Raw genomic sequence first — 54430 nt, forward strand, 5'->3', positions numbered from 1 at the left:
CAGCTAAACAGGGACTGACGGCATGAAAATCATCATTCTCGGCGCAGGTCAGGTCGGCGGCACCCTGGCTGAGCATTTGGCCAGCGAAGCTAACGACATCACGGTGGTCGATACCGATGGCGATCGCCTGCGCGACCTCGGTGACCGTCTCGATATTCGTACTGTGCAAGGCCGCGCTTCGCTGCCCAATGTGCTGCGTCAAGCGGGCGCCGACGACGCCGACATGCTGGTGGCTGTGACCAACAGCGATGAGACCAATATGGTCGCGTGCCAAGTGGCGTACTCGCTGTTTCACACCCCGACCAAAATCGCGCGCGTGCGTGAGTCGGCCTACCTGACTCGCGGTGAAGAGCTGTTCGACAATGACGCCATTCCGGTGGACGTGTTGATCAGCCCTGAGCAAGTGGTGACCAACTACATCAAACGCCTGATCGAACACCCGGGCGCCTTGCAGGTGATCGACTTTGCCGACGGCAAGGCCCAATTGGTGGCGGTCAAGGCGTACTACGGCGGGCCGCTGATTGGTCAGCAATTACGCCAGTTACGCGAACACATGCCCAATGTCGACACACGGGTTGCCGCCATTTTCCGCCGTGATCGTCCGATAACCCCCCGTGGCGATACCGTGATCGAAGCGGACGACGAAGTGTTTTTCATCGCCGCCAAAGCCAATATTCGTGCGGTGATGAGTGAAATGCGCCGCCTGGATGAAAGCTACAAGCGCATCGTGATTGCGGGCGGCGGGCAGATTGGCGAGCGGCTGGCCGAAGCCATTGAAAGCCGCTATCAGGTCAAGATCATCGAGATGAGCCCTGCGCGTTGTCGCTACTTGTCAGACACGCTCGACAGCACTGTGGTGTTGCAAGGCAGCGCTTCGGACCGCGACTTGATGCTCGAAGAAAACATCGCCGATGCCGACCTGTTTCTGGCCCTGACCAACGATGATGAAGCCAACATCATGTCGTCGCTGCTGGCCAAGCGTCTGGGTGCGAAAAAGGTGATGACCATTATCAACAACCCCGCCTATGTGGACTTGATTCAGGGCGGCGAGATCGATATCGCCATCAGCCCGCAGCTGGCCACCATCGGCACGCTGCTGGCCCACGTACGCCGGGGCGATATTGTCAGCGTTCACTCCTTGCGTCGGGGAGCCGCCGAGGCCATCGAGGCCATCGCCCACGGTGACTCGAAGTCGAGCAAGGTGATTGGCCGTCGTATTGGTGAAATCCACTTGCCTCCAGGTACGACCATCGGCGCGATCATTCGCGACGAAGAAGTGCTGATTGCTCACGACGCGACCGTGGTCAATGCAGGCGACCATGTGATCTTGTTCCTTGTGGATAAAAAGCATATTCGCGACGTCGAGAAGCTATTCCACGTGGGATTGAGTTTCTTCTAAGGAGATTGGCGTGCTGGAATCACTTGAAAAGATGCTGGCCAAGGGTGTGGATAACGCATTGCTGCGATTTGGTTTGGGCAAGGGCTATCTCGACCTTGGGGATCACCTCAAAGCCGTTGAACATCTACAGGCTTGCGTAGCGTTTGACCCCAAGTATTCCGCAGCGTGGAAGTTATTGGGCAAGGCTCAAGTGGCAGCGGGTGACAGAGTCGCCGCGCGCACGACGTGGGAGCAGGGCATAGCGGCAGCGCAAGCCCACGGCGATAAACAGGCTGAAAAAGAAATGACCGTCTTCTTGAAAAAGCTGGATAAGCCGCAAGCCTGAATGTGCAGGATGAGCGTGGGTGCGAAGGCTTGCCCCCGCTTTCCACCCTCAATCCTTGGGTGTCACGCCTTGGGCTTTTTGCGCGGTTTAAGGTACTTGGTCAGGCCCTGAAACCAGATGACCAATGCCGGGTTGCCTTTGATCTGAATCGACTTGTCTTGAATGCCGGTCATGAAAGCCAGTTGCTTGTTCTTGGCTTGCATCGTGGCAAAGCCATAATCAGCGTCTTTGAAGGCAATGGCAAAAGCAGGCTCCGGGTATAAACCCGAATGGCTGGTGATGCGAAGGTTTTTGACTTTGAAGTGACGGGCCACTTTGCCGTCGAGGGTTTGCAGCTGGAAAACCAGGTCTTTATCCACCAGTTGCTGCTGAAAAGCTGGGTTTTTGCGGCTGGCTCTGCCCATCAGGAAGCCCAGTATCCAGAGCAGAAAACGAAATTTCATGTGCGCGGCCTCGGGAAGTAATAACTAGCCGGCGCAGTGTAGCGATTTGAACCAAGAACTCCACTCATCTGCTGCGTTAGACGCAGAATAAGAAGATTTTGCCACTTATAGCCGCACAATCGGCTCAATCATTGTCAAAAATGGGCGCTGTCTTACCAGCTCGCCCATTTCTTCAGCCACCATTAATCGCGGCAATTGCCCGATTTATGGGTTAACGCTGTCTTTAAGAAACTTGCCCGGTTTGAAAGCCACGGTGTTGCTGGCCTTGATTTTTACCGGCTCGCCGGTTTGCGGATTTTTGCCGGTGCGCGCACCGCGATGACGCTGAATGAACGTACCGAAGCCGACCAGCGTAACGCTGTCTTTGCGGTGCAGGGCATTGGTGATTTCTTCAAGTACTGCATTGAGTACGCGGCTGGCTTGTTCTTTAGTGAGGTCAGCCTTGTCGGCGATAGCGGCGGCGAGATCTGGTTTACGCATGATGAAGCCTCTTTGACGGTTTTTTGTTGTTATGTCCGTGCTGCTCTCTAATGGAGCCGCGCTCAGGGCGCCGCAGGCTCTACTCTGCGGCAGACCGGAGTGAGAATGGCACGCGGCCAAAGCCTGCGCCAGCCTCAGGCGACGCTTTGTTGAGACAAGGCAATGTCATAAGCGACATAGACAGCGGTATTTACGCCAAAAGCGCAGGTAGCTCCTTATTGAGTGCCAGTTTTTCGCGAACCGCCTCACCCGTCAGCGCGTAACCGAGCAACTTGCCCTCAGCGTCGCGGCACAAGGCTTTAATGTCAGCACCCTGACCTTCCACGGTCCACACACCTTCGTGGCCACGGGGCACCGGTGACACCACCAGAGGGCAAACCGGGGTTTTGACCGTAATGGGCATCGCCCCGTAGCTCACCGCTGTGGGGTTACCTGCCAGTGTTTGTGCCAACGCCCGCGCGCAATTCATCAGGGGCATGACATAGAGCAGGCTCAAGCCCTCCACTTCGGCGCAATCGCCCAGCGCGTAAATATTGGCATGAGAGGTTTTGAGGTGACGATCGACCTCAATGCCGCGATTGACCTGTATGCCCGCCGCCGCAGCCATATCAATCCGCGGACGCAAACCAATCGCCGAGACCACCACATCACAGGCGATCACGCTGGCATCGGAGAGATGCGCTTGCAGCCCATCAGCGGTGCGTTCCAGGCGGTTCAACACCGGGCCCAGATGCAAACGCGCCCCGAGGCTTTCCAGACCTGCTTGCACGGCCGCAGCCGCAGCAGGATGCAACAGGGTGGGCATGACTTGCTCACACGGGGCCACCAGATCGACTTCGAAGCCACCGGCAATCAAGTCATTGGCAAATTCGCAGCCAATCAGACCAGCGCCCAGGATCAACACCCGACGTTTGCCAGCAGCAGCGGTGCGAAAACGCGCATAGTCTTGCAGGTCGTTGATCGGGAAAATGGCGTCCTGCGCATCCCCTTCTACCGGCACCTGCACGGTCTGCGCGCCCCACGCCAGAATCAAATCGCGGTAAGGCACTGCTTCTTCGCCAATCCACAGTTGTTTGTGGCCCGCATCAATACCGCTGATACGAGTGTGGATGCGCACCTGGGCGTTGAGTTGCGCGGCCATGGCCTCAGGCGTTGCCATGCTCAGACCGTCCGCCTCTTTATTCTTGCCAAAGCCGGTGGACAGCATGGGCTTGGAATAGGAGCGCCCATCATCTGCCGTGATCAACAGCAACGGGGTCTCGCTGTCCAGCTTGCGAAACTCCCGGGCCAGGTTATAGCCAGCCAGCCCAGTACCCACGATCACGACAGTTGCGTTCATTCCATTCTCCAGGGTTGAATCAGGTTGATAAGGGATCAATCAGTTGATTTCGATCATCTCGAAATCCATTTTGCCGACACCACAGTCCGGGCACAGCCAGTCTTCAGGAACGTCCTGCCACAACGTACCGGGCGCAATACCGTCATCCGGCCAGCCGTCGGCTTCGTTGTAAATCAGTCCACATACAATGCATTGCCACTTTTTCATGAGTTTATTTCCTAGGGTTCAGGCCGCACGAGGCCACAGACTTGTCTAGACCTGCTGCGTTGCTCGTCATTTTCAGGGCGTTTTGTACTGATGACCACCGTGATATGCAAGCACGATTGCCGCCAGTAACCGCTCAAGCGCTCATTCTATAAGCAGCGTGCTAAGCTCGCGGGCCTCAATGGCTGCCAATTATGACCTACCGTGTCGCACATGACGTCTCCACTGATCTCCCCTGCCTGGCTTGAACAAAGCCACCTGCACACCACGCCTGATGAACAAACACTCGATTGGTTGTTCGACCAGGGTTCATTGACTCGCCGGCTCACCGCGCTTTCAGACGGTGCTTTTAGCGTGCTGCCGCTGCTTGAGGGCTGGCAGACGCTGCGCAAGGACGAGTGCACAGCGCTCGACCTGCCTGAGGACAGCCGGGGCTGGGTACGCGAAGTCTATTTGCGTGGGCACCAGCAACCGTGGGTGTTTGCCCGCAGCGTCGCTGCCCACAGCGCTCTGGAGCAAGGCGGCCTGAACCTAGAAGCACTGGGAAACCGGTCGCTGGGCGAGCTGCTTTTTTGCGACCACGCCTTTGAGCGGGGCCCGTTGCAGGTATGCCACTACCCACGCGACTGGCTGCCGGTGGCGGATCGAGCCGACCACCTGTGGGCACGCCGCTCACGCTTTATACGCGGCACATTAAGCGTACTGGTGGCCGAAGTCTTTTTACCCCCTTTGTGGGCCACCCTGAGTGCCCGGCCGGAGAACAGCTGATGTACGTACGCCTGCTCAAATCGCTCAACCGCCTGAACCCACGGGCCTGGGACTTCATTCAACTGACCCGTATGGATAAACCCATCGGTATCTACCTGCTGCTGTGGCCAACGTTATGGGCGCTGTGGGTAGCCGCCAAGGGCGTACCGTCGCTGAGCAACCTGCTGATCTTTGTGCTGGGTGTGATCCTGACCCGAGCCGGTGGCTGTGTGATCAACGACTTTGCTGATCGCAAGGTGGACGGTCACGTCAAACGCACCGATCAACGACCTTTGGTCAGTGGAAAAATCAGCAGCAAAGAAGCGCTGGTTTTTTTTGCCCTGCTCATGGGTGCCAGCTTCCTGCTGGTGCTGTGCACCAATACCCCGACCATCTTGCTCTCCTTTGGCGGGCTGGCTTTGGCCGCCACTTACCCGTTCATGAAGCGCTACACCTACTACCCGCAAGTGGTATTGGGCGCAGCATTCTCGTGGGGCATGCCGATGGCGTTTACCGCCGAAACCGGAAGCGTGCCGGCGGCAGCGTGGCTGCTCTACATCGCCAACTTGCTGTGGACGGTGGGGTATGACACGTACTACGCCATGACCGACCGCGAAGACGACCTGAAAGTCGGGGTTAAATCCACCGCCATCCTGTTTGGCGATGCAGACCGCGTCATCATCCTCACACTGCAATGTTTAGCCTTGGTGTGCTTGTTGTTGGCGGGCTCGCACTTTGAGTTGGGCGGCTGGTTTCATCTGGGCTTATTGGCCGCAGCGGCCTGCTTTGTGTGGGAATTCTGGTACACGCGAGACCGCGATCCCCAACGGTGCTTTAAAGCCTTCTTGCACAACCATTGGGCGGGATTGGCGATCTTTATCGGCATCGTACTCAATTACGCGCTGGGGTAACCCCTGTGCGCCGTGGGGCAGCGGCTCTGTGGTATTGACCACACGATGCTGCTGCACTCACGTTGTTCACTCCTTCATGACGGAACTTAAAGTAAATGCACTGCGTTAATGCCCGTGAAACTCAATACAAGTAGTTATTTGTAGGCTAATTCACACAACATTAAAGCCAACTTCCTACTCAATAAAACATTGTAGATGTCAGTTAGTGTGAACTATAACTGTAATACGTTATTACAAGTTACCGCTGCCTTGAAGTTAATTGGCGTCATCACGCGTTGCCTATCATCTTTAGTGACTGTGCTAACAAGGAGTAAGGATGTTGCGTTCCCTGAGCCCTCCCGCCACAAGTCGACCCTATAGCGAAGTTTGCCAACCACATGAAGTGCCACAGTCGGCGGCTTCAACGGCTGACTTGGTGTGCGCTCGCATGGAGGCTGGCCAGTTGCGTTTTTCAAGCCAGGAAGATCGGCATCAGGCTTTCTCCACCGGTGTATTTCTGCTGCACATTCCCGATGATCTGGATGTGGGTGCCGCCGATCAGTTTGCCAATGAGTTTTATCGGGGTGACGCCAGCCTGTATGGAGGGTTCAAGGCGTTAACCTCTGGCTCATTTGACGATGGCTTGCTGGGGTTTCACCGGTGGGTCGATCAGATTGAGCAATTCTTGCTTGAGCGCAGATTCTGGGGCAGTCATTACCCCGTCGAAATTGCGCTTATCGGCGAGCAAATGACCGCTTTGTCACAGCAAATAGTCTGTGCCGCGCTGGAGTTTGCGGGTATCCCGCCTTCAGTCTGGCTACGGGGTAGCGGCAGCTGTTCTCACGCCGAAGGCGCCTATCACCTGACGTTCAATCATTACCGCACTCAGCTGGACGCGGTGGGTTTGAGTGCTCACAAGGATGATGGCTTTCTGACAATTTTACGCACCACCCGTCAGGGCCTTGAAGTGAATCGATGTGACCGCTGGGAACGCGTAGACGCTGCACCAGATCTGTTCGTGATTAACTTTGGCTTATCAATGGAAATCCTGACGGCCCGCTGCCCGTCACCGGTATCGGCTATTTTGCATCGGGTCTCGCAACAAACCGAGGATCGAACCAGCTTTGGTCATTTCAGCTCGAGCAACTTTATAGAGCGTGATCAAGGCTGCTTTACGTATTGTCCTGAACAAGGCCTGCAACGGGCACTCGGTAAACCGGCACTGTTACAGGCTCACAGCCGCGAATATTGCTCGCACATTCTTTATTCGGGCTGTTCTCGAGATGAAACAGCCTGATTGGCACTTGCCCAAGGGCAATAACAGCCTACCGCCAGAGTATGCGTGGCGTTTGCCGGGCGGCCTTGGCTTAGGGCTTGCAAAACAGGTTCGACAAAGCTGTTGCTCGCGTTGCAGGTAGCCCCTTCACTGTAAGGCCCGATGTAAGCCAATTTACCGCTGCGGTCCCAGATCGCGATGGCCGGACTGGCGCTCAAGTGTTCTGCGCCGTGGACATTGGTCAAAGGTTTGAGGGCACCCAGGCTGATGGGCAATTGGCCGTGTGTGCCGGGTCTTTGAACGGCGTAGAACTCGATGCCTTGTGGCGCATAGTGGGCGATCAGCTCGCTCAAGTGCTGGTAGTTGCCCACATTGCACGGGCAACCCGGGTCCCAGAAGTGCACGACGCGAATGGCGCCCGACCCTGACAATTCGGCAGGTAAACGCAGCGTGCCCCCGTCGAACAGCACTGCTTGATCACTGAACGTGCGAATGTAACGGCCTTGAAACCAGTCGTAAGCCCACCATAACCCCACAGCGCATAACAGCGTCAGCAGACAGGCCAGAAGGTTTTTTAACGTGAGCACAGGCATGCAATCGGGTCCTCGAAGGACGCGTAGCTTGCCATGCTTGAGCCGACAGATGAATATCGTCGGTCTATAAAGCCTGTTTGGAAATCGCTATGTCCCCCCCGTTTTCTCCCGATGGCTTGCGCGCCAGCTTGCAACCCTTGAGCGCAGGCCAGCCACTGTCGAGCGATGGTTTGGCGTACCAGCATTTTTACGGACTGGATTTTGCCCAACGACCCGCACCTGTGCGTCGGCAATTGGGACGCTTCAGTGCAGCAGGATACGACGTGGTCAGCCAGGTCTGGTGGCCTGAACGTGCGGTAGCGACGCTCTTTGTGATCCACGGTTTTTACGACCACATGGGCTTGTACCGGCATGTCATTGAGTGGGGGTTGAACCACGGCTTCGCGGTGATTGCCTGTGACTTGCCGGGGCATGGTTTGTCGAGTGGCGAGCGCGCCAGTATTGATGATTTCGCGCAGTATCAAGCGGTGCTGCAGGGTTTGTTTATCGAGGCACAAACACTGGCGCTACCCAAGCCCTGGCATCTGTGTGGCCAGAGTACGGGGGGCGCCATTGTGCTGGACCATGTACTGCGCAATGGCGATTCAAGCCCGGCTCAGGGGCAGGTGGTCTTGTTGTCGCCATTGGTCAGGCCCAAGGACTGGAACTGGTCGAAATTCAGTTATTACCTGCTTAGACCTTTCGTCAAAGGGATCGCCCGGCGCTTCAGCGAGAATTCCAATGACCCCGACTTTCTGCCCTTTCTGAAAGCCGACCCCTTGCAGCCGTTGCGCCTGCCAACCGCGTGGGTAGGGGCATTGGCGCGCTGGATACCGCGTATCGAAAACGCACCGCCCTGCACCCGTCAACCTATCGTCATTCAGGGCTCGGCCGACAAAACCGTCGATTGGCAACATAACCTTGAAGTGTTGAACGCCAAGTTCAATCAGCCGCAGGTGATGGTGCTGCCAAATGCGCGGCATCATTTAGCGAATGAGACGGCTGAAATACGCGAGCACTATTTTGCGTTTCTGGACCGTTTTTTTTGAGCTGAGCCGAAGGCGCAGAACCCTGCTGAGTACTAGGTTTCATGAGTACTCAGCAGAGCCTGATTGACGCTTGTCGGGCGGGGCTTCAATCCTTCTTGAGGACTTTGGCCAAGACAATTTTCGGGCCTTTCATCTTTTTGATGATGATGCGCAGGCCTTCCACTTCAAGGGTTTCTTCTTCTTCGGGCACCCGCTTCAAGGTGTCGTAGATGAGGCCGGCGATGGTTTCGGCCTCTACGTGGTCAAGGTCAACGCCCAGCAAGCGCTCGATCTTGAACAATGGCGTGTCACCGCGCACCAGCAGCTTGCCCGGCTGGTACGAAAGAATGCCGCGCTCGGCTTTGCGGTGTTCGTCTTGAATATCGCCGACCAATACTTCCAGCACGTCTTCCATCGTCAGGTAGCCGACCACTTTGCCATCCGCCTCTTCGACCAGTGCAAAGTGCGCGCCACCCTTACGAAAGCGTTCGAGCAACTGCGACAGCGGCATATGACGCGACACGCGCTCCAGAGGGCGGGTCAGCTCTTCAAGATTGAAGGTCTCGGGCAAGTGATCGAGGTCGGCCAGTTCCAGCAACAGGTCTTTGATGTGCAGCAACCCGAGGAACGTGTTGGTTTCAGCATCGTAGACCGGGTAACGACTGAATTTGTGACGACGAAACATCGCCAGAATTTCTTTCAGCGGTGCTTTGGAGTCCAGGGTCACCAGGTCTTCACGGGAGTTAGCCCAGTCGACCACTTCCAGCTCACCCATCTCGACCGCCGAGGCCAGTACGCGCATGCCTTGGTCGCTGGGGTCCTGACCACGGCTGGAGTGCAGAATCAGCTTAAGTTCTTCACGGCTGTAAGCGTGGTCATGATGCGCACCCGGCTCACCCTGCCCTGCAATCCGCAAAATGGCATTGGCACTGGCGTTGAGCAAATAAATGGCCGGGTACATCGCCCAGTAGAAGAGGTACAGCGGCACGGCGGTCCACAGCGACAACGTCTCGGGTTTGCGGATGGCCCAGGATTTTGGCGCCAGCTCGCCCACCACGATATGCAGGTACGAAATGACGAAGAAGGCGGCAAAGAACGACACGCCTTTAATCACTTCGGGCGATTCGACACCGATGGCGCCCAACAGCGGCTCCAAAATATGGGCGAACGCCGGCTCACCGACCCAGCCCAAGCCCAGCGATGCCAACGTAATGCCCAGCTGGCAGGCCGACAGATAGGCGTCGAGCTGGTTGTGAACAATGCGCAGGATCCGGCCGCTCCAGCCGTTAACGTCGGCAATGGACTCGACCCGTGTGGCGCGCAATTTGACCATGGAGAATTCAGCGGCAACGAAAAATCCGTTGAGCAGAACCAGGATCAGAGCAAAAAGAATCATGCCGAAGTCGGCAAAGAGTGAGGCGAGGGTCAAACCAGGGGAAGGGTCCATGATGGAGTTTTACGGGTTCCGTATTTCGAGAAAAGAAGGGGTTCAGGTCTGTTAATCAGACAGATGTAACGCAATGTAGCGGCAGATGCGGCCCTTGCCTAGTGGGCAAAAGCCGCAGGGGCTTAGTCATTGGCACTCGCAAGAGTAGGCCTGGCCACCTGCGAGGCAGCGAAATGGCAGGTAAATGTGCTGCCATGCCCCAGCACGCTGCTGATTTCGAGACGCGCGCGATGGCGCAGCAAAACATGTTTGACGATGGCCAGGCCCAAGCCGGTGCCGCCCGTGCTGGCATTGCGGCTGGAGTCCACGCGGTAGAAACGCTCAGTAAGACGCGGCAGGTGTTTGTTGTCGATGCCGACACCGGAGTCCTGAACACTGAGGTGCGCGCCCGATGCATCGGCCCACCAGCGGATCTGAATGCTGCCACCGTCCGGGGTGTATTTGACCGCGTTGAAGATCAGGTTGGAGAACGCACTGCGCAGCTCGGATTCACTGCCCTTGAGGGCGGCATCACTTTCAACGTCCAGCGTGATGGTCTGGTTACGCTCCCCGGACAAGGCTTTCGCATCGCCCTTGATCGACTGCAACAAAGCGTCGATGGCCACCGGTTGGTTATCGGACGGGTAGTCCGTGGCCTCAAGCTTGGCCAGTAACAGCAAGTCGTTGAGCAAGGTCTGCATGCGCTCGCCCTGTTGCTGCATTTGCGACAGCGGGCGTTTCCAGCGCGGGTTCACATCATCAACGTTATCGAGCAAGGTTTCGAGGTAGCCGCAGATCACCGTCAGGGGTGTGCGCAACTCATGGGAGACATTGGCGATAAAGTCTTTACGCATTTGTTCAAGCTGGTGCAGACGGGTGACATCGCGCACCAGCATCAAATGTTCATTGTTGCCGTAGCGCGTGATGTAGAGCTGGATATGCAGGTGGTCGTTGACTGGCGAGGGAATGTCCAGTGGCTCGAGGTAGTTACCTGCTTCAAAATATTCCTTGAAGCGTGGGTGACGCACCAGATTGCAGACGGGCTGGCCGCTGTCCTGAGGGGTCTTGAGCCCCAGCAGGGTCTCTGCGGCGCGGTTCCACCATTCAAGGTTGCCGTCACTGTCGAGCATCACCACGGCGTCCTTGAGTGCAGCCGTCGATTCTTGTACTCGATCGATGACCGCTTGCAGACGCCCGCGTGCGCGTTGGTCGCGACGTTGCAGGTGGTAGATGCTGTCAAACACTTCCCCCCACAGGCCGTAGCCGTCCGGAGGCGGTTCATCAGGTTTGTGCTGGCGCAGCCAGTGGTGCAAGCGCAGTAACTGCTTGAGGGTCCAGCCCAGATAAAGTGCCAGCCCCACAGCCAGGCTTAGTCCGTAATAGCCACTGACAAGCCCGATCAACAGGCACCCGCCGATCAGAAGCACTAAATGACGAATCAGCGTGCTATGCCATTTTTGATTCAAGATCATACGTCCCGTTATGAGCTTCTCATTGCAAGCCTACAGCGCAGCCGCATCAGGCTTGGCGCTGGCAAAAATGGCTGGCAGCTTATGTCAGGCTTTGGTGGAAAACCGGTAACCGGTGCCGCGCACGGTTTGTACCAGATTTTCATAGGCCTCGCCGAGTGCCTTGCGCAGGCGGCGGATGTGAACGTCTACCGTACGCTCCTCAACGTACACGTTACCGCCCCATACCTGATCAAGTAATTGACCACGGGTGTAGGCGCGTTCCTGATGGGTCATGAAGAACTGCAACAGGCGGTATTCGGTGGGGCCCATTTCGGCCGGAGTGCCGTCTATGGTCACGCGATGGCTGATGGGATCGAGCAGCAAGCCGCCGATTTCGATAGGTGATTCGGTGTCGGCCGGCCCGGCACGGCGCAGCACAGCCTTAAGGCGGGCGACCAGTTCACGGGGTGAGAAGGGTTTGGTGATGTAGTCATCAGCGCCCACTTCAAGGCCCTGGATTTTATTATCTTCTTCGCCTTTGGCCGTCAGCATGATGATCGGAATATCGTTGGTCAGCTCTTCACGTTTGAGGCGGCGGGCCAGCTCGATGCCCGATGTACCGCCGGGGAGCATCCAGTCGAGGAGGATCAGATCGGGCTTGCGATCAACGATGATGGCGTGGGCGTCTTGAGCATTGTCGGCTTCAAGGCAGTCATAGCCTGCCATTTCCAGTGCCACCGCGATCATCTCGCGGATGGGTGCCTCGTCATCAACGATCAAAATGCTCCTGCCAGCCATGCCTTATTCCTCTTGTCATTTAACTGTCTTGTGGCGCATTAGATAACGCAATTATTGCAGTTGTGTGACAGGTTTGCCGGTCAAGGGACCGGCGACACCAAACTCCCACACCAGGCATTGCCTAAAACGCTATTCTGTCTTGGATTTTTCCCACGCAGAATGTGAACCGCCCCATGCCGAACTGGAACCATTACGTACAGCGCGTCCTTGAACTGATGAAGCGCTATCCAGGGCTGATCGCGGTGTTCGGCTTTATCTCGGGCGTGGGCAGTTTTATTCTGGTAGACCGTCAGCAAGGCATGGCCCGCTGGATCGCAGTCATCCTTCTGGTGAGCTGGGTATGGCTCATGCTGGAGAACACCTTCACGCAATTGTTCGCTCGGGTGTTCAAGCGCGAAATCCCGCCGCCCCTGCTGCGCTATGCCACACAGATGATCCATCAGGAAAGTCTGTTTTTCGTCTTGCCGTTTTTCTTCATCACCACAACCTGGAACAGCGGCCAACTGGTCTTTACCGGACTGCTCGGTGCCAGCGCACTGGTCACCATTACCGACCCTCTGTATTACCGATGGCTGGCTCCCCGGCGTTGGCTGTTTTTGGCGCTGCATACGCTGGCCCTGTTTGCGGCGCTGCTGACAGCCCTGCCGATCATCCTCAACCTGACCACCTCCGAGAGCTACAAATTGGCTTTGGGGGCCGCAGTGCTGCTTTCAATCCCCAGTTTGGCGGTGAGTTTGCCCCTTAAAACCTGGCGCGGCTGGCTGGTACTGCCTTTGATCGTATTGGCGCTGGGCAGCACCGGCTGGCTGCTACGCTCCTGGGTGCCGCCCGCCACGCTGTGGATGACCGAAGTGGCCGTGACCACGCAACTGCAAGACCGCACACCGGGTGAAAGCCTTAAGCAGATCAGCGTGAGTGAGCTACGCAGTCGCGGGTTGTACGCCTACACCTCGATCAATGCGCCGCGGGGCCTGAATGAGCGGATTTACCATGTGTGGAAGCTCAATGGCCAGGAAGTCGACCGCATTGCGCTGGATATTCATGGCGGACGCAAAGAAGGCTATCGCGCCTGGACCCATAAACAGAACTTCCCGCCTAACCCGGTGGGTCGTTGGCAAGTGCGCGTGCTGACAGAAGACGGGCAAATGATTGGCGTTTTGCGTTTCCGGGTTAACCCAGATCAACCGGCAGGGGCAGATGTTCAGGCACACTGAGGCACTTTTCCGAGACTGTGCTATTACATAGAGTCTGCGTTTACGCGTATTGAGCATGGAGCTGACGACCATTACAGCCACGGCGGGCACTGCCCAACTAGACACCTCAAGCAAACCGGCGCGGCTGCGACTCAGCGGCGACTGGACGCTTGCTCACTACACCCACCTCAAACAGCAAACCGAGCAACTCGCTGGCCAATACGATGCCCAGACGTCGATTGATCTGGATGAAGTCTCGAACATCGACACCGCCGGGGCCTCATTACTGGTTGAGTTGCTGGGTGCTGAGCGCGTCAGTCAATTGACCGAGACCGCACAGACACTTCCCGCTGCCGATCGGGCCCTGCTGCAAACGGTCTACTCATCCATGCGCGACTTTTGCGTGCCGGTCAAAACGGTTCAGCAGAATGTCATTACCCAGTTGTTGTGCCGCATTGGCAGCGCCGTCTACAAGCTTTGGCAAGACACGCTGCAACTGCTGGGCTTTATCGGTCTGATCCTGCAAACCCTGGCGCGCAATCTGCTTCGACCCACGCAGTGGCGCATCACACCCGTGGTCGCGCACATTGAACAAATAGGGCTCAACGCTGCGCCAATTGTCATGCTGCTGACCTTCATGGTGGGCGCCGTGGTGGCCTTTCTGGGGGCTACGGTGCTGGCCAACTTTGGTGCCGGCATCTTTACCGTCGACCTGGTGGCGTTTTCCTTCTTGCGCGAATTTGGCGTATTGCTCACCGCCATCCTGCTGGCAGGCCGCACAGCCAGCGCCTTTACGGCACAAATCGGCTCGATGAAAGCCAATGAAGAAATTGATGCGATCCGCACCCTGGGCCTGGACCCCATGGATCTGCTGGTATTGCCCAGAGTGCTGGCGCTGTTGATTGCCCTGCCCTTGCTGACCTTTCTGGCCATGATGGCGGGCATCATCGGCGGCGCCGTGGTCTGTGTGGTCTCGCTGGGCATCTCGCCCGACATGTTTATTTCAATGTTGCACTCCGACATCAGCGTCAAAAACTTTCTGGTCGGCATGGTCAAGGCACCGTTTTTCGCCTTTCTGATCGCGGCAGTGGGGTGCCTTGAAGGCTTTAAAGTCAGCGGCAGCGCTGAGTCGGTGGGCGAACACACGACGTCCAGCGTGGTGCAATCGATCTTTATCGTGATCGTGCTCGACGCGGTAGCGGCGCTGTTCTTTATGGAGATGGGCTGGTGAAAAGTCCAACGCGAACGCCCGGCGAGGCGGTGATCGAGGTTCGAGACCTGTGCAATCGCTTTGGCACCCAAAGCGTGCACGAGCATCTGGACCTTGATGTGTACAAAGGGGAAATTTTGGGGGTGGTGGGCGGTTCGGGTACCGGCAAATCGGTATTGCTGCGCAGTATTGTCGGTCTGCGGCGGCCCAATGAAGGGCAAGTGCGCGTGTTCGGGCAAGACCTGATGAGCCTGCCCGAAGAACAGCGCTCCAAGCTTGAGCGACGTTTCGGCGTGTTATTCCAGATGGGCGCGTTGTTTTCATCGCTGACCGTGACCGAGAACATCGCCCTGCCCTTGATCGAGCATGCCGGTTTGAGCCGCCCTGACGCCGAACACTTGGCGCTGGTCAAATTGGCCTTGGCCGGGTTGCCGCTGGTGGCGGCCAATAAATACCCGTCCGAACTGTCCGGCGGGATGATCAAGCGTGCAGCCTTGGCCCGAGCGCTGGCGCTGGACCCGGACATCCTGTTTCTCGATGAACCTACGGCCGGTCTGGACCCGATTGGCGCGGCGGCCTTTGACCAACTGATTTTAACCCTGCGTGATGCGCTGGGTTTGAGCGTGTTTCTGGTCACTCACGACCTCGACACGCTGTACACCATCACTGACCGGGTGGCGGTGTTGTCACAGAAAAAAGTGTTGGTGGCAGCACCGATCAGCGAGGTCGAGAACTTCGACGACCCGTGGATTCATGAGTATTTCCATGGCCCTCGTGGCCGCGCCGCCTATGAAGCGGCAACCCAGCGCAAGGAGCATTAACATGGAGACCCGCGCCCATCATGTACTGATTGGCTTGTTCACCGTTCTGGTCGTGGTGGGCGGCATGCTGTTTGGCCTGTGGTTGGCCAAGTCGAGCATGGACAACACCTTCAAGGACTACGAAGTGGTGTTCAACGAGGCTGTCAGTGGCTTGTCCAAAGGCAGTTCGGTGCAATACAACGGCATCAAGGTGGGCGACGTCATTGAGTTACGCCTCGACGACAAAGACCCGCGCCGAGTGCTGGCATTGATTCGCCTGGCCGCCAATACGCCCGTCAAGGTCGACACCAAAGCTAAATTGGCACTGACCGGTGTGACGGGGACCTCGATCATCCAGCTCAGCGGTGGCGACCCCAACAGTCCTGCCCTCAAGGGGAAGGACGGGAAATTGCCGGTGATTGTTGCCTCGCCCTCGCCCATTGCCCGCTTGCTCACCGATGGCACCGACGTGATTTCCAACGTCAATATGTTGCTGCATAACGCCAACAAACTGTTCTCGCCTGAAAACGTCGACAGCTTTGGTAAAACGCTGAGTAATCTTGAACAGACGACGACGGCCATTTCGAGCCAGCGCGGCGATATTGTCCAAACACTCAAGCAACTGTCTCAAGTCGGCAAGCAGGCCACGGCAGCGCTGGAGCAGACCACCACGCTGATGCGCAACGCCAATGGCATTTTGAATACTCAGGGCCAACAGATGTTCAGCGACGCGGGTCAGGCGATGAAATCGCTGGAGCAAAGCACCCAGACCATCAATGCGCTGATCAACCACAACGAGGATTCGCTCAACAATGGCATGCAAGGGCTTAACCAGCTTGGCCCCGCGGTCAATGAATTGCGCGAAACGCTGAGTACGTTGCGCTCGATATCGCGGCGACTGGAAGCCAATCCCAGCGGTTTCTTGCTGAACCGCGAACAGACCAAGGAATTCACGCCATGATTCGTCCCTATCGCCTTGCTGGTTCAATCTGTGTGGCTTTAGGCCTGGGCTTGCTCAGCGCTTGTTCGATTTTGCCCAAGCCCGAGCTGGTCGACCAATACATGCTGCCCAGCGCTCAAGCGCCCGCTGCCAGCCGAAGCGGCGCAGTCAATTGGTCGCTGCGGCTCGACAAACCGATGGCCAGCCTTGCGCTGAACAACCAGAACATCGCCGTGGTACCGCAGAGCAATCTAGTCAGTTACTACAAGGGCGCACGCTGGAGCGACCCCGCACCGGCGCTGGTGCGCAATCGGTTGCTAGATGCCTTTTTGCAGGATGGTCGGATCAAAGGCCTGAGCACCGATGACAGCAATTTGCAGGCTGACTATGAGTTAGGCGGTGAATTACTGGCGTTCCAGACCCATTACAACGGCAACAACCCTGAAGTACTGATCCAATACAACGCACGGCTGGTGCGTACCAGTGACCAACGCGTGATCGGCTCCAGACGCTTTGATGTCCGTCAGCCATTGAATGACCCGAAAGTACCCAGCGTGGTGGCCGGGTTCGGCCAAGCCGCTGATGTGATGTCAGCGCAAGTGGTGCAGTGGGTGATACAGCAGGGACAGGGGCAAAAACCGCAATAACACATCGCAGGCAAGCCCGTGTGCGGGCCTGCCGCGTGCGCTTTACGGCTGGATCGCATCCCGGTCCAGCCATTTCTGAGACAAGGCAGCCAGCCGACCGTCTGCCTTGATCCGTTGCAATGCGTTGTTCAAGCTGGTCTGAAAAGCAGGATTGCCCTTTTGTAAGGGAATGGCCAGGGTGACAGTCGGCTGTGACTGGGTGTGGCTGTAAGGTTCGGTGAAATCGAACCGATCCTCAACTTCAGGGCCCCTGACGACAGGGGTGATCGCCACGTCGTACTTGCCACTTTCAACACCAGACAGCAGGTCAGCGGTATCAGTGGGCAACAGTGAAGGTTTAACCTCCAGTTCCTTGGCCAGTAACTCGCCCAGCTCCACGTCGAATCCACTCAGCCGGCCGTCTTGTTTGAAGCTGAAAGGGGGTAAGTCAGCGCTCAGGGCAATACGCAATTCGCCCCTATCGTTCACCTCGTCAATCAATTCTGCGTGAGCAAATGGGCTCGCCAGCGGCAATAAAAGCATCAGTCCCGGCCAAAAACGCATGGTCACTCCTTTGAATGTGATGCAAGCGATTCGCAATGGGCGTGCGCTTTGCTTTATGTTGTTCGAATGCGGCGTTGGACAGCGCTATGCCAAAAAGTTGTCTTGCCCCCCAAGCATTTCGCAAAAAACCGGAGAAATAAATGAAAGCTCTACTGTCTCGTGTTGCGCTGGCTTCTATGTTGATGGGCGCCTCGGTCATGGCCACTGCGGCTGGCCTTGAATCCGAGCCGGCTCCCAAAGGCGCCAAAGTGTTTATCATCGAGCCTAAAGACGGTGCGACCGTTGATCAAACCTTCACGGTCAAGTTCGGCATCGAAGGCATGCCTTTGGCACCGATCACCGAAGCCACTCCGCACGCAGGCCATCACCATCTGCTGATTGACGTTAACCAATTGCCTGCCGAAAACGCACCTATCCCGGCAGACGCCAACCACATCCATTTCGGCAAGGCCCAAACCGAAACGCAAGTGACCCTGCCACCTGGCAAACACACCTTGCAGCTGGTGCTGGGTAACCAGGTTCATGTGTCTTTCAAGCCAAGCATCGTGTCGGAAAAAATCACGGTTAATGTGAAATAAAAAAAGGGAGCCCCGTTCGGGGCTCCCTTTTTTTATTCGAGCTGCAAGCGGCAAGCTATAAGCCGCAAGCAAAAGACGAACAATCCAGCTTTTGCTTTTAACTTGCCGCTACTTTAAAAAAGAACACGGCAACGAATAGTGCCGTTGATCTTTTGCAGCTTCTCTTGCGCCAGGTCCGAGGACTCAGCGTCGACGTCGATCACTACGTAGCCAACTTTCTCATTGGTTTGCAGGAACTGGCCGGAGATGTTGATACCGTTTTCGGCGAAGACCTTGTTGATCTCGCTCATCACACCCGGAATGTTTTCGTGGATGTGCAGCAAACGGTGCTTGCCAGGGTGAGCCGGCAGGGCCACTTCCGGGAAGTTCACGGACGATACGGACGTACCGTTGTCGCTGTACTTGACCAGTTTTTCTGCCACTTCCAGACCGATGTTGGCTTGCGCTTCGGCAGTGGAACCACCGATGTGCGGGGTCAGGATCACGTTGTCCAGACCACGCAGCGGGCTTTCGAACACGTCGTCGTTGGAACGCGGCTCAACCGGGAACACATCGATTGCCGCGCCGATCAGGTGCTTGTCCTTGATCGCATCAGCCAAGGCGTCCAGTTCAACCACGGTGCCACGGGCTGCGTTGATCAGAATGCCGCCCTTTTTAATGGCACGGATTTCTTTCTCGCCGATCATCCACTGAGTCGCTGCGGTTTCTGGCACGTGCAAGGTCACGATGTCGGACATGCCCAACAGTTCGTGCAGATTGCCGACCTGTGTCGCGTTGCCCAACGGCAGCTTGGTCACGGTGTCGTAGAAGAACACCTGCATACCCAAACCTTCAGCCAGAACAGACAACTGAGTGCCGATCGAACCGTAGCCGACGATACCCAGTTTTTTGCCCCGGATTTCGAAGGAGTTGGCGGCGCTTTTGATCCAGCCACCACGATGGCAGGATGCGTTCTTCTCAGGGATGCCACGCAGCAACAGGATCGCTTCAGCCAGCACCAACTCAGCCACCGAACGGGTGTTGGAGTAAGGGGCGTTGAAAACAGCGATACCGCGTTCGCGAGCAGCGTTGAGGTCGACCTGGTTGGTGCCAATGCAGAAACAACCAACAGCAACCAACTTCTTGGCGCAGTCGAACACTTCTTCGGTCAGCTGGGTACGAGAACGGATGCCGATAAAGTGGGCATCAGCGATCTTTTCCTTCAGCTGGGCTTCAGGCAAGGAGCTGGTGATGTACTCGATACTGGTATAACCAGCCGCTTTAAGTACTTCAACAGCCGATTGGTGGACGCCTTCCAAAAGAAGGAACTTGATCTTGCTCTTATCGAGAGAAGTCTTGCTCATCTGCGTAAACCTGTGTCCCAGAGAAAAATGGCAGGGAAGTGGACAGCCTGAGCTGACCTGACCGGCGAGAATCCTGCACCGAGAATCGTCTTACGGCTCGATTCTGCGCGGGGGCCGTATGCTAGCATAAGCGCCCCGCTAAACACCCATTCCTGCGACGTGAAGCGTTCTCAGGATGACCATGAATTGTTCGAGAGTTCTGTTGATGACCCATCCTGCCGTAATTGAAGAGCTTAAGACCCTGGTTGAACCTGGAAAGGTTTTGACCGACGCCGATTCCCTCAATGCGTATGGCAAGGATTGGACCAAGCATTTCGCCCCTGCGCCCGTGGCTATCGTGTTCCCCAAAACCACTGAGCAAGTGCAAGCCATCGTGCTGTGGGCCAACGCCCATAGCGTGGCACTGGTGCCTTCGGGCGGGCGCACGGGTTTGTCCGCTGCGGCGGTGGCGGCCAATGGCGAAGTGGTGGTGTCGTTCGATTACATGAACCAAGTGCTGGACATCAACCTGACCGACCGCACCGTGGTGTGCCAGCCGGGTGTTGTGACCCAGCACCTGCAAAATCTGGCCGAAGAAAACGGCTTGTACTACCCGGTCGATTTCGCCTCGGCAGGTTCCAGCCAGATTGGCGGCAACATCGGCACCAATGCCGGTGGCATCAAGGTGATTCGCTACGGCATGACCCGCAACTGGGTGGCGGGCATGAAAGTCGTGACCGGCAAAGGCGACGTGCTGGAGCTCAATAAAGACCTGATCAAAAACGCCACGGGCTATGACATGCGCCAGCTGTTTATCGGCGCCGAAGGCACCTTGGGTTTTGTGGTTGAAGCCACCATGCGCCTGGATCGCGCGCCTAAAAATCTGACCGCGATGGTCTTGGGCACGGCTGACTTCGATTCCATCATGCCGGTATTGCACGCCTTCCAGAACAAGCTGGACCTGACGGCCTTCGAGTTCTTCTCAGACAAAGCGCTGGCCAAGGTCATGGCACGCGGTGATGTCCCTTCGCCCTTTGACACCGACTGCCCGTTCTACGCTCTGCTGGAATTTGAAGCGACCACTGAAGAAGTGGCCAATGCGGCGCTGGAAACGTTCGAGCACTGCATGGAAGAAGGTTGGGTACTCGATGGCGTGATGAGCCAGAGCGAGACCCAGCTGCAAAACCTGTGGAAACTGCGCGAGTACATCTCCGAAACCATTTCCCACTGGACGCCCTACAAGAACGACATTTCGGTGACCGTCTCGAAAGTCCCGGCGTTCTTGAAAGAAATTGACGCCATCGTCGGCGAACATTACCCGGATTTTGAAATCGTCTGGTTTGGTCATATTGGCGACGGCAACCTGCACCTGAACATCCTCAAGCCTGAAAATTTGAGCAAGGACGAGTTTTTCGCCAAATGCGCCACCGTGAACAAATGGGTATTTGAAACCGTCGAGAAGTACAACGGTTCAATCTCGGCTGAACATGGGGTGGGCATGACCAAACGTGATTACCTGACTTACAGCCGTTCGCCGGTAGAAATCGAATACATGAAAGCGCTCAAGGCGGTGTTCGACCCCAAGGGCATCATGAACCCCGGCAAGATTTTTGCCTTGTGAACAAGGCAGCTGCAAGTGACAAGCTTCAAGCAGCAAGCTAGAAGCGAGTCTGCTGCGGCCTCTCGATGTTCTCTTGAAGCTTACAACTTGAAGCTTGCAGCTACTCCAACGGAGATTCCCATGAGCTATCAGCACCAGTATGTCGACGGTACCCGGATTCACTTTCCTATCGGCAAGGTGGTTTGCATCGGGCGTAACTACGCCGAGCACGCCAAAGAGCTGGATAACCCGATTCCGACCGAACCCCTGCTGTTTATCAAGCCGGGCAGTTGTGTTGTCGCATTGGAGGGCGGTTTTGCCATTCCTCAAGATCGCGGCTCTGTGCATTACGAGGCCGAGATTGCGGTGCTGATCGGCAAGCCGCTGTCCAATAACCCAAGCGCTGAAGAAGTCCTGGACGCCATCTCCGGTTTCGCCCCCGGCCTGGACCTGACCCTGCGCGACAAGCAAACCGAGCTCAAAAGCAAAGGCTTGCCGTGGGAGGTCGCCAAATCCTTTGACGGGGCCTGTGTGCTCGCGCCTTTCGTACAGAGCAGCACCTTTGCTGACCTCACGGACATTGGTATTCGCCTGACCATCAACGGTGAAGTCCGTCAGGACGGTAACAGCGCCCTGATGCTGAACCCGATTGTGCCGATGATTCAGCACATGGCGTCGTGCTTCTCGCTGCAGGCCGGTGACGTGATCATGACCGGCACGCCGGTGGGGGTTGGCCCGTTGAATGTGGGCGATCAATTGATCCTTGAGTTGCCGGGCGCAAGCCGTTTTGAAGGCAGCGTGCGCTAATACGGGATTAAAGGCCTCCCCTTTCCATGATGGGAAAGGGTGAGTGCCGACCTGCCATAAACCTTCCATTTCGTATGGTCTGCTGCGCAAACGCTGGGTTAGACTCCTTGGTCCCTGCCAACCCGCCCAGTGAAGCTTTCCGATGCTCGAACAGTACGTTAAGAAAATCCTCACCTCGCGCGTTTATGACGTAGCCGTAGAAACGCCCCTGCAAGCTGCCAACCAGCTGACTGAGCGTCTGGGCAACCAGATTCTGCTCAAGCGCGAAGACTTGCAGCCGGTTTACTCGTTCAAGATTCGTGGCGCCTATAACAAGCTGATGCACCTGACCGACGCCGAGCGCGCCTGTGGTGTGGTCACAGCCTCGGCGGGTAACCATGCGCAAGGTCTGGCGCTGGCCGCCAAGGTACTGGGGGTCAAAGCCACCATCGTCATGCCTAAAACCACGCCCGAGATCAAGATTGAAGGCGTGCGCTCACGTGGCGGCATCGTGGTGTTGCACGGCGACTCATTCCCCGAGGCGCTGGCCTATTCGCTCCTGTTGGTCGAGCAAGAGGGCTACGTTTACGTACACCCCTACGATGACCCGCACACCATTGCCGGGCAGGGCACCGTGGCGATGGAAATCCTGCGCCAGCACCCAGCCCCTCTGGACGCCATCTTCGTGCCAGTGGGCGGCGGCGGACTGATTGCGGGTATTGCGGCGTATGTGAAATACCTGCGGCCTGACATCAAGATCATCGGCGTCGAACCCGATGACTCCAACTGCCTGCAAGCGGCAATGGCGGCGGGTGAGCGTGTGGTGTTGCCGACTGTAGGGATCTTTGCCGATGGCGTAGCCGTGGCGCAGATTGGCCAGCACACGTTCGATATTTGCAAAAACTATGTGGATGAAGTGATCACGGTCAGCACCGATGAGATCTGCGCCGCCATCAAGGACATCTTCGACGATACCCGCTCGATCACCGAACCTGCCGGCGCTTTGGGCGTTGCCGGGATCAAAAAGTACGTTGAGCAACGTGGCGTGCGCGGCCAGACCCTGGTCGCAATCGACTCAGGAGCCAACGTCAACTTCGATCGCTTGCGCCATGTGGCAGAGCGCGCCGAACTGGGGGAAGGCCGCGAAGCCATCATTGCCGTGACCATTCCTGAAGAACCGGGCAGCTTCAAGGCCTTCTGTCAGGCCATTGGCAAGCGTCAAATCACCGAGTTCAACTACCGTTACCACACGGGCAGTGAGGCGCACATTTTTGTCGGCGTGCAGACGCACCCGGTCACTGACCCGCGCAGTGCATTGCTGGGCAGTTTGACGGAGCAGGGTTTTCCGGTGGTTGATTTGACGGACAACGAACTGGCCAAGCTGCACATCCGGCATATGGTGGGTGGGCACGCGGCCAAGGTCAGCGACGAATTGTTGTTCCGCTTTGAGTTCCCTGAGCGGCCGGGCGCGCTGTTCAACTTCCTCAACAAGCTGGGTGGGCGCTGGAATATCTCCATGTTCCATTACCGCAATCATGGCGCAGCAGATGGTCGTGTAATGGCGGGCCTGCAAGTCCCGGCAGACGAGCGCCATCTGGTGCCGGCGGCGCTGGCTGATATCGGCTACCCGTATTGGGATGAAAGCGACAATCCGGCGTACCAGCTGTTTCTTGGCCGATAGCCGCTACGCTGATTGAAAGGCTCAAGGAATAATTCGCATGGAAACTTTCACCGCATTGAAGCTGCTGCACGGCGTCTCGACATTCCTGTTGTTTGTCAGCGCGCTTGCGTTATTGATTGTGATCATTCGGCGCTGGCGGGCGGGCGAAAAAAACCTCGCGGGCGGTGCTTTGCGGCGTCCGTGGGGGTTCGTGTGGGCTTTGATGGGGTTGTGCCTGCTGGCGTTGCCGGTCAGCGGCTGGTTTCTGGTGCACATGGCGGGTTGGCCGCTGAGTCAGCTGTGGTTGCTGGCCGGGAGTGTTTTGTACCTGCTGGGCGGCCTGAGCTGGCTGTGGCTGGTGGTACGGCTTAATCGCCTGCGACTGGGGCGCGTCGCGCGCCATCCGGCGTTTACGCTGGTATTGGCGGTGTTTTGTGCCCTGTGCTTTATCGCCATTGCCGGGTTGATGGGCGCGAAGCCGGTTTAAGCCTCTCCCTCACCCCAACCCTCTCCCAAAGGGAGAGGGGGGCTAACTCGGTGGCGTTGCGCCAATCTGCTTTCGCTTTTAGTCCCCCCTCCCTGCGGGAGAGGTGGCTTAAGTCGGTGGTGTTACGCCAATCTGCTGTCGCTTTTAGTCCCCTCTCCCTCCGGGAGAGGGTTAGGGTGAGGGGCTTTTGCGATTAATCGCGCAAGGAAATCACTGGCCAGCCGCGCTTAAGGGCTTCAGCCCGCAAGTTAGGATCCGGATCGACCGCCACCGGATGCGTCACTTGCTCCAGCAACGGCAGGTCGTTCAGCGAATCACTGTAAAAATAACTGTCTTCCAGACTGTGGCCGTTTTCAGCCATCCAGCGCGTGAGGCGAGTCACCTTGCCCTCGCGAAAACACGGCACATCCGTGACCTTGCCGGTGTAACGCCCCTCAATCATTTCGCATTCAGTGGCGATCAAATGTTCCACGCCCAGCTTCTGCGCAATCGGCGCCGTGACCACTCGATTGGTCGCAGTGATGATGACCAGCGTGTCACCCGCCTGTCGATGTTTCTCCAGCAAGGCAATGGCTTTGGGCAGCATCAGGCCTTCAACCCGGTCACGCATGAATTCACGGTGCCACTGATCCAGTTGAGCCCGATCAGTACGGCCAAAAATAGCCATGCTGAAATTGAGGTAAGCCTCGTTATCGAGCTGGCCGGCCAGGTAATCCTGATAAAACTCGTCGTTACGTGCCTTGTAGGCCGCACCGTCGAGAATGCCGCGCTCGCACAGGTAATCGCCCCATGCGTGGTCGCTGTCGCCGCCTAAAAGGGTGTTGTCCAAGTCGAATAAAGCCAGACGCATTGCAATTACCCGCGCACTTGTCAGTAGAAAGCCCACAAGAATACGGTCTTTTCATAAGAGTGCACATAAGGCAGGAAGGCGCGTTGCTGCTTTAACAAGCTTTGTGGAACAATGCGGCGACATGCGTTTGCGAGGTTGTTGCCGTGATCGACCCCGATGGTTTCCGCCCTAATGTCGGGATTATTCTGACAAATGATGCTGGTCAGGTACTTTGGGCTCGCCGAATCAATCAAGACGCGTGGCAGTTTCCACAGGGCGGTATCAACCCTGACGAAACGCCGGAAGACGCCTTGTACCGTGAGCTGAACGAAGAAGTTGGCCTTGAACGCGAAGATGTTGAAATACTCGCCTGTACGCGAGGCTGGTTGCGTTATCGTTTGCCGCAACGTCTGGTCCGTACCCACAGCCAACCGCTGTGCATCGGCCAGAAACAGAAGTGGTTTTTGCTGCGCCTGGTCTCTAACGAGCAACGGGTGCGGATGGATTTGACCGGTAAACCGGAATTCGATGGCTGGCGCTGGGTCAGTTATTGGTATCCGTTGGGCCAGGTGGTGACATTCAAGCGCGAGGTTTACCGTCGCGCTCTCAAAGAGCTTGCCCCGCGCCTTTTAACGCGCGCCTGACACGGAGTTCGACCCCGAGCCATGCTCAATACGCTGCGCAAGATCGTCCAGGAAGTTAACTCCGCCAAGGATCTCAAGGCGGCGTTGGGCATTATTGTGCTGCGCGTCAAAGAGGCGATGGGCAGCCAGGTCTGCTCGGTCTACTTGCTTGACCCGGAGACCAATCGCTTCGTACTGATGGCCACCGAGGGCTTGAACAAGCGCTCGATCGGCAAAGTCAGCATGGCGCCCAACGAAGGCCTGGTCGGCCTGGTGGGCACCCGCGAAGAACCTCTGAACCTCGAAAACGCCGCCGATCACCCGCGCTATCGCTACTTTGCTGAAACCGGCGAAGAGCGCTACGCCTCCTTTCTGGGCGCACCGATCATCCACCACCGCCGTGTAGTCGGGGTGTTGGTCATCCAGCAAAAAGAACGCCGCCAGTTCGATGAGGGTGAAGAAGCCTTCCTCGTGACCATGAGCGCACAGCTGGCCGGGGTTATCGCCCATGCTGAAGCGACGGGGTCGATTCGCGGGCTTGGGCGCCAGGGCAAGGGCATACAAGAGGCCAAGTTCGTCGGTGTACCGGGTTCACCCGGCGCGGCAGTCGGTACGGCGGTGGTCATGCTGCCACCCGCCGATCTGGACGTCGTGCCGGATAAAGCCATTACCGACATTCCGGCTGAAATCGCCCTGTTCAAAACGGCCCTCGAAGGCGTGCGCAGCGACATGCGCGCGGTGTCGAAAAAACTCGCCACTCAGTTGCGACCCGAAGAACAGGCGCTGTTCGACGTGTACCTGATGATGCTCGACGACGCCTCGCTGGGCAGCGAAGTCAAAAATGTGATCAAGACCGGCCAGTGGGCACAAGGTGCGCTGCGCCAAGTGGTCACGGACCACGTTAACCGCTTTGAATTGATGGACGACGACTACCTGCGTGAGCGGGCGTCGGACGTACGTGATCTCGGGCGCCGTCTGCTGGCCTATTTGCAACATGATCGCCAGCAATCCATGGTGTACCCCGACAACACCATTCTGGTCAGCGAAGAACTGACCGCAACCATGCTCGGCGAAGTGCCTGAAGGCAAGCTGGTCGGTCTGGTATCCGTATTGGGCTCGGGCAACTCCCACGTGGCGATTCTGGCCCGGGCCATGGGCATTCCCACGGTTATGGGTCTGGTCGACCTGCCGTATTCCAGGGTCGACGGCATTCAGATGATCGTCGACGGCTATCACGGCGAGGTCTACACCAACCCCAGCGACGTGCTGCGCAAACAGTACGCCGAGGTGGTCGAGGAAGAGCGTCAGTTGTCCCAGGGTCTCGATGCCTTGCGCGAGTTGCCCTGCATCACCCCGGACGGCCATCGCATGCCGCTGTGGGTCAACACCGGCCTGCTGGCCGATGTGGCCCGGGCGCAGCAGCGAGGCGCCGAAGGCGTAGGTCTGTACCGCACCGAAGTGCCGTTCATGATCAATCAGCGCTTTCCGAGCGAAAAGGAGCAGTTGGCGATTTATCGCGAACAACTCGCCGCCTTCCATCCGCAACCGGTGACCATGCGCAGCCTGGACATTGGCGGCGACAAGTCACTGTCGTATTTTCCGATCAAGGAAGACAACCCGTTCCTGGGCTGGCGCGGCATTCGCGTGACCCTCGACCACCCCGAAATTTTCCTGGTCCAGGCCCGGGCCATGCTCAAGGCCAGTGAAGGCCTGAACAACCTGCGCATCTTGCTACCGATGATTTCTGGCACCCACGAACTCGAAGAAGCCCTGCACTTGCTGCACCGTGCCTGGGGCGAAGTGCGTGACGAAGGCACCGATGTACCGATGCCGCCGATAGGCGTGATGATTGAAATCCCGGCTGCGGTTTACCAGACCAAAGAACTGGCGCGCCAAGTGGATTTTCTGTCGGTGGGCTCCAACGACCTGACCCAATACCTGCTGGCTGTCGACCGCAATAACCCGCGAGTCGCCGATTTGTACGATTACCTGCACCCAGCCGTGCTGCAGGCCTTGCAATCGGTCGTGCGCGACGCCCATGCCGAAGGCAAGCCGGTGAGCATATGCGGCGAGATGGCCGGTGATCCGGCGGCCGCCATTTTGCTCATGGCAATGGGCTTTGACAGCCTGTCGATGAACGCCACCAACTTGCCAAAAGTGAAATGGATGCTGCGCCAGGTGAATTTGAGCCGGGCGAAAGAGTTGCTGGCCGAAGTCATGACCATCGACAACCCGCAGGTCATTCGCAGCACCGTGCAACTGGCTCTGAAAAACATGGGCCTGACCCGCATGATGAACCCGGCAGCCATCAAGCCTTATTGAAACGCGCCCTCTGTATGACAGAGGGCTGCTCTTTCAAGCTTCAAACAGAATGGGGCAGTTCGCAGCGCCTTCCAGCTTTTTCAGTTCCTCCACCACCTGCGGCCGTGCGCCTCGCACAGTCAGGCTGCGACCCGTCTCACGCAGCCGCCTGGCCTCCTGATGGAGCATTTCAACCCCCGAATAATCGATAAAGTTGATGTGCTGAGCTTCAATCACCACCCGCGCGCCCTGCGTACGTTGCAGACGCACTTGCAAGTAATGGCTGGCACCAAAAAAGATCGAACCGCCGACTCGCAATACCTCTTCATCCCCCTCACGCCAGCGCTGAATGCGTGGCCGTGACGTGCGCTTGAGATAGAAAAACAGCGAGGCCAACACCCCGGCATAAATTGCCGTTTGCAGCTCCAGCAACAAGGTGGCCACACACGTCAGCGCCATGACCGCGAACTCGGCCCGGCTAACCCGCCACAGCGCGCGAATGCCACGGGTGTCCACCAGCCCCCAGCTGATCAACACAATACCGCCCGCCATGGCCGGAATCGGGATGTGGGCAATCAGTTTTGCCCCGGTGACGGCAAACAGCGCCACCCACAGCGCTGAAAACACCCCGGCCAGCGGCGACCGGGCACCGGCCTCAAAGCTCAGCCCTGACCGGGTAAAGGAGCCTGAAGACAGGTATCCAGAGAACAGCGCGCCGACGATATTGGATAACCCTTGTGCGCGAATTTCCTGATTGGCATCGAGCATTTGTTGCGAACGTGCGGCTAACGAGCGGGCGATCGACAAGCTGGTCACCAGCCCCAGCATGCCCACCGCTACTGCACTAGGCAGCAGTCGAAGAATGGCCTCCAGATCCAGTGGCAACGGGCTGAAGGGCGGCAGGCTTGCGACAAACGACTGCACCAACCGTACATGACCAAACACCTGCGGCCAGCACCACACCACCAGGCTGGCACTGACCAGCGCAATCAATAAGCCCGGCCAGCGCGGCAGCCAGCGCTTGAACACGACCCCCACCAGCAGCGTTGCCAGCGCTAAAACCAGCGAAGCACGATCAAACTCGCGCACATGGGCAAGCAGTGTCAGCAGGCTGTCGAGAGCGGTTGCTCTACTTGGAATATCCAGTCCCAGCGCATTAGGTAACTGGCCCAAGGCGATGACCACGGCGGCACCCAACGTGAACCCGAGTACCACGGAATGCGAGACAAAATTGGCCAACGCGCCAAACTTGAGCATGCCCATCAGCCACTGAAAAATACCGGCCAAAAACGTCAGCAACAGAATCAAGCCGATGTAATCCTGCGAGCCGGGCACCGCCATCGGGCTGACGCTGGCGAACAGCACGATAGAGATTGCCGCCGTGGGGCCGCAAATCAAATGCCACGACGAGCCCCACAAGCAGGCGATGATCACCGGCACAATTGCCGCATACAGCCCGTATTCCGGGGGTAACCCGGCAATCAAGGCGTAGGCGATAGACTGCGGCAACGCCAAAATCGCCCCGCTCAGACCGACTGCCGCATCACGGCCAACGCTGGCGCGGGTTTGCTTGGGCAACCACGATAAAAATGGCAGGATGTCAGCGCGGTTGGGCCAGGCCATAAGGGTCTCGTTAACAAAGTCAGGCAGAACCCTATCATGCGCCAGCGCTTGAATGGGGTCGTGATAAAGAGGGGCATATGCAACGAATCAAGGGCTACCACGCGCACGTTTATTTCGACGCCAGCACCCTCGAACAGGCCCGCGCTTTATGCGAAGAGGCCGCGCAGCTGTTTGGCGTCACCCAGGGCCGGGTTCACCAGCGCCCGGTTGGCCCGCACCCGGACTGGAGCTGCCAACTGGCCTTCGGCCCCGAACTGATCGGCGTCGTCTTACCGTGGTTGGCGCTGAATCGGCATGGACTGGTGGTGTTTTTGCATCCCGACACGGGTAACGATTTGCTCGACCACACCGACCACGCCATCTGGATGGGCGCGATTCGGCCGTTGAATCTGTCTATTTTTTAACCAGCCGCACACCCTTTCAAAATTTTTTTCGCCCGGTAAAACGTCCCTCTTTCCCTACCAACCGCAAATCTCTGATAGCCCCAGCCTATAACGGCTGAACGTTGATCATGGCCATGTGTCATACCCTGCCATGAGCTAACGTATTAGACGCGTAGCCGTGGGCAGCGAATAGTTCTAAAAGGCCATTTATGGTTAACTTGAATGCTTGTTCAAGTTAAACCGGTGGTCCGCTGCCCGCTCATAACAGGAGGCTTACCTTTGCCGAATTTGCTCTTTTTGCCCGCGTTTTCCCTTTACAAGGTGCACATCCGATGAGTGCGCCAAGCACGTCTGAGACGTCTGTCATACGCATGAACCCGCCGGTGTTTTACTTTGCCGCCGCGTTCATTCTGATCTTCGGTGTGGTGGTGATCTCCATGCCTGCAGCGGCCGGTGAATGGCTGCTGGCTGCACAAAACTGGGCGGCCAATACGGTCGGCTGGTACTACATGCTAGCGATGACCCTGTATCTGATCTTCGTGGTCGTCACCGCCTTGTCCGGCTACGGCAAGATCAAGCTCGGTGCCGACCACGACGAACCTGAGTTCAGTTACCTGTCCTGGGCGGGGATGTTGTTCGCCGCCGGGATCAGCATCACGCTGTTTTTCTTCTGTGTTTCTGAACCCCTGACCCACATGCTCGCCCCGCCCCAAGGCCCGGCCGGTACGTCAGAGGCTGCACGCCAGGGCATGCAGTTACTGTTCTTGCACTGGGGGCTGCATGGCTGGGGCGTGTTTGCCTTTGTCGGCATGGCGCTGGCGTACTTTGCCTACCGTCATAACCTGCCACTGGCCCTGCGTTCGGCGCTGTACCCGCTGATTGGCAAACGCATCAACGGCCCCATCGGTTACGCCGTGGACGGCTTTGGCATCATCGCCACGGTATTCGGTCTGGGCGCGGACATGGGCTTTGGGGTGTTGCACCTCAATTCTGGCCTCGATTACCTGTTTGGCATTCCGCATACCCAATGGATTCAGGTGGGCTTGATCACCCTGATGATGGGCGCTGCCATTCTGGTGGCCATTGCCGGCGTCGATAAAGGCGTGCGGGTGATGTCCGACATCAACATGCTGCTGGCCTGTGCGCTGCTGCTGTTTGTGTTGTTTGCAGGGCCGACCCAACACCTGCTCAATACCCTGATCCAGAACATCGGCGATTACTTGGGCGCATTGCCCGTGAAGAGTTTCGATGTGTATGCCTATAACGAGCCAAGCGACTGGCTGGGCGGCTGGACAGTGTTCTATTGGGCCTGGTGGATTGCATGGTCGCCGTTTGTGGGCCTGTTTATTGCGCGTATTTCCCGTGGCCGCACCATCCGCGAGTTCGTCTTTGGCGTGCTGCTGATTCCGCTGGGCTTTACGTTGGCGTGGATGTCGATCTTCGGCAACAGCGCCATTGATCAAGTGCTCAATCACGGCATGGTTGCCTTGGGCCAGTCGGCCATTGATGACCCATCGCGCACCCTGTACTTGCTGCTGGAAACCTATCCGTGGAGCAAAACCGTGATCGCCGTGACGGTGTTCATCAGTTTTGTGTTCTTCGTGACCTCCGCCGACTCCGGCACCGTGGTGCTGTCTACCCTGTCGGCGCGTGGCAACAACGCTGACGAAGACGGTCCGAAATGGCTGCGGGTATTCTGGGGCGCAATGACGGCGCTGGTGACCAGTGCACTGTTGTTCTCGGGCAGCATCGACGCGCTTAAGTCGGCGGTTGTGCTGACGTCGCTGCCGTTCTCGTTGATTCTTTTACTGATGATGTGGGGGCTGCACAAAGCGTTCTACCTTGAGTCGCAGAAGAAAATCGCCCAGACGCACTCATTGGCGCCCGTGTCTCACTCGCGCCGTGGCGGCTGGCGTCAGCGCCTGAGCCAGGCCGTGCACTTCCCGTCACGTGACGAGGTGTACCGCTTTATGGACTCCACCGTGCGCCCGGCCATTGAAGAGGTGAGCGCGGTGTTCCGCGAAAAAGGCTTGAGCGTTGTCACCCAGCCGGATCCGGCCAACGACAACGTCAGTCTGGAAATTGGCCATGGCGAGGAGCACCCGTTCATCTACCAGGTACAGATGCGCGGTTACTTCACACCGTCGTTCGCACGCGGTGGCTTTGGTAAAAAAGAACAACTGCGCAACCGCCGTTATTACCGGGCGGAAGTGCATTTGGCCGAAGGCAGTCAGGACTATGACCTGACGGGCTATACCAAAGAGCAAATCATCAACGACATCCTTGATCAGTACGAACGGCATATGCAGTTCTTGCACTTGGTGCGTTGAGGTAACGGCTGACCCTCACCCCAACCCTCTCCCAGAGGGAGAGGGGGCTGATCGATGTGTTTTTGGATTCAGCACATGGGCTTCAGATTGCGGACGGTTTTGGCCATTCCCCCATCGAGTCCCCTCTCCCTCTGGGAGAGGGCTAGGGTGAGGGCTGCGACAGACCCTTCCCTGACTTCTGTGGGACACGGCTCGGCCTGTGTAGGGCCTATTGTGGCGTCAGAGGCAGCCTGCCTATAGTCCGCCGTCGCTGACAATCAGCGATCAGGCGTGCAAGCCTGCACCTACCAATTTCAACTTTCCGTCACGCTTGATAGGCTCTGCGCCTGCAACTTGCGTTATGGCAGTTGTGCGCGGGAGATCCTCGGGTCTGCCGGGTGGGTAGGTAACCGGTCTTGCACACCCGCGCACAACGGCCACCCACTTTCTGCGTGCAAGCTGATTGAAGTGGCTCCTTTTTATTATTAGGAGTTAGACCATGTCGCATTACCTTCCACAAACCGACAATCCCGCCGATTCAAACGTTTTATTGATCGATACCCGTGCCCCGCTTCACGCCCTGCTGGCGTGCGCAGAACAGCGCATACAGGCGGCCAAGAATCTGCTGCGCTGCCTCTCACACATAAACGCTTACAGCAGCGACCCCCACGATTTGAGCGCCGTGTGCGAGGCCTCCTCACTGTTGCTGCAAGAAGGCTGCGATGTGCTGGGGGTTCTGGTCATGCGAGAAATGTAACGTCAGGCTCAAGCGGTTGCGACAAAAGCCCGGTGCAGGTCTGCCAACGTCTCGAAATGATACGTGGGCGCAAACGAACTCAACTCTTCAAAGCTGCCAAAACCATAGCCCACAGCGGCCGCGTCCATGCCGTTGTCCCGCGCACCGATCAGATCGTGCTTGCGGTCGCCGATCATCAAGGTGTGCGCCGGGTCGAGGCCTTCGAGAGTCATCAGGTGCTTGATCAGCTCCACCTTGTTGGTGCGGGTGCCGTCCAGCTCACTGCCGTAAATAACCTTGAAATGCTTGCCAAAGTCGAAATGACGGGCAATTTCACGCGCGTAAATCTGCGGCTTGGAGGTGGCTATAAACAGGTTTCGGCCCTGCTGATTCAGCGCCTCAAGCAACGGCGCAATGCCTTCAAACACTTCATTTTCATACAGCCCGGTCACCGCGAAACGCTCGCGGTAATACCCCACGGCCTCCCAGGCCTGCGCTTCAGTGAAGGCATAGAATTCCATGAAGGCTTGCAAAAGCGGCGGGCCAATAAAGTGTTCCAGCCGGGTCAGATCAGGCTCTTCGATGCCCATTTTGCTCAAGGCAAACTGGATCGAACGGGTGATCCCCTCACGCGGGTCGGTGAGGGTGCCATCGAGGTCAAACAAAACGTTTTGATAGTGCATGCAGGGCTCCAAAAAATGCGTTTAAACCGGCTGGTCGTAGCCTTCGGCAAGGTGCTGGTCTTTGAGTTTCACGTAATTGCCCGCACTGTAAGTGAAGAAGGCTTTTTCTTTGTCGCTCAGTTCGCGCACCTGTTTGACCGGGCTGCCCACATACAGAAACCCGCTGACCAGGCGCTTGCCCGGTGGCACCAGGCTGCCCGCGCCTACGATCACGTCGTCTTCAATCACCGCACCGTCCATCACAATACTGCCCATGCCGATCAAAATACGGCTGCCGACGCTGCAGCCGTGCAGCATCACTTTGTGGGCGATGGTCACGTCATCGCCGATCAATAACGGGAAACCCTCAGGGTTGAAGGGCCCGGCATGGGTGATATGCAGCACACAGCCGTCTTGCACACTGGTGCGCGCCCCGATACGGATGCGGTGCATGTCGCCACGGATCACGGTCAGCGGCCAGACCGAACTGTCGCTGCCAATCTCGACGTCGCCTATCACCACGGCCGAACGGTCAACGAAAACGCGCTCACCCAAGGCCGGTGTGTGCTGCTGAAATGGACGAATGGACACAAATAGCTTCCTTCTTTAGCCGTAATAGGGCGTTGCAATGCTGCGTGCAACGACGATTGTAATTAAGATGGCCCAATGTTTCTTCCAGCCAAGGTGCCAACGTGAGCGAGAACAACCCTCTTTTGCAGCCCTACGACCTGCCGCCGTTCTCGGCGATCCGTCCTGAGCACGTACAGCCGGCCATCGAGCAGATCCTCGCCGACAACCGCGCCGGCATTCAAAACATCCTTGCCGACCAAGGCCAAAACCCTACGTGGGCGGGTCTGGTGCTGGCCATGGACGAGCTGAACGACCGTCTGGGCGCAGCCTGGAGCCCGGTTAGCCACCTCAATGCGGTGTGCAACAGCGCAGAACTTCGTGAAGCCTATGAGGCTTGCCTGCCTGCGTTGAGCGCTTACTCCACCGAGATGGGTCAGAACCGCGCGTTGTTCCAAGCCTTTGAAGCGCTGGCCCACAGCCCGCAGGTGGCTGATTTCGATCAGGCCCAACTGACCATCCTTGAGCACTCGCTGCGTGACTTCCGCCTGTCGGGCATTGACCTGCCTGAGGCCGAGCAAAAGCGTTACGCCCAGGTGCAGAGCAAACTGTCCGAACTGGGCAGCAAGTTTTCCAACCAACTGCTGGACGCTACCCAAGCCTGGACCAAGCACATCACAGACGAAGCCGCGCTGGCGGGCCTGACCGATTCGGCCAAGGCACAAATGGCTGCGGCTGCTCAAGCCAAAGGTCTGAATGGCTGGCTGATCACCCTCGAATTCCCAAGCTACTACCCGGTCATGACGTACGCTGAAGACCGCGCCCTGCGCGAAGAAGTCTACGCTGCGTACTGCACCCGTGCGTCGGACCAAGGCCCGAATGCGGGCACGTTCGACAATGGCCCGGTCATGGAAGAAATTCTCGACCTGCGTCAGGAGCTGGCAAAACTGCTGGGCTTCGGCAGTTTTGCTGAATTGAGTCTGGCCACCAAAATGGCCGAGACGCCGGATCAGGTGCTGACCTTCCTGCGCGACCTGGCCAAGAAGAGCAAACCCTTCGCCGCCCGCGACCTTGAGCAGTTGCAAGCCTACGCCACCGAACAGGGTTGCCCGGAACTGAAAAGCTGGGACGTTGGTTTCTATGGCGAGAAGTTGCGCGAGCAGCGTTACAGCGTGTCGCAAGAAACCCTGCGCGCTTACTTCCCGATCGACAAGGTACTGAGCGGCCTGTTCGACATCGTGCATACGCTGTACGGCATCGACATCGTCGAACTCAAGGGTTTTGACACCTGGCACCCGGACGTTCGCCTCTTCGAAATAAAGGAAAACGGCCAGCACATTGGGCGTTTCTTCTTTGACCTGTATGCCCGCGCCAACAAACGTGGCGGCGCGTGGATGGACGGCGCTCGCGACCGCCGTCGCACCGGGGCGGGTGAGCTGCAAAGCCCGGTGGCCAACCTGGTGTGTAACTTCACCCCGGCTGTTGCAGGCAAGCCTGCGCTGCTGACCCACGATGAAGTGACCACCTTGTTCCACGAGTTTGGTCATGGCCTGCACCATATGCTGACTGAAATCGAACACGCGGGCGTGTCGGGTATCAACGGCGTGGCGTGGGATGCGGTCGAGTTGCCAAGCCAGTTCATGGAAAACTGGTGCTGGGAGCCTGAAGGCCTGGCGTTGATCTCCAGCCATTTCGAAACCGGCGAAGCTCTGCCTAAAGACTTGCTGGACAAGATGCTGGCCGCCAAAAACTTCCAGTCCGGGCTGATGATGGTTCGCCAGCTGGAATTTTCGTTGTTCGACTTCGAACTGCACGCCACCCACGGTGACGGCCGCAGCGTGGCTCAGGTACTCGATGGCATCCGCGACGAAGTGTCGGTGATGCGTCCACCGGCCTATAACCGCTTCCCGAACAGCTTTGCGCACATTTTCGCGGGCGGTTATGCGGCGGGTTACTACAGCTACAAGTGGGCTGAAGTATTGTCGGCGGATGCGTTTTCGCGCTTTGAGGAAGAAGGTGTGTTCAACCCACACACCGGCAAGGCTTTCCGCCAGGCCATTCTGGCCCGGGGTGGCTCGAAAGCACCGATGGAATTGTTCAAGGATTTCCGTGGGCGTGAGCCGTCGATTGACGCGCTGTTGCGCCACAGCGGCCTGACCGAGGACGCCGCGGTATGAGTGAGGCCCCTGTGAACGTGACTAAAAAGCGCTTTATCGCCGGGGCGGTTTGCCCGGCGTGCAGCGAGCCTGACAAGTTGATGATGTGGAACGAAAACGACGTGCCGCACCGTGAATGCGTGGCCTGCGGTTATTCGGATACGTTGAATGAGCAGGGTTTGTCGGTGCCCAAGGAATTGGGTACGCGGGTGAACGTTTCGGCCTTGAAAAAAACGCCGGACCCGAAGGTGCAAGCAGTGCAGTTTTTTCCTAATCCGAAGCTGAAAAAGCCTTAAGCGTCAAAAGCCCCTCACCCTAGCCCTCTCCCGGAGGGAGAGGGGACTAAAGGCAAAAGCAGATTTGCGCAGCCCTCCATATCAACTCCCTCTCCCTTCGGGAGAGGGTTGGGGTGAGGGTGCTTTTGCTTTTAAGCCTTCTGCCACACCTTCGGCTTGAAGAACAATGTCTCGCCTCGCGCCAGATCGGTCAGGCTGTCATGGTCTTTGACCACTTCCACTTCGATCAGCTCGCTCTGCCCTTCTACCTTCAATGTCACCCGGGTGGTCGCACCCAGTGGGCGAATGTCACGCACCTGTGCAGCATGGTGGTCTTCGAGCTCGTGGCGCGACAACGACACTTCGTGCGGACGGAACAGCACATGCTGATCCTCACCAATGTGCAGGCGGTTGGAATCGCCCAAAAAGTGATACACAAAGTCGCTGGCCGGGTGTTCGTATACTTCGCCCGGTGAGCCGATCTGTTCGATCACGCCTTTGTTCATGACCACGATACGGTCCGCGACTTCCATCGCCTCTTCCTGGTCGTGGGTCACGAAGACGGAGGTCAGGTTGATGTCTTCGTGCAAACGCGCTAACCAGCGACGCAGTTCTTTACGCACCTTGGCGTCCAGCGCGCCAAACGGTTCGTCCAGCAGCAAGACCTTGGGCTCGACAGCCAACGCACGGGCCAGGGCAATACGCTGGCGTTGACCGCCGGAAAGCTGCTCGGGATAGCGATCCGACAACCAGTCCAGTTGCACCATGTTGAGCAGCTCGTGGACTTTTTCGGCAATACGGGTTTCGCTCGGACGTTCTTTTTTGGGCTTCATGCGCAGGCCGAACGCCACGTTGTCGAACACCGTCATATGACGGAACAAGGCGTAATGCTGGAATACAAAGCCGACGTTACGATCACGCACGTCGTGACCCGAGACGTCTTCACCGTGGAACACGATATTGCCTTCGTCCGGGGTTTCGAGGCCGGCGATGATGCGCAACAAGGTGGTCTTGCCGCAGCCCGAAGGGCCAAGCAGCGCCACCAGTTCACCACTGCGGATATCCAGATTGATGCTGTTCAGGGCCTTGAAGGCGTTGAAGTTCTTGCTGACGTTACGGACTTCGATCGACATGGTTTATTCCTCCGCGGCGCTGGCGCGCAGGCGGTTAATACGGGATTCGCTCCACTGCTTGAGCAGCAGGATGAAGAGCGCCAGGATCAGCAACAGAGTGGCCACAGCGAAGGCGGCAACGTGGTTGTATTCGTTGTAGAGGATTTCGACGTGCAGCGGCAGGGTGTTGGTCACCCCGCGAATGTGCCCGGAAACCACCGATACCGCACCGAATTCACCCATCGCCCTCGCTGTACAAAGCACCACGCCGTAAATCAGACCCCATTTGATATTGGGCACCGTGACGTGCCAGAACATCTGCCAGCCATTTGCGCCCAGCAGGCGTGCGGCTTCTTCTTCCTGGGTGCCCTGCTCCTGCATGAGCGGGATCAGTTCTCGCGCCACAAAGGGCACGGTGACGAAGATGGTGGCCAGCACAATGCCCGGCAAGGCGAATACGATCTGGATGTCATGGTCTTGCAGCCAAGGCCCGAGGAAGCCCTGCGCGCCGAACATCAGCACGTAGACCAGACCGGCAATCACTGGCGAGACCGAAAACGGCAGGTCGATCAGGGTCACCAGGATGCTTTTGCCGCGAAAGCTGTACTTGCTCACGCACCAGGCCGCACTGACGCCAAACACCACATTGAGCGGCACCGATATCACCACGGCGATGATGGTCAGTTTCAGGGCCGATAAGGCATCCGGTTCCAGAATCGCGTCGAAGAAAGCGCCAAAGCCGAGCTTCAGCCCCTGGGACACGACGATCAGCAAGGGTAACAGCAGGAAGACAATGAAGAACAACCAGCCAAAGCCGATCAGCATACGCCGCGACAGCGGGCTGCCACGGCGGGCGGCGTTGGCCACGGATGAGGCGCTCAGTGTTGAGTTAGACATGTCAGGCCTCCTTCACGGCTTTTCGATGCGCCGCTGAATCAAGTTGATGATCAGCAGCAAAATGAAGGAAACCACCAGCATCATCACGCCGATGGCGGTGGCGCCGGTGTAGTCGTATTGGTCCAGCTTGACCATGATCAACAGCGGCAAGATCTCGGTTTTGAACGGCATGTTGCCGGCGATGAATATCACCGAGCCGTATTCACCGACACCCCGTGCAAACGCCAATGCAAAGCCGGTCAACCATGCCGGCAACAAAGCAGGCACCAGAATGTAGCGGAAGACCTGCAAAGGTTTGGCGCCCAGGCAAGCAGCGGCTTCTTCGATTTCACGCGGAATATCAGCCAACACCGGCTGCACCGTACGCACCACAAACGGCAAGGTAACGAAGGTCAGCGCCAGCGTGATGCCCATAGGGGTGTAGGCAATCTTAAAGCCCAGATCCGCCGCGAGCTGGCCGATCCAGCCGTTAGGTGCATACAAGGCGGTGAGGGCGATACCGGCCACGGCGGTCGGCAATGCAAACGGCAGGTCGATCATGGCGTCGATAACCTTGCGGCCGGGAAAGGTGTACCGCACCAGCACCCAAGCCAGCACCGTACCGATGACGCCATTGATCAGGGCGGCGACGAAGGCGGTGCCAAAGCTCAACTGCAACGCCGATAACACTCGGGGAGCGGTAACGATGGCCCAGAACTGTTCCCAGGTCAGTTGCGCGGCATGCACAAACATCGCGGCCAACGGGATAAGCACAATCAGGCTGAGGTACACCAAGGTGTAGCCCAGCGTCAGCCCGAAGCCGGGTATGACGGGGGAAATACGACGTGACATAGAAATCCTTGGTTAACGCACGAAGCCCGCAACGGAGTCGCGGGCTTTATGTTCTAGCTTTCAGCGAGGTTCAACACCCCCGCTCCACAGGTTATTGCGGCTTGTAAATCTGGTCGAACACGCCACCGTCATTGAAAAATTTGGGTTGCGCAGTTTTCCAGCCACCGAAGTCTTTGTCGATAGTCACGAGGTCCAGCTTCGGAAATTGCTGTGCGTATTTTGCAGCCACTTGTTCGTCACGCGGACGGTAGAAGTTCTTGGCGGCGATCTCCTGACCGGCCGGGCTATACAGATGATCGAGGTAGGCCTTGGCGATCTCGGCATTGCCTTTTTTATCAGCGTTTTTGTCAACGACGGCCACTGGAGGTTCAGCCAAAATCGACAATGAAGGGACGACGATATCGAATTTATCGGCGCCGCCGTCTTCTTTCAACGCCAGAAACGCTTCGTTTTCCCACGCCAGCAACACGTCACCCTGACCGTTGTTGACGAAGGTGATGGTTGAACCGCGAGCACCGGTGTCCAGCACAGGGACGTGCTTGAACAGCTGACTGACGTATTCTTTGGCTTTGGCTTCGTCACCGCCGTTGGCTTTCAGACCGTAGGCGTAAGCCGCAAGGAAGTTCCAGCGAGCGCCGCCGCTGGTTTTCGGGTTCGGGGTAATGACCGACACGCCATCCTTGATCAGATCACCCCAATCCTTGATGCCTTTAGGGTTGCCCTTGCGCACCAGAAACACGATGGTCGAGGTGTACGGAGTGCTGGCATCCGGCAGGCGGGTTTGCCAGTTTTCTGGCAGCGAACCTTTGTTCAGCTTGCTGATTTCGTCAATGTCGCCGGCCAGCGCCAAGGTCACAACGTCGGCACGCAAACCGTCAATCACACCACGGGCCTGCTTCCCCGATCCGCCGTGCGATTGCTGAATTTTTACAGTATCGCCGGGATGGTTTTGCTTCCAGAAGGTGCTGAACTCTGCGTTGTAATCCTGATACAACTCGCGAGTCGGGTCGTAGGAAACGTTCAACAACTCGTAGTCTTTGGCCACAGCGGAGCCGGCAAAAATGGCACTGGCCAGCGCGGCCAAAGCGTAACGGCGTAGGGACATAGGTGAGGCTCCAAAGCACTTTTTAGTTTTTATTAAGCGCACTCAGGTGAATACGCTTTGGACAGGTCAGGTGTTTTTTTGCCCAGGGTTTTGCAAACGGAATTTTTCTTTGCGTTCGATCTGAACCACTTGAGCGTTATGCACGGTGATTTCCACAGCGCCAAAACGCAGATCTCGCAGCGCGCTCTGGATTTCCCGCAGAATGGTGGCTTCGTCCTGACCGTCAACGCTACGCAGAGATGCGTTCATGGTGCTGCTCCTGAAATTAAATGCCGAGGGGATGCTGGCGTGGGAGCAATAGTAGTGAGACGGGATTATTCTTAAAAATACTATTTAAGAATGTTTATATAACTGAAATGACATTTAGCATTGAGCATGCACGTCGTCGCTAGCGCAGGCAGCGATTAGATGGGTTCGGATGCGTTATTCAAGACAGGGACTACACTCCAAATGCCTCGCGAACGCGGGGCAGGCACGACAGGATGCTTTATCTCGCTGGACAGTCAGCGCAAGTGGGATCACCTTAGAGCCACTGTCGTCTTTTCCTGCAAAGCCTGGAGTCTTTATGTCGTTCACCCCTGAGATGGTTGCCGAAATGAAAGTCCTTGCCCTGTTTGACCTGAACAGCACACAAGAGGGCCTAAAAGTCCATCACACCGCCGATCCTGCATTGATTGAAGCCGCAAAGCGTTTGTATGCAAAAGATCTGATTACGCAGACAGATGGCGGCTACCTGACCAGCTTGGGTCGTGATTCGGTTGAAAACGTGAAAACACTGCTCACAATTCTCACCACAGAGCCTTTCGTTGAAGTGCCCCTGAAAGAACTTGCCTAAGGGCACGCCATGCCCACGGGATCCAGACACTCAACGATTCCGCGGGCACACTTTTGGTGCAAGCAAATTTCTGACGCCAAAAAACACATCCACCTAAGTCTTTTGCATCACGAACTGTAAACTTCTCCTACGTTTCCTTTCTTCCTGACGTGGAAAGTCTGTTTGTGTTTGAGATGACACACCCACCTGAAAGACGCCCAACGTTAGAGTGCGCCAACAACCGGCAGTCTCTTGCGCGCATACGCGAGCGTTTTCTGAGCGTCAATCAAGGTCGAATAGCCCGTGCAATGGAAAGTCTGGCACCCCATCAGCAAAACTTCCTGCGACTGCTGGCACTGTTCTTCCATGTCAATCACCCGTCACTGCCGGGTTATGTGTCGGACTGCACCCCTGCCGGGGTATCCGGTTATGAACCCGATGCATCCGTCATCGTTACCGCCAGAAGCTTGGCCCCTGAGTTTACTTACGCGTCGAGCCCCGAGCGGCAACAGCCCATCCACAGTGTCTTTTTGATGGGCAGCCTCGGCACGCTGGCTCAGACCGATCAAAGCGATATGGACGTGTGGGTGTGTCATGGCCCGCAGCTAACGGGGGGCGAGCGACAAGCCCTGCGTGATAAATGCCGGCGGCTGGAGGTGTGGGCGGCCCGTCAAGGGTTCGAAGCGCATTGTTTTTTAATCGATACGCATCGCTTCGCTCAGGGCGAGCATGAGGTTCAGCTGTGCACCGAAAATGGCGGTACAACACAACACCATTTATTGCTCGATGAGTTTTATCGCACCGCCCTATGGCTCGCGGGCCGCACGCCCTTGTGGTGGTATGTGCCTGTGAGCGAAGCCTCTCGGTACGGTGAATTCACCCGCGCCACAGGTGACCGGCCTTTAACCGGCAGCGATGACGTCATGGATCTTGGGCATCTGGCGCGCATACCCTCGAACGAATTTTTGGGGGCCGGGTTATGGCAATTATTCAAAGGGATTGAATCGCCCCACAAATCAGTGCTCAAACTGTTGCTGATTGAGGTGTACGCCAGCGAGCATCCGCACGTGAATTACTTGAGCATGGATTTCAAGCAGGCGGTATACGCCAATCATCTGAACCTCGATGAGCTGGACCCTTACGTGATGGTGTACCGACGTATTGAGCGGTATCTCACGGCCATAGGCAAGATGCAGCGCCTGGAGCAGGTACGCCGCAGCTTGTACCTGAAGGTCAATTGCACGCTGACAGGGCCAACAGCCGGCCGCGGCAGACCCTGGCAGCGCCAATTGCTGGAACGACTGACCGCCGAATGGGGCTGGGATGAACGCCTGCTGACTTCGCTCGACAACCGCTCACACTGGAAGGCCGAAGAGGTCACTCAGGAGCGCCTGACGGTGGCCCGCGAACTCAGCAACAGCTATCGCTTTTTGAGGCAGCTTGCGCTCAATACTCCCCGAAAACCCCCGGTTTTCGGCTAGCGCCGCGAAGCTGAGCGCAGCCGTGGGTGACGGCAGGGTTAAAGGTCGAAGTCGCCAGCGGCTTCAGGCTGATATTCGACTTCGAGCAATTTCAGCTTAAGGGTTTTGCCACCCGGCGCAGGCCAGTTGATGTGCTGACCCTTCTGCAAGCCCAACAAGGCGCTACCGACAGGCGCCAAAATCGAGATCTTGCCTTCGTCGGCGTTGGCATCTTTCGGATAAACCAGGGTCAGGTGATAGTCCTTGCCGCTGATTTCTTCGCGACAGTGCACGCGAGAGTTCATGGTCACAACACCTGCTGGCACTTCTTCATGGCCAACCACGGTTTCAGCCCGGTCCAGTTCGGCTTGAAGCGCAACCACACCCGGCAAGGTGTCGTCCAGGGTGTCGATCAGTTTCTCCAGACGCTGAACGTCCAGGCGAGTGAGGATGATGTGAGGTTCTGTACTCATGACCTGGCAGACTCCTTTTTTCTGCACGAAAAAGCAAAACCCCGCCGGGAAATGGCGGGGTTTTGACCAACCTCGGTAGTGCGAGGCGAACCCGGACACTACCACAGCACAATAAATACACAACCCGTGTAAGGACTCTGTCATCGCTGCCGAAGGTGGCGATTAGAGGTTTAGCCCTTTCGTTGCCGGGCCTGCTCACAAATCACCCGGCGACGCTGGTCGTCTGCCGAGCGCCACTCGCGGATGTCTTCAACATGCCGAAAGCAGCCCAGGCAGACTTTATATTCATCCAGCCGGCACGTGCTGATGCAGGGTGAAGCCACGGCCGGACTGACGTTGCTGTAGAGCGGTTTTGCGGGTTTAGCAGGAGCAGTCACTATTAAATCTCTTCAAATTCCAGCTCGGCGCCTGCGTGTTCCTTTGTCAGGCGCTCAACCATTTCGCTAAGCAGTTCGTCACTTTTGTCGCACTTCCATGCGCTGCGCTTTTCATCGTAGTCGAAGTGAAAACCACCATTGGGAGCAGCGAGCCATAGCTGAAGCAGAGGGGCCTGGCGGCTGAATATCAGTGATTTTCCATTCTCAAACTTGACCGACAAAACGCCGGCTGAGTTCTCTACATCAACATCCAGATCGCAGGTGTCGAAGATGTCTTCCAGGTTTTCCTGGGTTGCATCGACCAGATCGTGAAAACGGGCTTCAGTCAAACTCATGGTGGAACCTCGTAATATCTAGTCATGCTCGGAACTCGCAAGATACGGGCGCTCCAGGGCGATTGCAAACCCTAAGACGACGCGACCCGACGCACCACTGATTATCCACACAGGTCGATTTACTGGAGCCGTCTACTGCATAGGCAAGCTGGTGGGTGCTCGGTATACTCGGGCGCAATTAATGCTTTTCAAAGGATTTCGCCATGAAGCGCCTGATCTCTTCTATTGCTGCGCTCGTCGCGGTTGCCTGCCTTGTTTCTGCCTGTGGTCAAAAAGGTCCGCTGTATCTGCCCGATGACAGTAAATCTCCCGATGAGCAAGCGAAGTCGTCGCAATCGCAAGTGCACAAGCACCAATAATAAGGGAGCACCATGGACGCTTTTAACTACCGCGATGGTGAGCTGTTTGCAGAAGGTGTAGCGCTGACGGCGATCGCCGAGCGTTTTGGCACGCCGACTTACGTTTACTCCCGCGCGCACATAGAGGCGCAATACAACGCTTACGCCCACGCGTTGAACGGCATGCCGCACCTGGTGTGTTTCGCCGTGAAGGCCAACTCCAACCTGGCTGTTCTCAATGTCCTGGCGCGCTTGGGCGCCGGTTTTGACATTGTGTCCCGTGGCGAGCTGGAGCGGGTGCTGGCCGCGGGTGGCTCGGCAGACAAAATCGTGTTTTCCGGTGTCGGCAAGACCCGCGACGATATGCGTCGGGCGTTGGAAGTAGGCGTGCATTGCTTCAACGTCGAATCCACCGACGAGCTGGAACGTCTGCAAGGGGTGGCCGCCGAGCTGGGTGTTCGCGCGCCGATTTCGCTGCGAGTCAACCCGGACGTTGATGCGGGCACTCACCCGTACATTTCCACCGGCCTTAAAGAAAACAAGTTCGGTATCGCCATCGCGGACGCCGAGGATGTGTACATCCGTGCGGCCCAGTTGCCGAACCTCGAAGTGGTCGGCGTGGATTGCCATATCGGTTCGCAACTGACCACGCTTGAGCCGTTCATCGACGCATTGGACCGCCTTCTGGCGCTGGTCGACCGATTGGGCGATTGCGGCATCTACCTGCGCCACATCGACCTCGGTGGTGGCCTGGGTGTGCGTTATCGTGATGAAGAGCCGCCACTGGCGGGCGACTACATCAAAGCGGTACGTGAGCGTATCGAGGGCCGCGAGCTGGCGCTGGTGTTTGAGCCGGGTCGGTTTATCGTGGCCAATGCCGGCGTGCTGCTGACGCAGGTTGAATACCTCAAGCACACCGAGCACAAAGACTTCGCCATTGTCGATGCCGCCATGAACGACTTGATTCGCCCGGCGCTGTATCAGGCCTGGATGGACGTGACCGCAGTCCGCCCACGCGACACTGAAGCCCGCGCTTATGACATCGTTGGGCCGATCTGTGAAACCGGCGACTTCCTGGCCAAAGACCGTCAGTTGGCGCTGGCTGAAGGCGATTTGTTGGCCGTGCATTCGGCCGGTGCCTACGGTTTTGTGATGAGTTCAAACTACAACACCCGTGGCCGCGCCGCAGAAGTGCTGGTGGATGGCGATCACGCATTCGAGGTTCGCCGTCGCGAGACTGTCGCTGAGTTGTTTGCTGGCGAAAGCCTGCTGCCGGAGTAATCCCATGTTGCTGCGTTTTACTAAAATGCATGGCCTGGGCAATGACTTCATGGTGCTAGACCTGGTCAGCCAGCACGCGCACATTCTGCCCAAACACGCCAAACAATGGGGTGATCGGCACACGGGGGTCGGTTTTGATCAGCTGTTGCTGGTTGAAGCGCCCAGCAACCCGGAAGTGGATTTCCGTTATCGGATCTTTAACTCCGACGGTTCGGAAGTGGAGCAATGCGGCAATGGGGCGCGCTGCTTTGCGCGCTTCGTGCTCGACAAGCGCTTGACCACCAAGCGCCAGATCAAGGTTGAAACCAAAAGCGGCATTATTGAACTGAACGTTCGCAGCGATGGGCAAATCAGTGTCGATATGGGCCCGCCGCGTTTGCTCCCGGAAGAAATTCCGTTTGTGGCTGACGCTCAAGCGTTGAGCTATGAGCTGGAGGTGGACGGGCAGATCGTTGAGTTGGCCGCCGTTTCAATGGGCAACCCGCACGCAGTCCTGCGTGTCGATGACATCAATAACGCGCCGGTGCATGAACTGGGGCCCAAGATCGAGCATCACCCGCGCTTTCCTGCCCGGGTCAATGTTGGCTTTCTGCACGTGGTTGACCGCCAGCGCGGGCAGTTGCGGGTGTGGGAGCGCGGTGCCGGGGAAACTCAGGCATGCGGTACAGGCGCCTGTGCGGCGGCAGTGGCAGCCATCAGCCAAGGCTGGATGGACTCGCCCTTGATCCTCGACTTGCCCGGAGGCCGATTGTCGATTGAATGGGCCGGCCCCGGCCATTCGGTGATCATGACAGGCCCTGCCATGCGCGTTTACGAAGGACAAGTCCGTTTATGAGCGAGCGCACACGATGACCGATCAGCCACCGTCTTCAGACCTCGAACGTCCAGAGCAAAGCCCCGAAGCCGCCACCGTGGTCGCCTATCTGGAGGCCCATCCCGACTTCTTCAACCAGCGCGACGAGCTGCTGCTGTCGCTGCGTATTCCTCATCAGCGTGGCGATACCATTTCGCTGGTAGAGCGCCAGCTGGAATTGTTGCGGGGCCGTAATATCGAAATGCGTCATCGTTTGTCGCAACTGATGGACGTGGCACGTGACAACGACCGCCTGTTCGAAAAAACCCGTCGCCTGAACCTTGCCTTGATGGATGCCACCAGCCTTGAAGAACTGGTGATTGCCGTCGAAGACAGCTTGCGACAGGACTTCAAAGTGCCCTTCGTCAGCCTGGTGCTGTTTGGCGACAATCCAATGCCTGTCGGCCGCTGGGTCAGCAGTGCAGAAGCTCAACGCGCCCTGGGCGGTTTGCTGGCGGAAGGCAAAGCCGTCAGTGGCAGCTTGCGCGAGCATGAGCTGGACTTTTTGTTCGGCGAAAATCAGCGCAAGGAAATCGGCTCCACCGCTGTGGTAGCGCTTAATCATCTGGGCTTGCATGGTGTTCTGGCGGTGGCCAGTCGCGACCCGCAGCATTACAAAAGTTCGGTGGGTATGTTGTTTCTCAACCATATCGCCGAAGTATTGGGCCGTGTGTTGCCGCGCTTTACCCACGCACTGCGTTCGGTGCGTTAGTTGTGGAACGGCAACTGGACGCTTACTGCACTCACTTGCGCAGTGAGCGCCAAGTGTCGCCCCACACGCTGCAAGCCTATCGCCGCGACCTGAATAAAGTGTTGGCGTTTTGTGACAAAGCGTCCATCACCAGCTGGGCCGCTCTGGATATTCAGCGCCTGCGCCAGCTTGTCTCGCGCTTGCACCAGCAAGGTCAGTCATCACGCAGCATTGCGCGGCTGTTATCCGCGGTGCGCGGGCTTTACCACTACCTGAACCGTGAAGGCCTGTGCGATCACGACCCGGCTAACGGGCTCGCCCCGCCCAAGGGCGAACGGCGCCTGCCCAAAACCCTTGATACCGATAGAGCGCTCCAGTTACTGGAAGGGGCTGTTGAAGAAGACTTTCTGGCGCAGCGCGATCAAGCCATTCTGGAACTGTTTTATTCCTCAGGCTTGCGCCTGTCAGAACTGACTGGGCTCAATCTGGAGCAACTGGACTTGGCCGATGGCCTGATTCAGGTGCTCGGCAAAGGCAGCAAGACCCGCGTGTTGCCCGTGGGCAGAAAAGCACGTGAGGCCTTACAGGCGTGGTTGCCGCTGCGCGCCCTGGCTAACCCGCAAGATGATGCCGTTTTTATCAGCCAGCGCGGGCAACGCCTTGGCCCCAGAGCTATTCAGTTACGGGTCAAAGCAGCGGGCGAGCGCGAGTTGGGCCAGAACCTGCATCCACACATGCTTCGCCACTCGTTTGCCAGCCACTTGCTGGAGTCTTCGCAGGACTTGCGTGCGGTGCAAGAGCTGCTGGGTCATGCGGACATCAAAACCACTCAAATTTATACCCACCTGGATTTCCAGCATCTGGCATCGGTTTACGACAGCGCCCACCCACGGGCCAAACGCAGCAAGGACAGTGAATGACGATTGAGCTGATTACCTTCGACCTCGACGACACCCTGTGGGACACCGCACCCGTAATCGTGCGTGCAGAAGCCGTATTGCGTGACTGGCTGCTGACTCACGCACCAAAAGCGGGCGCTCTTGAGGTCGCCGACTTTCAAGCCCTTCGCCTGCGCGTTTTAACGGAGCAACCACAGCTTAAGCACCGAATCAGTGCACTGCGTCGCCGCGTGTTGTTTCATGCGCTTCAAGACACCGGTTACGCCAATGCTCTGCAGCTGGCTGATGAGGCGTTCGACGTATTTATCGAAGCTCGGCATGCACTTGAGGTCTTCGAGCAGGCAGAGCCGACGCTGGAGGCTCTGGCCCGGGAGTACGCGTTAGGCGTGGTGACCAATGGCAACGCTGATGTGCGGCGCATCGGGCTGGGGCATCATTTCAAATTTGTGCTGTGCGCTGAAGACATCGGAATAGCCAAGCCAGATGCACGGCTGTTTCACGAGGCATTGTTGCGGGGTGCCGTTACGGCAGGCGCGGCGGTGCATGTGGGCGATCATCCGGGTGATGATATTGCCGGTGCTCAGCAGGCAGGTTTACGGGCGGTGTGGTTCAACCCGGGCGGCAAGCACTGGGACGGTGACAAAGCACCTGATGCCGAGATTGGGTGTTTGAGTGAGTTGCCGACGGTGCTAACGCAGTTCAAATAACCACTCTCCTGTGTTTGCTTCTCTCACCGGGCCCACAAAAAAAACCCGCAGCGACGGCGGGTTTTCTTTTCAAGCCACGTAGCAATCCTTAGATAGGACGGCTGCCGTACTTGTTGTCAGGCTTTTTGGGTGGGTCTGCCACCACGTTCGCCTCGACTTCCTGCACCTTGCCACCACGGGAAAGGAACTCTTCCATCGCGCGAGCCAGAGCATCACGCTCTTTGTTTTTGGCTTCTACGCTGGGCAGGTCATCAACCGACACTGCAGCTTTGGATTTGCCTTTGGCCACAGGGACCGGCGTATCTTCGCCATCGTCGTCGGCCACGTCATCGGCAGCGGCTTCAAGACCCTCTTCGGCCTCGTCCTCGTCACCTACTTCGAGCTCATCATTTTCCAGATCGTCGTCGCTCATGTTCTACCTCATGACTTTCGTAAAGCAGATTATTTATATAGACCAGATGCGACAAATGTCGACCTCGGGTGGCGAAAAAGTAGCCCTGGTCAATCCCCGGCTTACGCCTCTTCACCGCGAAGGATGATGAGGACTTTACAAGCACCGTCATATTCACGCTGCTCGTCCAAAAACACTGTGCCAGCGAGCCTTCTGCCACCGACCTTGCCCTACAGACACGCTCAGTGACAGCCCGACTTGCAAAGCATGGAAACGTCTGGAGATTGTCCACGTCTTCATCTTGCACAGGGAGCAGCTTTGCTGCCCTCGGCGCGCATTCTAGCGTGCTGTAGAAAAAAACAAAGCAGCGAATAGTCGAGTTGTGCCGTAAGTGTTCATCCTACAAATTTTAGCGGCCGGGATCCGTCTTAAAACTGTAGGAAAATTCATTCTCTTTAAGGGGATAACGCACATTAGAGACAAAAAAATACCCGGCAAGCCGGGTATTTTTAAAAGGGCTACTTACAGGTTGTAGCCTCTTTCGTTGTGTTGTGCCAAATCCAGACCGACCGCTTCTTCCTCTTCCGTCACGCGAAGGCCCATGACGGCATCCAGCACTTTGAGAATGATGAAGGTCACCACCGCTGTGTAGACGATGGTAAAAGCGACGCCTTTGAACTGAATCCAGACTTGAGCACCAATGTCGGTCACCGCGCCGAAACCACCCACCGCAGGGGCCGCAAACACACCGGTCAGAAGCGCGCCTACAATACCGCCAATGCCGTGAACACCGAACGCATCCAGCGAATCGTCATAGCCCAGCTTGCGCTTGAGTGCCGTGGCGCACAGAAAGCAGATCACGCCAGCTGCCAAGCCGATCACAATGGAGCCCATAGGGCCTACGGTGCCTGCGGCGGGCGTGATGGCGACCAGGCCGGCGACCACGCCTGAGGCGATGCCCAAGGCACTTGGCTTGCCGTGAGTGATCCACTCCGCAAACATCCAGCCCAGTGCAGCGGCGGCCGTTGCAATCTGCGTCACCAGCATGGCCATGCCCGCCGTGCCATTGGCAGCGGCGGCAGAGCCTGCGTTAAAGCCAAACCAGCCGATCCACAGCATGGCGGCACCGACCAGGGTGTAACCGAGGTTGTGGGGGGCCATCGGGGTGGTTGGGTAGCCTTTACGCTTGCCCAGTACGATGCACGCCACCAGCCCTGCGATACCGGCGTTGATGTGCACCACCGTGCCGCCCGCGAAGTCGAGTACACCCCAGTCCCACATCAGGCCGCCGGGACCGCTCCAGACCATGTGCGCGATAGGCGCATAAACCAGCGTGAACCACACGCCCATAAAGATCAGCATGGCCGAGAACTTCATGCGTTCAGCAAAGGCACCTACGATCAGTGCCGGGGTAATGATGGCAAAGGTCATCTGGAAGGTGATGAACACCGCTTCCGGGAACAGTGCTGTGGCCGAGGTCAGGCTGGCCGGCGTCACGCCCACCATAAATGCCTTGCCGAAACCGCCAATGAACGAGTTGAAGTTGGTGACGCCTTCTTCCATGCCCGTCGTATCAAACGTAATGCTGTAGCCGTAAATGACCCACAGAATGCTGATCAGCCCGGTAATGGCAAAGCACTGCATCATCACGGATAGAATATTTTTGGAGCGCACCATGCCGCCGTAAAACAGCGCAAGGCCGGGAATGGTCATTAACAGCACCAAAGCGGTTGCAGTCAGCATCCAGGCGGTATCGCCGGAGTTCAGGACTGGAGCGGCCACTTCGTCTGCGGCCATGGCCAGGCCAGGCATTACGACAGACAACAGGGCTCCGAGCCCTGCGAATTTACGCAGAGTCATAGTGTTTTCTCCTGGGGCGTTGGGGTTTGGCGGCTTAGATTGCGTCGGTATCGGTTTCGCCGGTACGGATGCGAATAGCCTGTTCCAGATTGACCACAAAAATCTTGCCGTCACCGATTTTGCCGGTGTTGGCAGCCTTGGTTATCGCCTCAATAACCCGGTCAAGATCTTTGTCGTCAATGGCGACATCAATCTTCACCTTTGGCAGAAAATCGACCACATATTCCGCGCCGCGATACAGCTCGGTGTGACCTTTCTGCCGGCCGAAGCCTTTAACCTCAGTAACGGTAATGCCCTGCACGCCGATTTCAGACAGCGACTCGCGTACGTCGTCTAACTTGAACGGCTTGATAATGGCGGTGACTAGCTTCATGAAACTTCTCCCGAATTGGTGGACTTGCCCCAGGAAAACAAACCCGGCTCAAGTCTAAGCGCAGTGTCTGGCTTTGTAACGCGTCGTTGCCAGTTGCAAGCAACACAACGTGTATCAATCGCTGGTGACGAAAACACTCCCTGAACCACCTGCCGCACACCCATCGTCACAGCAACTGCATCAGTACATGAGTCAGTGGCAACTAAGCAGAAACCTTGCCATGTCTGAAAAAACCAACAATTACAGTCAATTAACATCCATTGATGGCATTTTGCTCTTTAGTTGACGGCATTTATGCACCCAAACAGTGCACTGCCTGTGAGCAGCCTGCGCGAAAGCTGTGCGCCGAGCCGTGTACAGGGGGCCCAAAGCCTGCGTGCTACACTCGCCACCATCAGTTTTCAGGACCTTACCCATGCTCGCTCCCAAAGACCTTCTCGACGCCCTGAGTGGCCAAGCTTCCCGTTTGTTCAGTGGCGAAACACCGTTGCCCCGCAACGAAATCGAAAGCCAGTTCAAAGCCTTGCTGCAAAGTGGCTTCAGCAAACTGGATTTGGTCAGCCGCGAAGAATTCGATAGCCAAATGGTGGTACTGGCCCGCACCCGCGATCGTCTCGAAAGCCTCGAAGCCAAAGTTGCGGAGCTTGAAGCCAAGCTGTTGCCGCCCGGCGAATAATGCTCAACGGCGGTGCATTTGTTCACGATCTTTAGATTCCGGAGCCGGTAGCCGCATCGTCGAACAAACACATCCCGTATCCATTCACGCCCTGCCCTTGACCTGCAATTCGCGCACCATGCGTCTTTTGCCCGCTCAAGGAATGAGTCATGTCGCTGGCCATCGTTTACAGCCGCGCCCAAGTCGGCGTGGAGGCACCCGCCGTCACGGTTGAGGTTCATCTGGCGAACGGCTTGCCAGCGCTAACGCTGGTCGGGCTGCCCGAAACAGCAGTCAAGGAAAGCAAGGACAGGGTACGAAGCGCCATCCTGAATTCGGGGTTTGATTTCCCCGCCCGACGCATCACTTTGAATCTGGCGCCCGCCGATTTACCCAAAGATGGCGGGCGCTTTGATCTGGCGATAGCGCTGGGCATTTTGGCTGCCAGTGGGCAAATGCCAGCGGCAGCGCTGGAACAGGTGGAGTGCCTCGGTGAACTGGCGTTGTCCGGTGCTATTCGCCCCGTGCAGGGTGTACTCCCGGCCGCGCTGGTGGCTCGTGCGGCGGGTCGTGCTCTGGTCGTGCCGATGGCCAATGCAGAAGAAGCCAGCCTGGCTTCAGGTCTGACGGTCATTGCCGCTGAACATTTGCTGCAAGTCGTGGCGCACTTTTCTGCCCGTTCAGTGATTGAACCCTATGTGGCGAGCGGCTTGCTGCACGCGAGCAAACCTTATCCAGACCTCAGCGATGTACAAGGGCAACTCTCAGCCAAGCGTGCGCTGTTGATCGCTGCGGCGGGCGGCCACAACTTGCTGTTCACCGGCCCGCCCGGTACGGGCAAAACCCTGTTAGCCAGCCGCCTGCCCGGCTTGCTGCCGCCGTTAAACGAGCAGGAAGCGCTGGAAGTGGCCGCCATTCAATCCGTTGCCAGTCATGTGCCGTTAAGCTGCTGGCCGCAACGCCCTTTTCGTCAACCGCACCACTCAGCCTCTGGCCCCGCATTGGTGGGGGGCGGCTCTAAATCGCAACCGGGCGAAATCACCCTGGCGCATCACGGCGTATTGTTTCTGGATGAACTGCCCGAGTTTGACCGCAAGGTTCTGGAAGTTTTAAGAGAACCGATGGAATCGGGTTTTATCGTGATTGCCCGCGCCCGCGATCGCATGCGCTTTCCGGCGCGGTTTCAACTGGTCGCCGCCATGAACCCCTGTCCGTGTGGCTATCTGGGTGAACCGACGGGACGCTGCCGCTGCACGCCGGAGCAAATCCAGCGCTACCGCAACAAACTGTCCGGCCCCTTGCTCGACCGGATCGACCTGCACCTGACCGTGGCGCGCGAAACCACCTCACTTAATCCTGCGCAGACCTCAAACGACACCACGGCCAATGCCGCCGAACAGGTGGCGGCTGCCCGTGAGCGGCAACTGCAGCGTCAGGGGTGCGCCAATGCCTTTCTCGACTTGAAGGGTGTGCGGACACACTGCACGCTCAGTGCTGTGGATAACGTTTGGCTGGAGACCGCGTGTGAGCGCATGAGCTTATCGCTGCGCGCAGCCCATCGTTTATTGAAAGTGGCGCGAACATTGGCGGATCTGGAGCAAGTAAAAGAGATAGAGAGGAAGCATTTGGCGGAAGCGTTACAGTATCGGCCGGACAGTCGGTGAAGGTAGTAACTGTAGGAGATTTCCTCAAGCATTCATCAACCTAAATATGCGAATTAAGCACACCAAGAAATACTAGACACCAGAAGTTTTAGCCAGCATCATTTGTTCAACACTAGATTTATAATTATAGCTAAAAGACACCTCATTGAATTAACCACCGCTATCTATTACTTGTACCATTTCAGTAGATGCCCTTGCGTGTCCTACCCCCCATAAAAATGGAATATAAAGTGCACTTTAAACTACGAATATCAGCATGCGGCTTGTACCTAATAATCCTGGCATCATGCGCTTTTTATACTGAGCTCATAGTTTGGGGGGCAGAAAATTTGTTTAGTCTTAGCACAAAATCTATATTCATTTTAAGAGGCTTAATGTTTTCTACGCTGTTCTTTATAAGCTTTAGATATTGCGTTCCAAAACTGCGTAAAATCTGGTAGTTCCAAAGACTATAAGCTCACCGGCTATCAGTCTCGCGATTCATTGAATATATCGTCAAGGCGTCCACTACCCCCTCGAACGACAATGCTATCTTGCCGGCTTGCTTGTAAGCCATTTCGTAATTAATTGAATCTTGTATAAACAACTGGAGAGATTCTTTTTTGCGGATTGCTCGAACAAGACCACCTCCTGAAAGCATAAGATCCACTGCACCATAAGCCATATTGCCTTCGTATACACTGTTGCTTCTTTGCTGATACAGATA

Annotated in this window: 59 protein-coding genes and 1 pseudogene (2 of these 60 only partly in view); 34 read left to right on the top strand and 26 right to left on the bottom strand. The window is 57.1% G+C overall.

Annotation, left to right across the window (positions count from 1 at the left end; genetic code table 11):
• The 3 genes in view from rsmB to ACI7MX_RS05175 are tightly spaced (at most 31 nt apart) and all read left to right on the top strand, a layout consistent with a single transcriptional unit that may run on beyond the window.
• Positions 1–7, top strand: the end of a protein-coding gene (gene rsmB, locus ACI7MX_RS05165) for a 16S rRNA (cytosine(967)-C(5))-methyltransferase RsmB (RefSeq protein ID WP_314486745.1). 1304 nt of this gene lie to the left of the window's left edge; the window shows 7 of its 1311 coding nt (coding positions 1305–1311); its start codon lies off the left edge, out of view; its stop codon occupies positions 5–7.
• Between the two features lie 15 nt (positions 8–22).
• Positions 23–1399: a Trk system potassium transporter TrkA gene (trkA, locus tag ACI7MX_RS05170; RefSeq protein ID WP_314486744.1), complete on the top strand. Its 1377-nt coding sequence runs from the start codon at positions 23–25 to the stop codon at positions 1397–1399.
• Positions 1400–1430: 31 nt separating this feature from the next.
• A complete protein-coding gene (locus tag ACI7MX_RS05175) occupies positions 1431–1724 on the top strand; it encodes a tetratricopeptide repeat protein (RefSeq protein WP_405584628.1) in 294 nt (97 codons plus the stop codon).
• 62 nt (positions 1725–1786) lie between these two features.
• Here ACI7MX_RS05175 and ACI7MX_RS05180 read toward each other — a convergent pair whose 3' ends face one another.
• From ACI7MX_RS05180 to ACI7MX_RS05195, 4 genes are all read right to left on the bottom strand, one after another.
• On the bottom strand, positions 1787–2167 hold the full coding sequence (locus ACI7MX_RS05180; RefSeq protein ID WP_314486741.1) for a helicase: 381 nt from the start codon (positions 2165–2167) through the stop codon (positions 1787–1789).
• Positions 2168–2371: 204 nt separating this feature from the next.
• Entirely contained in the window at positions 2372–2647 is a 276-nt protein-coding gene (locus ACI7MX_RS05185) for an HU family DNA-binding protein (RefSeq protein WP_122785536.1), read from the bottom strand.
• A gap of 190 nt (positions 2648–2837) precedes the next feature.
• The gene (locus ACI7MX_RS05190; protein ID WP_405584384.1) at positions 2838–3986 is read right to left on the bottom strand and encodes an NAD(P)/FAD-dependent oxidoreductase; all 1149 of its coding nucleotides are present in this window, start codon (positions 3984–3986) and stop codon (positions 2838–2840) included.
• A 39-nt stretch (positions 3987–4025) separates the two neighbouring features.
• The gene (locus ACI7MX_RS05195; RefSeq protein ID WP_003437744.1) at positions 4026–4193 is read right to left on the bottom strand and encodes a rubredoxin; all 168 of its coding nucleotides are present in this window, start codon (positions 4191–4193) and stop codon (positions 4026–4028) included.
• A gap of 201 nt (positions 4194–4394) precedes the next feature.
• Between ACI7MX_RS05195 and ACI7MX_RS05200 the strand changes: the two genes are divergently transcribed.
• The 3 genes from ACI7MX_RS05200 to ACI7MX_RS05210 all read left to right on the top strand — a co-directional run bounded on the left by ACI7MX_RS05200 (position 4395) and on the right by ACI7MX_RS05210 (position 7124).
• Complete coding sequence (locus ACI7MX_RS05200; protein WP_405584381.1) at positions 4395–4958, top strand: chorismate--pyruvate lyase family protein; 564 nt, start codon at positions 4395–4397, stop codon at positions 4956–4958.
• The gene (gene ubiA / locus ACI7MX_RS05205) at positions 4958–5848 is read left to right on the top strand and encodes a 4-hydroxybenzoate octaprenyltransferase (RefSeq protein ID WP_405584378.1); all 891 of its coding nucleotides are present in this window, start codon (positions 4958–4960) and stop codon (positions 5846–5848) included. Before ACI7MX_RS05200 ends, ubiA begins: the two co-directional genes overlap by 1 nt.
• A 316-nt stretch (positions 5849–6164) precedes the next feature.
• Positions 6165–7124 (top strand): 2OG-Fe(II) oxygenase family protein, encoded by a 960-nt coding sequence (locus tag ACI7MX_RS05210; protein WP_405584375.1) that lies wholly within the window; start codon positions 6165–6167, stop codon positions 7122–7124.
• On the opposite strand, the gene ACI7MX_RS05215 is transcribed toward ACI7MX_RS05210, so the two are convergent.
• A complete protein-coding gene (locus ACI7MX_RS05215; RefSeq protein ID WP_405584372.1) occupies positions 7091–7696 on the bottom strand; it encodes a DUF6436 domain-containing protein in 606 nt (201 codons plus the stop codon). The genes ACI7MX_RS05210 and ACI7MX_RS05215 overlap by 34 nt on opposite strands.
• An 89-nt stretch (positions 7697–7785) precedes the next feature.
• Here ACI7MX_RS05215 and ACI7MX_RS05220 point away from each other — a divergent pair, with 89 nt between their 5' ends.
• The gene (locus tag ACI7MX_RS05220; RefSeq protein WP_314486730.1) at positions 7786–8724 is read left to right on the top strand and encodes an alpha/beta hydrolase; all 939 of its coding nucleotides are present in this window, start codon (positions 7786–7788) and stop codon (positions 8722–8724) included.
• Between the two features lie 85 nt (positions 8725–8809).
• On the opposite strand, the gene ACI7MX_RS05225 is transcribed toward ACI7MX_RS05220, so the two are convergent.
• From ACI7MX_RS05225 to phoB, 3 genes are all read right to left on the bottom strand, one after another.
• Positions 8810–10150 (bottom strand): hemolysin family protein, encoded by a 1341-nt coding sequence (locus ACI7MX_RS05225; RefSeq protein WP_122781942.1) that lies wholly within the window; start codon positions 10148–10150, stop codon positions 8810–8812.
• A gap of 122 nt (positions 10151–10272) precedes the next feature.
• Positions 10273–11601 carry a phosphate regulon sensor histidine kinase PhoR gene (phoR, locus tag ACI7MX_RS05230; RefSeq protein WP_405584368.1) on the bottom strand — a complete coding sequence of 443 codons (1329 nt, stop codon included), beginning with the start codon at positions 11599–11601 and terminating at the stop codon, positions 10273–10275.
• Positions 11602–11685: 84 nt separating this feature from the next.
• Positions 11686–12378 (bottom strand): phosphate regulon transcriptional regulator PhoB, encoded by a 693-nt coding sequence (phoB, locus tag ACI7MX_RS05235; protein ID WP_122781943.1) that lies wholly within the window; start codon positions 12376–12378, stop codon positions 11686–11688.
• Positions 12379–12551: 173 nt separating this feature from the next.
• Between phoB and ACI7MX_RS05240 the strand changes: the two genes are divergently transcribed.
• The 5 genes from ACI7MX_RS05240 to ACI7MX_RS05260 are packed head-to-tail and all read left to right on the top strand — an operon-like array spanning position 12552 to position 17168.
• Positions 12552–13592, top strand: coding sequence for a DUF5924 family protein (locus ACI7MX_RS05240; RefSeq protein ID WP_314486726.1), 1041 nt, complete (start codon positions 12552–12554; stop codon positions 13590–13592).
• Between the two features lie 55 nt (positions 13593–13647).
• The gene (locus ACI7MX_RS05245) at positions 13648–14802 is read left to right on the top strand and encodes an MlaE family lipid ABC transporter permease subunit (protein WP_314486725.1); all 1155 of its coding nucleotides are present in this window, start codon (positions 13648–13650) and stop codon (positions 14800–14802) included.
• Positions 14796–15602 (top strand): ABC transporter ATP-binding protein, encoded by an 807-nt coding sequence (locus ACI7MX_RS05250; RefSeq protein ID WP_272492548.1) that lies wholly within the window; start codon positions 14796–14798, stop codon positions 15600–15602. Before ACI7MX_RS05245 ends, ACI7MX_RS05250 begins: the two co-directional genes overlap by 7 nt.
• A 1-nt stretch (position 15603) precedes the next feature.
• Positions 15604–16542, top strand: coding sequence for an MlaD family protein (locus tag ACI7MX_RS05255; protein WP_314486723.1), 939 nt, complete (start codon positions 15604–15606; stop codon positions 16540–16542).
• A complete protein-coding gene (locus tag ACI7MX_RS05260; RefSeq protein ID WP_314486721.1) occupies positions 16539–17168 on the top strand; it encodes an ABC-type transport auxiliary lipoprotein family protein in 630 nt (209 codons plus the stop codon). Before ACI7MX_RS05255 ends, ACI7MX_RS05260 begins: the two co-directional genes overlap by 4 nt.
• Positions 17169–17210: 42 nt before the next feature.
• Here ACI7MX_RS05260 and ACI7MX_RS05265 read toward each other — a convergent pair whose 3' ends face one another.
• Positions 17211–17711, bottom strand: a complete 501-nt coding sequence (locus tag ACI7MX_RS05265) for a transporter substrate-binding domain-containing protein (RefSeq protein ID WP_405584362.1) — start codon at positions 17709–17711, stop codon at positions 17211–17213.
• A 140-nt stretch (positions 17712–17851) separates the two neighbouring features.
• On the opposite strand from ACI7MX_RS05265, the gene ACI7MX_RS05270 reads away from it, so the two are divergent.
• Complete coding sequence (locus ACI7MX_RS05270) at positions 17852–18289, top strand: DUF4399 domain-containing protein (protein WP_405584359.1); 438 nt, start codon at positions 17852–17854, stop codon at positions 18287–18289.
• Between the two features lie 113 nt (positions 18290–18402).
• On the opposite strand, the gene serA is transcribed toward ACI7MX_RS05270, so the two are convergent.
• Positions 18403–19632 carry a phosphoglycerate dehydrogenase gene (serA, locus tag ACI7MX_RS05275; RefSeq protein WP_048381242.1) on the bottom strand — a complete coding sequence of 410 codons (1230 nt, stop codon included), beginning with the start codon at positions 19630–19632 and terminating at the stop codon, positions 18403–18405.
• 205 nt (positions 19633–19837) lie between these two features.
• Here serA and ACI7MX_RS05280 point away from each other — a divergent pair, with 205 nt between their 5' ends.
• The 4 genes from ACI7MX_RS05280 (at position 19838) to ACI7MX_RS05295 (ending at position 24144) form a co-directional block, all read left to right on the top strand.
• Positions 19838–21232, top strand: coding sequence for an FAD-binding oxidoreductase (locus tag ACI7MX_RS05280; protein ID WP_405584355.1), 1395 nt, complete (start codon positions 19838–19840; stop codon positions 21230–21232).
• 120 nt (positions 21233–21352) lie between these two features.
• Entirely contained in the window at positions 21353–22018 is a 666-nt protein-coding gene (locus tag ACI7MX_RS05285) for a fumarylacetoacetate hydrolase family protein (RefSeq protein ID WP_314486148.1), read from the top strand.
• A gap of 142 nt (positions 22019–22160) precedes the next feature.
• On the top strand, positions 22161–23678 hold the full coding sequence (gene ilvA / locus ACI7MX_RS05290; RefSeq protein WP_405584352.1) for a threonine ammonia-lyase, biosynthetic: 1518 nt from the start codon (positions 22161–22163) through the stop codon (positions 23676–23678).
• A gap of 37 nt (positions 23679–23715) precedes the next feature.
• Positions 23716–24144, top strand: coding sequence for a DUF2269 family protein (locus ACI7MX_RS05295; RefSeq protein WP_405584349.1), 429 nt, complete (start codon positions 23716–23718; stop codon positions 24142–24144).
• Between the two features lie 193 nt (positions 24145–24337).
• Here ACI7MX_RS05295 and ACI7MX_RS05300 read toward each other — a convergent pair whose 3' ends face one another.
• Positions 24338–24994: an HAD family hydrolase gene (locus tag ACI7MX_RS05300; RefSeq protein WP_405584346.1), complete on the bottom strand. Its 657-nt coding sequence runs from the start codon at positions 24992–24994 to the stop codon at positions 24338–24340.
• A 143-nt stretch (positions 24995–25137) separates the two neighbouring features.
• Here ACI7MX_RS05300 and ACI7MX_RS05305 point away from each other — a divergent pair, with 143 nt between their 5' ends.
• Positions 25138–25617, top strand: coding sequence for an RNA pyrophosphohydrolase (locus ACI7MX_RS05305; protein ID WP_019828104.1), 480 nt, complete (start codon positions 25138–25140; stop codon positions 25615–25617).
• 21 nt (positions 25618–25638) lie between these two features.
• Positions 25639–27918 carry a phosphoenolpyruvate--protein phosphotransferase gene (gene ptsP / locus ACI7MX_RS05310; protein WP_405584342.1) on the top strand — a complete coding sequence of 760 codons (2280 nt, stop codon included), beginning with the start codon at positions 25639–25641 and terminating at the stop codon, positions 27916–27918.
• A 33-nt stretch (positions 27919–27951) separates the two neighbouring features.
• Here the strand turns inward: ptsP and ACI7MX_RS05315 are convergent, their stop codons facing one another.
• On the bottom strand, positions 27952–29520 hold the full coding sequence (locus ACI7MX_RS05315; protein WP_405584340.1) for a SulP family inorganic anion transporter: 1569 nt from the start codon (positions 29518–29520) through the stop codon (positions 27952–27954).
• Positions 29521–29597: 77 nt separating this feature from the next.
• Here ACI7MX_RS05315 and ACI7MX_RS05320 point away from each other — a divergent pair, with 77 nt between their 5' ends.
• From ACI7MX_RS05320 to ACI7MX_RS05330, 3 genes are all read left to right on the top strand, one after another.
• Entirely contained in the window at positions 29598–29924 is a 327-nt protein-coding gene (locus ACI7MX_RS05320; RefSeq protein WP_405584337.1) for a DOPA 4,5-dioxygenase family protein, read from the top strand.
• A gap of 311 nt (positions 29925–30235) precedes the next feature.
• The gene (gene betT / locus ACI7MX_RS05325) at positions 30236–32233 is read left to right on the top strand and encodes a choline transporter BetT (protein ID WP_405584334.1); all 1998 of its coding nucleotides are present in this window, start codon (positions 30236–30238) and stop codon (positions 32231–32233) included.
• 478 nt (positions 32234–32711) lie between these two features.
• The gene (locus ACI7MX_RS05330) at positions 32712–32969 is read left to right on the top strand and encodes a hypothetical protein (protein ID WP_122786301.1); all 258 of its coding nucleotides are present in this window, start codon (positions 32712–32714) and stop codon (positions 32967–32969) included.
• Positions 32970–32977: 8 nt separating this feature from the next.
• On the opposite strand, the gene ACI7MX_RS05335 is transcribed toward ACI7MX_RS05330, so the two are convergent.
• Together ACI7MX_RS05335 and ACI7MX_RS05340 are read right to left on the bottom strand one after the other, a co-directional pair.
• On the bottom strand, positions 32978–33631 hold the full coding sequence (locus tag ACI7MX_RS05335) for an HAD family hydrolase (protein ID WP_314486130.1): 654 nt from the start codon (positions 33629–33631) through the stop codon (positions 32978–32980).
• Positions 33632–33652: 21 nt separating this feature from the next.
• Positions 33653–34201, bottom strand: coding sequence for a gamma carbonic anhydrase family protein (locus tag ACI7MX_RS05340; RefSeq protein ID WP_314486129.1), 549 nt, complete (start codon positions 34199–34201; stop codon positions 33653–33655).
• A gap of 101 nt (positions 34202–34302) precedes the next feature.
• Between ACI7MX_RS05340 and prlC the strand changes: the two genes are divergently transcribed.
• The gene (gene prlC, locus ACI7MX_RS05345) at positions 34303–36354 is read left to right on the top strand and encodes an oligopeptidase A (RefSeq protein WP_405584329.1); all 2052 of its coding nucleotides are present in this window, start codon (positions 34303–34305) and stop codon (positions 36352–36354) included.
• Positions 36351–36629, top strand: coding sequence for a YheV family putative zinc ribbon protein (locus ACI7MX_RS05350; protein WP_314486125.1), 279 nt, complete (start codon positions 36351–36353; stop codon positions 36627–36629). Before prlC ends, ACI7MX_RS05350 begins: the two co-directional genes overlap by 4 nt.
• Before the next feature lie 131 nt (positions 36630–36760).
• On the opposite strand, the gene ACI7MX_RS05355 is transcribed toward ACI7MX_RS05350, so the two are convergent.
• The 5 genes from ACI7MX_RS05355 to oscA form a co-directional block, all read right to left on the bottom strand.
• On the bottom strand, positions 36761–37741 hold the full coding sequence (locus ACI7MX_RS05355) for a sulfate ABC transporter ATP-binding protein (protein WP_314486123.1): 981 nt from the start codon (positions 37739–37741) through the stop codon (positions 36761–36763).
• 3 nt (positions 37742–37744) lie between these two features.
• Positions 37745–38617: a sulfate ABC transporter permease subunit CysW gene (cysW, locus tag ACI7MX_RS05360; RefSeq protein ID WP_314486120.1), complete on the bottom strand. Its 873-nt coding sequence runs from the start codon at positions 38615–38617 to the stop codon at positions 37745–37747.
• A gap of 12 nt (positions 38618–38629) precedes the next feature.
• Positions 38630–39448, bottom strand: coding sequence for a sulfate ABC transporter permease subunit CysT (gene cysT, locus ACI7MX_RS05365; protein ID WP_405584324.1), 819 nt, complete (start codon positions 39446–39448; stop codon positions 38630–38632).
• A 91-nt stretch (positions 39449–39539) separates the two neighbouring features.
• Positions 39540–40553 carry a sulfate ABC transporter substrate-binding protein gene (locus tag ACI7MX_RS05370; RefSeq protein ID WP_405584321.1) on the bottom strand — a complete coding sequence of 338 codons (1014 nt, stop codon included), beginning with the start codon at positions 40551–40553 and terminating at the stop codon, positions 39540–39542.
• A 66-nt stretch (positions 40554–40619) separates the two neighbouring features.
• Complete coding sequence (gene oscA / locus ACI7MX_RS05375) at positions 40620–40802, bottom strand: sulfur starvation response protein OscA (RefSeq protein WP_314486113.1); 183 nt, start codon at positions 40800–40802, stop codon at positions 40620–40622.
• Positions 40803–41118: 316 nt separating this feature from the next.
• Between oscA and ACI7MX_RS05380 the strand changes: the two genes are divergently transcribed.
• Complete coding sequence (locus ACI7MX_RS05380) at positions 41119–41388, top strand: TIGR02647 family protein (RefSeq protein WP_314486111.1); 270 nt, start codon at positions 41119–41121, stop codon at positions 41386–41388.
• A gap of 173 nt (positions 41389–41561) precedes the next feature.
• A pseudogene (locus ACI7MX_RS05385) lies at positions 41562–42818 on the top strand (class I adenylate cyclase); the annotation flags it as partial.
• Between the two features lie 68 nt (positions 42819–42886).
• On the opposite strand, the gene rnk reads toward ACI7MX_RS05385, so the two are convergent.
• The 3 genes from rnk to cyaY form a co-directional block, all read right to left on the bottom strand.
• Complete coding sequence (rnk, locus tag ACI7MX_RS05390) at positions 42887–43300, bottom strand: nucleoside diphosphate kinase regulator (protein WP_314486109.1); 414 nt, start codon at positions 43298–43300, stop codon at positions 42887–42889.
• Between the two features lie 170 nt (positions 43301–43470).
• Complete coding sequence (locus ACI7MX_RS05395; protein WP_314486107.1) at positions 43471–43677, bottom strand: DUF1289 domain-containing protein; 207 nt, start codon at positions 43675–43677, stop codon at positions 43471–43473.
• Positions 43678–43679: 2 nt separating this feature from the next.
• The gene (cyaY, locus tag ACI7MX_RS05400; RefSeq protein ID WP_314486105.1) at positions 43680–44012 is read right to left on the bottom strand and encodes an iron donor protein CyaY; all 333 of its coding nucleotides are present in this window, start codon (positions 44010–44012) and stop codon (positions 43680–43682) included.
• Between the two features lie 203 nt (positions 44013–44215).
• On the opposite strand from cyaY, the gene ACI7MX_RS05405 reads away from it, so the two are divergent.
• The 6 genes from ACI7MX_RS05405 to ACI7MX_RS05430 are packed head-to-tail and all read left to right on the top strand — an operon-like array spanning position 44216 to position 48781.
• Positions 44216–44371, top strand: a complete 156-nt coding sequence (locus ACI7MX_RS05405) for a lipoprotein (protein ID WP_314486103.1) — start codon at positions 44216–44218, stop codon at positions 44369–44371.
• 12 nt (positions 44372–44383) lie between these two features.
• Positions 44384–45631: a diaminopimelate decarboxylase gene (lysA, locus tag ACI7MX_RS05410; protein ID WP_405584314.1), complete on the top strand. Its 1248-nt coding sequence runs from the start codon at positions 44384–44386 to the stop codon at positions 45629–45631.
• Between the two features lie 4 nt (positions 45632–45635).
• Positions 45636–46466: a diaminopimelate epimerase gene (gene dapF, locus ACI7MX_RS05415; protein WP_314486099.1), complete on the top strand. Its 831-nt coding sequence runs from the start codon at positions 45636–45638 to the stop codon at positions 46464–46466.
• A 13-nt stretch (positions 46467–46479) separates the two neighbouring features.
• A complete protein-coding gene (locus tag ACI7MX_RS05420; protein ID WP_314486097.1) occupies positions 46480–47196 on the top strand; it encodes a DUF484 family protein in 717 nt (238 codons plus the stop codon).
• Positions 47197–47198: 2 nt separating this feature from the next.
• Positions 47199–48095, top strand: coding sequence for a tyrosine recombinase XerC (gene xerC, locus ACI7MX_RS05425; protein WP_314486095.1), 897 nt, complete (start codon positions 47199–47201; stop codon positions 48093–48095).
• The gene (locus ACI7MX_RS05430; RefSeq protein ID WP_405584309.1) at positions 48092–48781 is read left to right on the top strand and encodes an HAD family hydrolase; all 690 of its coding nucleotides are present in this window, start codon (positions 48092–48094) and stop codon (positions 48779–48781) included. The genes xerC and ACI7MX_RS05430 overlap by 4 nt, the downstream gene beginning before the upstream one ends.
• Positions 48782–48869: 88 nt before the next feature.
• Here the strand turns inward: ACI7MX_RS05430 and sutA are convergent, their stop codons facing one another.
• The 3 genes from sutA to glnK form a co-directional block, all read right to left on the bottom strand.
• Positions 48870–49193: a transcriptional regulator SutA gene (gene sutA, locus ACI7MX_RS05435; RefSeq protein ID WP_314486090.1), complete on the bottom strand. Its 324-nt coding sequence runs from the start codon at positions 49191–49193 to the stop codon at positions 48870–48872.
• A 501-nt stretch (positions 49194–49694) separates the two neighbouring features.
• The gene (locus tag ACI7MX_RS05440; RefSeq protein WP_314486088.1) at positions 49695–51032 is read right to left on the bottom strand and encodes an ammonium transporter; all 1338 of its coding nucleotides are present in this window, start codon (positions 51030–51032) and stop codon (positions 49695–49697) included.
• A 34-nt stretch (positions 51033–51066) separates the two neighbouring features.
• A complete protein-coding gene (glnK, locus tag ACI7MX_RS05445; RefSeq protein ID WP_002555808.1) occupies positions 51067–51405 on the bottom strand; it encodes a P-II family nitrogen regulator in 339 nt (112 codons plus the stop codon).
• A gap of 415 nt (positions 51406–51820) precedes the next feature.
• Here glnK and ACI7MX_RS05450 point away from each other — a divergent pair, with 415 nt between their 5' ends.
• Together ACI7MX_RS05450 and ACI7MX_RS05455 are read left to right on the top strand one after the other, a co-directional pair.
• Entirely contained in the window at positions 51821–52081 is a 261-nt protein-coding gene (locus ACI7MX_RS05450; RefSeq protein WP_405584302.1) for an accessory factor UbiK family protein, read from the top strand.
• A 149-nt stretch (positions 52082–52230) separates the two neighbouring features.
• Positions 52231–53724, top strand: a complete 1494-nt coding sequence (locus tag ACI7MX_RS05455; RefSeq protein ID WP_405584299.1) for a YifB family Mg chelatase-like AAA ATPase — start codon at positions 52231–52233, stop codon at positions 53722–53724.
• Between the two features lie 457 nt (positions 53725–54181).
• Here ACI7MX_RS05455 and ACI7MX_RS05460 read toward each other — a convergent pair whose 3' ends face one another.
• Positions 54182–54430, bottom strand: the 3' end of a protein-coding gene (locus ACI7MX_RS05460) for a DUF4225 domain-containing protein (protein ID WP_405584297.1). Its footprint extends 444 nt past the window's final position; the window shows 249 of its 693 coding nt (coding positions 445–693); the start codon falls outside the window, past its right edge; it ends in the stop codon at positions 54182–54184.

Source organism: Pseudomonas sp. 2024-210 (genome assembly GCF_045062345.1).
Classification (GTDB): domain Bacteria; phylum Pseudomonadota; class Gammaproteobacteria; order Pseudomonadales; family Pseudomonadaceae; genus Aquipseudomonas.

What these genes read in the sequence shown, in the direction of transcription:
- trkA (WP_314486744.1), top strand. Translation starts at nt 23, where the DNA reads ATGAAAATCATCATTCTCGGCGCAGGTCAGGTCGGCGGCACCCTGGCT.
- ACI7MX_RS05175 (WP_405584628.1), top strand. Translation starts at nt 1,431, where the DNA reads ATGCTGGCCAAGGGTGTGGATAACGCATTGCTGCGATTTGGTTTGGGC.
- ACI7MX_RS05180 (WP_314486741.1), bottom strand. Translation starts at nt 2,167, where the DNA reads ATGAAATTTCGTTTTCTGCTCTGGATACTGGGCTTCCTGATGGGCAGA.
- ACI7MX_RS05185 (WP_122785536.1), bottom strand. Translation starts at nt 2,647, where the DNA reads ATGCGTAAACCAGATCTCGCCGCCGCTATCGCCGACAAGGCTGACCTC.
- ACI7MX_RS05190 (WP_405584384.1), bottom strand. Translation starts at nt 3,986, where the DNA reads ATGAACGCAACTGTCGTGATCGTGGGTACTGGGCTGGCTGGCTATAAC.
- ACI7MX_RS05195 (WP_003437744.1), bottom strand. Translation starts at nt 4,193, where the DNA reads ATGAAAAAGTGGCAATGCATTGTATGTGGACTGATTTACAACGAAGCC.
- ubiA (WP_405584378.1), top strand. Translation starts at nt 4,958, where the DNA reads ATGTACGTACGCCTGCTCAAATCGCTCAACCGCCTGAACCCACGGGCC.
- ACI7MX_RS05210 (WP_405584375.1), top strand. Translation starts at nt 6,165, where the DNA reads ATGTTGCGTTCCCTGAGCCCTCCCGCCACAAGTCGACCCTATAGCGAA.
- ACI7MX_RS05215 (WP_405584372.1), bottom strand. Translation starts at nt 7,696, where the DNA reads ATGCCTGTGCTCACGTTAAAAAACCTTCTGGCCTGTCTGCTGACGCTG.
- ACI7MX_RS05220 (WP_314486730.1), top strand. Translation starts at nt 7,786, where the DNA reads ATGTCCCCCCCGTTTTCTCCCGATGGCTTGCGCGCCAGCTTGCAACCC.
- ACI7MX_RS05225 (WP_122781942.1), bottom strand. Translation starts at nt 10,150, where the DNA reads ATGGACCCTTCCCCTGGTTTGACCCTCGCCTCACTCTTTGCCGACTTC.
- phoR (WP_405584368.1), bottom strand. Translation starts at nt 11,601, where the DNA reads ATGATCTTGAATCAAAAATGGCATAGCACGCTGATTCGTCATTTAGTG.
- phoB (WP_122781943.1), bottom strand. Translation starts at nt 12,378, where the DNA reads ATGGCTGGCAGGAGCATTTTGATCGTTGATGACGAGGCACCCATCCGC.
- ACI7MX_RS05240 (WP_314486726.1), top strand. Translation starts at nt 12,552, where the DNA reads ATGCCGAACTGGAACCATTACGTACAGCGCGTCCTTGAACTGATGAAG.
- ACI7MX_RS05245 (WP_314486725.1), top strand. Translation starts at nt 13,648, where the DNA reads ATGGAGCTGACGACCATTACAGCCACGGCGGGCACTGCCCAACTAGAC.
- ACI7MX_RS05255 (WP_314486723.1), top strand. Translation starts at nt 15,604, where the DNA reads ATGGAGACCCGCGCCCATCATGTACTGATTGGCTTGTTCACCGTTCTG.
- ACI7MX_RS05260 (WP_314486721.1), top strand. Translation starts at nt 16,539, where the DNA reads ATGATTCGTCCCTATCGCCTTGCTGGTTCAATCTGTGTGGCTTTAGGC.
- ACI7MX_RS05265 (WP_405584362.1), bottom strand. Translation starts at nt 17,711, where the DNA reads ATGCGTTTTTGGCCGGGACTGATGCTTTTATTGCCGCTGGCGAGCCCA.
- ACI7MX_RS05270 (WP_405584359.1), top strand. Translation starts at nt 17,852, where the DNA reads ATGAAAGCTCTACTGTCTCGTGTTGCGCTGGCTTCTATGTTGATGGGC.
- serA (WP_048381242.1), bottom strand. Translation starts at nt 19,632, where the DNA reads ATGAGCAAGACTTCTCTCGATAAGAGCAAGATCAAGTTCCTTCTTTTG.
- ACI7MX_RS05280 (WP_405584355.1), top strand. Translation starts at nt 19,838, where the DNA reads ATGACCCATCCTGCCGTAATTGAAGAGCTTAAGACCCTGGTTGAACCT.
- ACI7MX_RS05285 (WP_314486148.1), top strand. Translation starts at nt 21,353, where the DNA reads ATGAGCTATCAGCACCAGTATGTCGACGGTACCCGGATTCACTTTCCT.
- ilvA (WP_405584352.1), top strand. Translation starts at nt 22,161, where the DNA reads ATGCTCGAACAGTACGTTAAGAAAATCCTCACCTCGCGCGTTTATGAC.
- ACI7MX_RS05295 (WP_405584349.1), top strand. Translation starts at nt 23,716, where the DNA reads ATGGAAACTTTCACCGCATTGAAGCTGCTGCACGGCGTCTCGACATTC.
- ACI7MX_RS05300 (WP_405584346.1), bottom strand. Translation starts at nt 24,994, where the DNA reads ATGCGTCTGGCTTTATTCGACTTGGACAACACCCTTTTAGGCGGCGAC.
- ptsP (WP_405584342.1), top strand. Translation starts at nt 25,639, where the DNA reads ATGCTCAATACGCTGCGCAAGATCGTCCAGGAAGTTAACTCCGCCAAG.
- ACI7MX_RS05315 (WP_405584340.1), bottom strand. Translation starts at nt 29,520, where the DNA reads ATGGCCTGGCCCAACCGCGCTGACATCCTGCCATTTTTATCGTGGTTG.
- ACI7MX_RS05320 (WP_405584337.1), top strand. Translation starts at nt 29,598, where the DNA reads ATGCAACGAATCAAGGGCTACCACGCGCACGTTTATTTCGACGCCAGC.
- betT (WP_405584334.1), top strand. Translation starts at nt 30,236, where the DNA reads ATGAGTGCGCCAAGCACGTCTGAGACGTCTGTCATACGCATGAACCCG.
- ACI7MX_RS05330 (WP_122786301.1), top strand. Translation starts at nt 32,712, where the DNA reads ATGTCGCATTACCTTCCACAAACCGACAATCCCGCCGATTCAAACGTT.
- ACI7MX_RS05335 (WP_314486130.1), bottom strand. Translation starts at nt 33,631, where the DNA reads ATGCACTATCAAAACGTTTTGTTTGACCTCGATGGCACCCTCACCGAC.
- ACI7MX_RS05350 (WP_314486125.1), top strand. Translation starts at nt 36,351, where the DNA reads ATGAGTGAGGCCCCTGTGAACGTGACTAAAAAGCGCTTTATCGCCGGG.
- ACI7MX_RS05355 (WP_314486123.1), bottom strand. Translation starts at nt 37,741, where the DNA reads ATGTCGATCGAAGTCCGTAACGTCAGCAAGAACTTCAACGCCTTCAAG.
- cysW (WP_314486120.1), bottom strand. Translation starts at nt 38,617, where the DNA reads ATGTCTAACTCAACACTGAGCGCCTCATCCGTGGCCAACGCCGCCCGC.
- cysT (WP_405584324.1), bottom strand. Translation starts at nt 39,448, where the DNA reads ATGTCACGTCGTATTTCCCCCGTCATACCCGGCTTCGGGCTGACGCTG.
- ACI7MX_RS05370 (WP_405584321.1), bottom strand. Translation starts at nt 40,553, where the DNA reads ATGTCCCTACGCCGTTACGCTTTGGCCGCGCTGGCCAGTGCCATTTTT.
- oscA (WP_314486113.1), bottom strand. Translation starts at nt 40,802, where the DNA reads ATGAACGCATCTCTGCGTAGCGTTGACGGTCAGGACGAAGCCACCATT.
- ACI7MX_RS05380 (WP_314486111.1), top strand. Translation starts at nt 41,119, where the DNA reads ATGTCGTTCACCCCTGAGATGGTTGCCGAAATGAAAGTCCTTGCCCTG.
- rnk (WP_314486109.1), bottom strand. Translation starts at nt 43,300, where the DNA reads ATGAGTACAGAACCTCACATCATCCTCACTCGCCTGGACGTTCAGCGT.
- cyaY (WP_314486105.1), bottom strand. Translation starts at nt 44,012, where the DNA reads ATGAGTTTGACTGAAGCCCGTTTTCACGATCTGGTCGATGCAACCCAG.
- ACI7MX_RS05405 (WP_314486103.1), top strand. Translation starts at nt 44,216, where the DNA reads ATGAAGCGCCTGATCTCTTCTATTGCTGCGCTCGTCGCGGTTGCCTGC.
- lysA (WP_405584314.1), top strand. Translation starts at nt 44,384, where the DNA reads ATGGACGCTTTTAACTACCGCGATGGTGAGCTGTTTGCAGAAGGTGTA.
- dapF (WP_314486099.1), top strand. Translation starts at nt 45,636, where the DNA reads ATGTTGCTGCGTTTTACTAAAATGCATGGCCTGGGCAATGACTTCATG.
- ACI7MX_RS05420 (WP_314486097.1), top strand. Translation starts at nt 46,480, where the DNA reads ATGACCGATCAGCCACCGTCTTCAGACCTCGAACGTCCAGAGCAAAGC.
- ACI7MX_RS05430 (WP_405584309.1), top strand. Translation starts at nt 48,092, where the DNA reads ATGACGATTGAGCTGATTACCTTCGACCTCGACGACACCCTGTGGGAC.
- sutA (WP_314486090.1), bottom strand. Translation starts at nt 49,193, where the DNA reads ATGAGCGACGACGATCTGGAAAATGATGAGCTCGAAGTAGGTGACGAG.
- ACI7MX_RS05440 (WP_314486088.1), bottom strand. Translation starts at nt 51,032, where the DNA reads ATGACTCTGCGTAAATTCGCAGGGCTCGGAGCCCTGTTGTCTGTCGTA.
- glnK (WP_002555808.1), bottom strand. Translation starts at nt 51,405, where the DNA reads ATGAAGCTAGTCACCGCCATTATCAAGCCGTTCAAGTTAGACGACGTA.
- ACI7MX_RS05450 (WP_405584302.1), top strand. Translation starts at nt 51,821, where the DNA reads ATGCTCGCTCCCAAAGACCTTCTCGACGCCCTGAGTGGCCAAGCTTCC.
- ACI7MX_RS05455 (WP_405584299.1), top strand. Translation starts at nt 52,231, where the DNA reads ATGTCGCTGGCCATCGTTTACAGCCGCGCCCAAGTCGGCGTGGAGGCA.